This window comes from Microbacterium sp. (assembly GCF_047602155.1).
GTDB lineage: Bacteria > Actinomycetota > Actinomycetes > Actinomycetales > Microbacteriaceae > Microbacterium.
This window is the reverse complement of record NZ_JASGHZ010000001.1, coordinates 1,422,280-1,479,950: the sequence shown is the minus strand read 5'-3', so window position 1 is coordinate 1,479,950 and position 57,671 is coordinate 1,422,280. Positions and strand designations below refer to the sequence as shown.

40 protein-coding genes and 3 pseudogenes (1 of these 43 running past the window's edge) are annotated in these 57,671 nt (G+C 70.1%); 22 read left to right on the top strand and 21 right to left on the bottom strand.

Annotated features, from left to right (window positions below):
• The 10 genes and pseudogenes from QM720_RS06835 to QM720_RS06790 form a co-directional block, all read left to right on the top strand.
• Positions 1–4,164 carry the 3' portion of a beta-ketoacyl synthase N-terminal-like domain-containing protein gene (locus QM720_RS06835; RefSeq protein WP_415125386.1) on the top strand. 240 nt of this gene lie to the left of the window's left edge, so 4,164 of the gene's 4,404 nt are visible here — the last part of the coding sequence; its start codon lies off the left edge, out of view; its stop codon occupies positions 4,162–4,164.
• Positions 4,164–4,634: a 6-carboxytetrahydropterin synthase gene (locus tag QM720_RS06830; protein ID WP_415125385.1), complete on the top strand. Its 471-nt coding sequence runs from the start codon at positions 4,164–4,166 to the stop codon at positions 4,632–4,634. Before QM720_RS06835 ends, QM720_RS06830 begins: the two co-directional genes overlap by 1 nt.
• 4 nt (positions 4,635–4,638) lie before the next feature.
• Positions 4,639–5,292 (top strand): alpha/beta fold hydrolase, encoded by a 654-nt coding sequence (locus QM720_RS06825; RefSeq protein WP_415125384.1) that lies wholly within the window; start codon positions 4,639–4,641, stop codon positions 5,290–5,292.
• Complete coding sequence (folE, locus tag QM720_RS06820) at positions 5,289–5,867, top strand: GTP cyclohydrolase I (RefSeq protein ID WP_415125383.1); 579 nt, start codon at positions 5,289–5,291, stop codon at positions 5,865–5,867. The genes QM720_RS06825 and folE overlap by 4 nt, the downstream gene beginning before the upstream one ends.
• A 22-nt stretch (positions 5,868–5,889) precedes the next feature.
• Entirely contained in the window at positions 5,890–7,740 is a 1,851-nt protein-coding gene (locus QM720_RS06815) for a hypothetical protein (protein WP_415125382.1), read from the top strand.
• Between the two features lie 119 nt (positions 7,741–7,859).
• Positions 7,860–8,405: a 4'-phosphopantetheinyl transferase family protein gene (locus QM720_RS06810; protein WP_415125381.1), complete on the top strand. Its 546-nt coding sequence runs from the start codon at positions 7,860–7,862 to the stop codon at positions 8,403–8,405.
• Between the two features lie 48 nt (positions 8,406–8,453).
• Positions 8,454–8,849, top strand: a pseudogene (locus QM720_RS06805) (Fpg/Nei family DNA glycosylase); the annotation flags it as partial.
• Between the two features lie 112 nt (positions 8,850–8,961).
• Positions 8,962–9,918, top strand: a complete 957-nt coding sequence (locus QM720_RS06800) for a phosphodiester glycosidase family protein (protein WP_415125380.1) — start codon at positions 8,962–8,964, stop codon at positions 9,916–9,918.
• A gap of 5 nt (positions 9,919–9,923) precedes the next feature.
• The gene (locus QM720_RS06795; protein WP_415125379.1) at positions 9,924–11,102 is read left to right on the top strand and encodes a GtrA family protein; all 1,179 of its coding nucleotides are present in this window, start codon (positions 9,924–9,926) and stop codon (positions 11,100–11,102) included.
• Positions 11,103–11,145: 43 nt separating this feature from the next.
• On the top strand, positions 11,146–11,553 hold the full coding sequence (locus QM720_RS06790) for a transferase (RefSeq protein WP_415125378.1): 408 nt from the start codon (positions 11,146–11,148) through the stop codon (positions 11,551–11,553).
• A gap of 142 nt (positions 11,554–11,695) precedes the next feature.
• On the opposite strand, the gene QM720_RS06785 is transcribed toward QM720_RS06790, so the two are convergent.
• Positions 11,696–12,094 carry a DUF1304 domain-containing protein gene (locus QM720_RS06785; RefSeq protein WP_415125377.1) on the bottom strand — a complete coding sequence of 133 codons (399 nt, stop codon included), beginning with the start codon at positions 12,092–12,094 and terminating at the stop codon, positions 11,696–11,698.
• 340 nt (positions 12,095–12,434) lie between these two features.
• Between QM720_RS06785 and QM720_RS06780 the strand changes: the two genes are divergently transcribed.
• Positions 12,435–13,340 (top strand): LysR substrate-binding domain-containing protein, encoded by a 906-nt coding sequence (locus QM720_RS06780; protein ID WP_415125376.1) that lies wholly within the window; start codon positions 12,435–12,437, stop codon positions 13,338–13,340.
• 277 nt (positions 13,341–13,617) lie between these two features.
• Here QM720_RS06780 and QM720_RS06775 read toward each other — a convergent pair whose 3' ends face one another.
• Genes QM720_RS06775 through QM720_RS06760 form a run of 4 tightly spaced genes read right to left on the bottom strand, consistent with a single transcriptional unit; the run spans position 13,618 to position 19,022 of the window.
• Positions 13,618–16,104, bottom strand: a complete 2,487-nt coding sequence (locus QM720_RS06775) for a CHAT domain-containing protein (RefSeq protein WP_415125375.1) — start codon at positions 16,102–16,104, stop codon at positions 13,618–13,620.
• 53 nt (positions 16,105–16,157) lie between these two features.
• A complete protein-coding gene (locus QM720_RS06770) occupies positions 16,158–17,843 on the bottom strand; it encodes a S8/S53 family peptidase (RefSeq protein WP_415125374.1) in 1,686 nt (561 codons plus the stop codon).
• Positions 17,844–17,875: 32 nt separating this feature from the next.
• Entirely contained in the window at positions 17,876–18,367 is a 492-nt protein-coding gene (locus QM720_RS06765) for a hypothetical protein (RefSeq protein ID WP_415125373.1), read from the bottom strand.
• A complete protein-coding gene (locus QM720_RS06760; protein ID WP_415125372.1) occupies positions 18,357–19,022 on the bottom strand; it encodes an RNA polymerase sigma factor in 666 nt (221 codons plus the stop codon). The genes QM720_RS06765 and QM720_RS06760 overlap by 11 nt, the downstream gene beginning before the upstream one ends.
• 73 nt (positions 19,023–19,095) lie before the next feature.
• Here QM720_RS06760 and QM720_RS06755 point away from each other — a divergent pair, with 73 nt between their 5' ends.
• Positions 19,096–19,821: a glutamine amidotransferase-related protein gene (locus tag QM720_RS06755; protein ID WP_415125371.1), complete on the top strand. Its 726-nt coding sequence runs from the start codon at positions 19,096–19,098 to the stop codon at positions 19,819–19,821.
• 4 nt (positions 19,822–19,825) lie between these two features.
• Here QM720_RS06755 and treZ read toward each other — a convergent pair whose 3' ends face one another.
• The 10 genes from treZ to QM720_RS06705 form a co-directional block, all read right to left on the bottom strand.
• Positions 19,826–21,646, bottom strand: a complete 1,821-nt coding sequence (gene treZ / locus QM720_RS06750; protein ID WP_415125370.1) for a malto-oligosyltrehalose trehalohydrolase — start codon at positions 21,644–21,646, stop codon at positions 19,826–19,828.
• Positions 21,647–22,493: 847 nt separating this feature from the next.
• Complete coding sequence (gene treY, locus QM720_RS06745) at positions 22,494–25,118, bottom strand: malto-oligosyltrehalose synthase (protein ID WP_415125369.1); 2,625 nt, start codon at positions 25,116–25,118, stop codon at positions 22,494–22,496.
• A complete protein-coding gene (gene glgX / locus QM720_RS06740; protein ID WP_415125368.1) occupies positions 25,115–27,334 on the bottom strand; it encodes a glycogen debranching protein GlgX in 2,220 nt (739 codons plus the stop codon). The genes treY and glgX overlap by 4 nt, the downstream gene beginning before the upstream one ends.
• Positions 27,335–27,402: 68 nt before the next feature.
• On the bottom strand, positions 27,403–27,885 hold the full coding sequence (locus QM720_RS06735) for a glutaminase (RefSeq protein ID WP_415125367.1): 483 nt from the start codon (positions 27,883–27,885) through the stop codon (positions 27,403–27,405).
• Positions 27,885–29,102: a cation:proton antiporter gene (locus QM720_RS06730; protein WP_415125366.1), complete on the bottom strand. Its 1,218-nt coding sequence runs from the start codon at positions 29,100–29,102 to the stop codon at positions 27,885–27,887. The genes QM720_RS06735 and QM720_RS06730 overlap by 1 nt, the downstream gene beginning before the upstream one ends.
• A complete protein-coding gene (locus QM720_RS06725; protein ID WP_415125365.1) occupies positions 29,099–29,794 on the bottom strand; it encodes an SDR family oxidoreductase in 696 nt (231 codons plus the stop codon). Before QM720_RS06725 ends, QM720_RS06730 begins: the two co-directional genes overlap by 4 nt.
• A gap of 39 nt (positions 29,795–29,833) precedes the next feature.
• The gene (locus QM720_RS06720; protein ID WP_415125364.1) at positions 29,834–31,384 is read right to left on the bottom strand and encodes an APC family permease; all 1,551 of its coding nucleotides are present in this window, start codon (positions 31,382–31,384) and stop codon (positions 29,834–29,836) included.
• Between the two features lie 139 nt (positions 31,385–31,523).
• A complete protein-coding gene (locus QM720_RS06715) occupies positions 31,524–32,600 on the bottom strand; it encodes a protein-glutamine glutaminase family protein (RefSeq protein WP_415125363.1) in 1,077 nt (358 codons plus the stop codon).
• Positions 32,601–32,610: 10 nt separating this feature from the next.
• A complete protein-coding gene (locus tag QM720_RS06710; RefSeq protein ID WP_415125362.1) occupies positions 32,611–35,589 on the bottom strand; it encodes a hypothetical protein in 2,979 nt (992 codons plus the stop codon).
• A 107-nt stretch (positions 35,590–35,696) separates the two neighbouring features.
• Positions 35,697–37,238 carry an amino acid permease gene (locus QM720_RS06705; protein WP_415125361.1) on the bottom strand — a complete coding sequence of 514 codons (1,542 nt, stop codon included), beginning with the start codon at positions 37,236–37,238 and terminating at the stop codon, positions 35,697–35,699.
• 213 nt (positions 37,239–37,451) lie between these two features.
• On the opposite strand from QM720_RS06705, the pseudogene QM720_RS06700 reads away from it, so the two are divergent.
• The 5 genes and pseudogenes from QM720_RS06700 (at position 37,452) to QM720_RS06680 (ending at position 42,489) form a co-directional block, all read left to right on the top strand.
• Positions 37,452–38,814: pseudogene (locus QM720_RS06700) on the top strand (glutamine synthetase family protein).
• The gene (locus QM720_RS06695) at positions 38,795–39,595 is read left to right on the top strand and encodes a gamma-glutamyl-gamma-aminobutyrate hydrolase family protein (RefSeq protein ID WP_415125360.1); all 801 of its coding nucleotides are present in this window, start codon (positions 38,795–38,797) and stop codon (positions 39,593–39,595) included. The pseudogene QM720_RS06700 and the gene QM720_RS06695 overlap by 20 nt, the downstream one beginning before the upstream one ends.
• The gene (locus QM720_RS06690) at positions 39,592–40,962 is read left to right on the top strand and encodes an aldehyde dehydrogenase family protein (protein WP_415125359.1); all 1,371 of its coding nucleotides are present in this window, start codon (positions 39,592–39,594) and stop codon (positions 40,960–40,962) included. Before QM720_RS06695 ends, QM720_RS06690 begins: the two co-directional genes overlap by 4 nt.
• A 30-nt stretch (positions 40,963–40,992) precedes the next feature.
• Positions 40,993–41,772: a 3-oxoacyl-ACP reductase gene (locus tag QM720_RS06685; protein WP_415125358.1), complete on the top strand. Its 780-nt coding sequence runs from the start codon at positions 40,993–40,995 to the stop codon at positions 41,770–41,772.
• 3 nt (positions 41,773–41,775) lie between these two features.
• Complete coding sequence (locus QM720_RS06680; protein ID WP_415125357.1) at positions 41,776–42,489, top strand: FadR/GntR family transcriptional regulator; 714 nt, start codon at positions 41,776–41,778, stop codon at positions 42,487–42,489.
• A gap of 232 nt (positions 42,490–42,721) precedes the next feature.
• Here the strand turns inward: QM720_RS06680 and QM720_RS06675 are convergent, their stop codons facing one another.
• Entirely contained in the window at positions 42,722–43,261 is a 540-nt protein-coding gene (locus QM720_RS06675) for a YaeQ family protein (protein ID WP_415125356.1), read from the bottom strand.
• A gap of 237 nt (positions 43,262–43,498) precedes the next feature.
• Here QM720_RS06675 and QM720_RS06670 point away from each other — a divergent pair, with 237 nt between their 5' ends.
• Genes QM720_RS06670 through QM720_RS06660 form a run of 3 tightly spaced genes read left to right on the top strand, consistent with a single transcriptional unit; the run spans position 43,499 to position 45,782 of the window.
• Entirely contained in the window at positions 43,499–44,740 is a 1,242-nt protein-coding gene (locus tag QM720_RS06670; RefSeq protein ID WP_415125355.1) for a flavin-dependent oxidoreductase, read from the top strand.
• Complete coding sequence (locus QM720_RS06665; protein WP_415125354.1) at positions 44,737–45,309, top strand: MarR family winged helix-turn-helix transcriptional regulator; 573 nt, start codon at positions 44,737–44,739, stop codon at positions 45,307–45,309. Before QM720_RS06670 ends, QM720_RS06665 begins: the two co-directional genes overlap by 4 nt.
• Positions 45,306–45,782 carry a DUF3237 domain-containing protein gene (locus QM720_RS06660; protein ID WP_415125353.1) on the top strand — a complete coding sequence of 159 codons (477 nt, stop codon included), beginning with the start codon at positions 45,306–45,308 and terminating at the stop codon, positions 45,780–45,782. The genes QM720_RS06665 and QM720_RS06660 overlap by 4 nt, the downstream gene beginning before the upstream one ends.
• 170 nt (positions 45,783–45,952) lie before the next feature.
• On the opposite strand, the gene QM720_RS06655 is transcribed toward QM720_RS06660, so the two are convergent.
• Genes QM720_RS06655 through QM720_RS06640 form a run of 4 tightly spaced genes read right to left on the bottom strand, consistent with a single transcriptional unit; the run spans position 45,953 to position 53,908 of the window.
• Positions 45,953–47,164 (bottom strand): TIGR02679 family protein, encoded by a 1,212-nt coding sequence (locus tag QM720_RS06655; RefSeq protein ID WP_415125352.1) that lies wholly within the window; start codon positions 47,162–47,164, stop codon positions 45,953–45,955.
• Complete coding sequence (locus QM720_RS06650) at positions 47,161–51,213, bottom strand: TIGR02680 family protein (protein ID WP_415125351.1); 4,053 nt, start codon at positions 51,211–51,213, stop codon at positions 47,161–47,163. Before QM720_RS06650 ends, QM720_RS06655 begins: the two co-directional genes overlap by 4 nt.
• Positions 51,210–52,409, bottom strand: coding sequence for a TIGR02678 family protein (locus QM720_RS06645; RefSeq protein ID WP_415125350.1), 1,200 nt, complete (start codon positions 52,407–52,409; stop codon positions 51,210–51,212). Before QM720_RS06645 ends, QM720_RS06650 begins: the two co-directional genes overlap by 4 nt.
• Complete coding sequence (locus QM720_RS06640; RefSeq protein ID WP_415125349.1) at positions 52,406–53,908, bottom strand: TIGR02677 family protein; 1,503 nt, start codon at positions 53,906–53,908, stop codon at positions 52,406–52,408. The genes QM720_RS06645 and QM720_RS06640 overlap by 4 nt, the downstream gene beginning before the upstream one ends.
• A 148-nt stretch (positions 53,909–54,056) precedes the next feature.
• Between QM720_RS06640 and QM720_RS06635 the strand changes: the two genes are divergently transcribed.
• Together QM720_RS06635 and QM720_RS06630 are read left to right on the top strand one after the other, a co-directional pair.
• Positions 54,057–55,277 (top strand): ATP-binding protein, encoded by a 1,221-nt coding sequence (locus tag QM720_RS06635; RefSeq protein ID WP_415125348.1) that lies wholly within the window; start codon positions 54,057–54,059, stop codon positions 55,275–55,277.
• 368 nt (positions 55,278–55,645) lie between these two features.
• Entirely contained in the window at positions 55,646–56,416 is a 771-nt protein-coding gene (locus QM720_RS06630; RefSeq protein ID WP_415125347.1) for a hypothetical protein, read from the top strand.
• A gap of 237 nt (positions 56,417–56,653) precedes the next feature.
• On the opposite strand, the pseudogene QM720_RS06625 reads toward QM720_RS06630, so the two are convergent.
• Positions 56,654–56,839 (bottom strand): annotated as a pseudogene (locus QM720_RS06625) (tyrosine-type recombinase/integrase); the annotation flags it as partial.
• Positions 56,840–57,671: the final 832 nt, after the last annotated feature.

The following is a 57,671-nucleotide window of genomic DNA, read 5'->3' as shown; positions in this document are numbered from 1 at the left end:
CGGCTGCTGCTGGAGTGCGCTGCGGAGGCTCTGGAGATGGGCGCCCTGGCTGGGGATGACACGTCGTATGACGTGGGAGTCTTCGTCAGCGTGGGCGATAACGGCTACGGGAAAGAGCGCAAGGATGCGGAATCGACACCGCTCAGTTCCCTCCTCGGAGCCGATCCCCATTATGCGGCGACGCGGATCTCCTACAAGCTCGGCTTGACGGGACCGGCGATCACAATAGGCAGCGCATGCTCTTCGTCGCTTGTCGCCGTGCACCTGGCGGTGCAGAGCATTCTCAGCGGAGAGTGCGATGCGGCGATCGCGGGTGGAATGGACATCGAGTATCCCCAGCCGTCAACGTACGTCTGGGCTGACGGCGGCATCCTCTCCAAGACGGGCGAAGTGAAGCCATTCGACCAGAGGGCGGACGGAGTCGTGTTCGGTTCAGGCGGCGGCGCCGCACTTCTTGTTTCGCTCGATCTGGCGGAGGAACTCGGGCTACCGATTCAGAGTGTCATTCACGGGTCAGCCATCAACAACGACGGCAGTGTGAAGGCATCTTTCACTGCCCCCTCAGCCAGCCGGCAGGCCGCTGTCATGACGGAGGCTCTCGCCACCGCGGGACTCATGCCGGAGATGATCAGCTACTACGAGGCCCACGGGACGGCCACCTCCATCGGAGACGACTCGGAGTTGCGGGCGGCGACGGAGGCGTACACCCCGGCGCCCGGCCGGATCGCCATCGGGTCTGTGAAGGCGACGATCGGGCACCTGCGCGTCGGCGCCGGGATCATCGGTTTGCTCAAGGCGAGCGAGGTCGTGCGACGAGGGGAGATAGCTCCCGTCGGCGCGGTCGACCAGCCTTCGGGAGCGCTGGGCCGGACCCCCTTCTTCGTTCCGATGAGCGTGGAGCGGATCGCCCTGCCTCCTGAGGAGCGGTACGCGAGCGTCAGTTCATTCGGGTTCGGGGGCACGAACGCCAACGTCGTCCTCGGGGGATACCGTGCTTCGGTGGCGCCCAGGCCCGACGCCGAGGAACTGGCCGACGAACGAGCAGAGGGTGGGCAGGAGCCGACGCGGTTCCGCTTCTCCGGTGCGACGCCGGAGGACGCGTACGGTCACGCGGCCGCGGTGCTTGGCGCAGTGGCGAACGGCAGCGCCCGGGCCGAGGACGCGGCTTACACGCTCGACGTGGGGTGGCCTCAGCTGGACTATCGGCTCACCTTCGACTCTTCCCCATCGGCACGACCGTTCGACGCAGAGCTTCTGGCGGCGGGTCTGGCCCCGGATGACGCGACCGAGGGGTGGGCAGGGACGACAGGTGAGACCGTGCTGATCCTTCCCGGTCAGGGCACCAGGCTGAGCGACATCGCACGAAGTCTGATGAAGAACTCCGCGTTCGCGAAGGATCTCACGTCGCTCTGGGCTGAGGTGTCTCCGTATGTCGGCGAGCGGCATCACCTCGATGATGTAATGGCCGAGCCACAGGACGCCGCCCGCACCGCGCATCCCCTCCACGTGGCGATTGAGATCGCGATCGCCAGGCACTTGAGGCGGTCCATCCGGATCGACCGATACGTGGGCGTGTCGTTGGGCGAATTCGCGGCAGCGGTGCTTGCCGGGGCGCTCGATTCTGCCGAGGCTCTACGGGTGGCCGCTGCGCGGGGAGAACTGCTCGATGCCGCCTCTTCCACGGGTGACATCCTTCTCACCACGCTCGACGTCGACACGGTGCAGGCGGTAGTGCCCTCTGCGCGCCTCGCCATCGACTACGGCGCACGCACCGGGGTGCGTGCGATGGCGATCCCCAGCGAGGACGTCCCTACGGCGACCGAGCGTCTCTCGCAAGCCGGGCAGGCCCACTCCGTCAAACTCCTCGGGCTGGGTCACGCGTACCACTCGGAGTACATGGGAGACATCGCGGCGGACCTACCGCTCATGTCACCCGGGTCGGCACCGGGTTCCTTCCATCCTCTGACTCGCGAGTTCCGATGGGATGAGGCGTACTGGCGGCAGCATCTCACGACCCCCTCCGAGGTGACGGCCGACCAGGTCGGCGAGGAAGGCGACCTCGTGATCGACATGACACCGAATGGCGGGACCGGCCAGCTGCTCGGGTCGGAGGGACGCCTTGTCCCACTGTTCGGCGCGGACACTGACAGGGCGCTGAATGATATCGATCGCGCCGTCGCGCTTCTCTGGGTCCTGGGCGGAGCGCTCACCCGTCCTCCTCGGAGAGGACAGCGAGTGTCCCTCCCCGCCAGGCCGCTGACGCGGGAGAGGTTCGCCGAGCAGGATGCTCCGTCGCCGCGCGATGTGGCCGCGACAGCGAGCGGTACGCCTCGCCGCGCTCCGTCGATCGCGGACTGGGTGTACCAACCGAGCTGGCGTGTGCGGCGGAGAGCCCCGATGGCAGCCGACGTGCGGGGACAGCGGTGGCTTATCTTCTCCGCGCCCGGTGCCCACTCCGACCGGATAGTGAAGCGTCTCGAACAGGCCGGGGTGGAGGTCGACGCGGTGGCCCTGGGAGTAGACGTCGCGCCCGGGGACGAGGAAGGTATTCGCGCACTCCTCGCACAGAAGATTTCGGTGGAGAATCCTGTCGATCGGCTGCTCCACCTCGCCTCGATCGCGCCGCTGGAACGCGCGCAGACCTTCGAGGAGGAGATCGCACAGATCGAGGCCGAGCAGGAGATCGGCTTCTATTCGATACTCTTCGGTACCCAGCAGCTCGCGCGCCTCCAGGGCGCGCGAGCCGTGGAGGTCGACATCGTGTCCCGCGGCGCCCACCCCGTGGATGATGACGGTGACCGCGCGCCGGCTCGGGCGTTGCTGAACGGTCCCGCGCTAGTCATCCCTCAGGACTACCCTTTCGTCGAGACTCGATCCATCGACGTGACCGGGATCCCCGACGAGATGCTCGCCGAACATGTCGTCGAAGAACTGTTGTCCACGGACAAGGAACGCATCGTCGCGCTGTCATCCGGTCGTCGCTGGGTGCGGGGCTTCGAACGCGACACCCTTCCAAAGGCCGATGGCGACGCGAAGCGGCTTCGGCGCGAGGGCGTGTACCTGATCACAGGCGGTCTCGGCGGCATCGGGATGACGATTGCGGAGTTCCTCGCACGCAAGTACGGAGCGCGACTCGTTCTGACAGCTCTCGACTCGGTGCCGACCGACGCAGAGGTCAGCGCCGGTCAGGTGGACCCGGCACACACCGAAGACGAGGTCCGGCGTCTGCGGATCGAGCAGATCCGGGCACTTGAGGCGCTCGGTGCGAAGGTGATCGCTCGCGCGTGCGATGCCGGCGATCACGAGGACATGGCGTCGCTTCTCGCCGAGGTGGATTCGCTGTGGGGCGGGCTGAACGGCGTCGTGCACGCCGCAGGGGTCTTCGAGACCCAACGAGCGTTCCGGCCGTTGAGCGACACAGGGCGCGATGATTGCGAGCGTCGTCTTCATCCCAAGGTGCGGGCCACGGTCGTCCTCGATTATCTGTTGCGCGGGAGGTCCTTGGACTTCGTGCTGATGCAGTCATCCTTGTCGGCCCACCTCGGCGGGCTGGGCTTCTACGCCTACACCGCGGGGAACTCCTTCATGGACGCATACGTGGAGCGGGCCAACAGGCAGGGATACCCGTCGATGAGCGTCAACTGGGACGGTTGGGTGTTCCACGAGCGGGAGACCGACGCCGAGCATTCGGTGATCGACCCGAGTTTCGCGTCACCGGACTTCGGCGTCGTCGCAGAGATCGCCATTCGCCCGAGCGAGGGCGCTGCGATCTACGAGCAGCTGATGGCATTGGATGACGTCCATCCCGTGTTGATCTCCACTGCCGACTTCGTCACGCGCGTCGACCAATGGGTGACGCCGCGACCCGAGGCGGTCGGCTCACCCGTGTCCGTCGCCGATCCAACGGGGCAGGCTCCCGCTGACTATGAAGGCATCGTCCGGCTCGTCATCGACATCCTCCGAGAAGTGACCGGGCGTCGCAACGTGGCCCAGAGCGATAACTTCTTCGCGCTGGGCGGTGACTCGCTGCTCGGCGTCACGCTGGCGCTCCGGCTCAGTGAGGCGTTCGGCGTGGTGCTCTCCGTGATCGGGCTCTTCGAGCGTCCGACTGCGGCGGAGATGGCGGAAGAGATACAGGCGCAGCTCTTGCGAAAGGGAGTTTGATGATCGTCGATGCGCGACCCGGAGAGTTCGCGGTGACGAAGCTCTTCGATGACCTTCCCTGTGCTCACCGCGCCTGGGCCCATGACGGACTGTGCCGCTTCCTGCACGGCTACGAGCGGTCCTTCGAGATCGAGTTCGTCTGCCGCGAGCTCGAAGCCGACACCGGATTCGTCGTGGATTTCGGCAAGCTCAAGCCGTTCCGCAGCATGCTCGAGCGACAGTTCGACCACACGACTCTCATCGCGGACAACGATCCTGAACTGGAATTGTTCCGCGAACTGGGCCGGCGCGGTGTGATCGATCTCCGCATCATGTCAGGCACGAATATGGAGGCATCCGCAGCTTGGGTTCTCAAGCACGGAACCGCGCTCTTGCGTGAGCAGACCGACGATCGCGTGAGGATCCGTTCCATCGTCGCGCGGGAATCGCGCAAGAACAGCGTGCGCATGGAACCCGCCTCGGTCTGGTGACGACATGCAGCCACTTGTGAGCGTTCATGACGCGCATGCGACATGCGTGGTGCTTCATGGATGGGACCACGCCCCCCGCGACTGGCGATTCGTCGCTCGATGGCTTGCTCGGGAACGGACCGAGTTGTATTGCCCGGACCTGCGAGCGGTCGCCGCACGTCAGGATTCGCCTGGTGGATCTCCCGACCGATCCGCCGGGATGGTCGACGTCATCGTTGAACAGCTCGGCGAGACCTGCCCGCGCACCCCGGTGCACCTCGTCGGTCACTCAGCCGGTACAGCCCTCGCAGCGGCGCTCAGCAGCAGGCTGCCGCAGGTGATATCGGTGACCCTCGTGGATCCGGTTCCGCGGGTGCTCGGGCTGACGCGAAGCGACGGAACAGCGAACAGGCGGTGGGTCGGTATCGACGATGAGCGAGCGAAGTGGGCTCTTCGCTCGCTCCGCAGCGTGACAGTACCCGTGTCCATCGTTCGCGGAGAAGGGTCGAGCCTGTGCCCGGCCGACTTCGTCGACGAGATGCGTCTGAATTTCGAGCGGATCGAAACGCTCGTTTTCCAGATTCTTCGTTGCGGGCACTCCCCGAACATCGTGGCGCCGGCGAAACTCGCCGACGTCATCCAGCTTCACATCGACGGGACGAGCAGGAGAACAGCATGAGTCCGACGCAGACAACCACCACCCGCAAGATCGACATCCCGGCGGCGGTCGTCGGAGCTGAGGCGATGATCCGAGGCCTGGGAATCGACATCGGGACAGCAGATCTCAGACGGACCCCCGAACGGTTGGTGCGAGCGCTGGCCGAGCTGCTCGTGCCGAAAGATTTCGAGGCGACGACATTCCCCAATACCGACGGGTTCGCAGGGCCAGTGACGGTGTGCGACATTCCGATGAGGTCGATATGCGAACACCACCTGCTTCCCTTCGTGGGCACGGCCCACGTCTCGTACATCCCCGGGGAGCGTCTGCTCGGGCTGAGCAAGGTCGCGCGCGCCGTCGATGCGCTGGCGGCCCGCCCCCAGGTTCAGGAGCGTCTCACCCAGCAGCTACTCATGTGGTTCACGAGTCGGTTGTCTCCCATCGGCGTCGGCGTCGCGATCTCGGCGGAGCACACGTGCATGACTCTTCGCGGCGTGAAAGCCGCGGGGGCGACGACCATAACGAGCGCGTTCAGCGGCAGCTACGTGCACGATGAAACTCTTCGCGCCGAAGTGCTCGCGCATGTCAGAGAGTAGAGCCACGATCGGAATAGCGGGAATGACCGGTCACGGACGAACACCGTCACCACTCACATGGGCGCAGCAGCAGTACTGGTTCATCCATGACGTGCCGCTGCCGACGCTCGACAGCGTCAAGTATGCGGTGCGGTGCACGGTCCCGCCAGGTCGATCGCTCACGGACGTGACCGACGCGTTGGAGTGGTTGTTCCGGAACATCGAAGGATTGCGCACGCTCCTCCGCGTCGATCGCGACGGCATTCCGAGGCAGCTTGTCCTCCAACCTCAGAGTCCTCTGGACATCGAGATCGTCGACAGCGCGCTGATCGGTGCCTCCCCGCTGGAAGCACGCGAAGCGTTGATCGGGGACTTGGCGGGACCGCCGATGCATCCGGCGACCGATCGTCCTGCGCGCGTCGGTGTCGTCGTCGAAGACGGTCGCCCCCAGCACATCGTCATCCTCTGCAACCACGCTGTCATCGATGAGTTCGCGAGCAGACGTGTGGCGGATCTCATGACGGCGCGGCTGTTCGCAGGAAGGGGAAGTGCGTTCGATTCGGCCGGCAACTGCGGCCCGCAGTCGTGTGAGATCGCCGACCACGAGTCAGGTGAGGAGATGCTCCTGCGGGCGCGGGTCGCTCTACACCATGCAGATGAGGTGCTCCGCTCTCTGCCCCGTGCGATGTTCCCGATCCCTGCCGGTCGGACGGACCACGATGCGAAGCCCAGCTACCATTCGTTCCGCCTCCGCTCTCGCCGTCTCCTGGTTCTTCTTGCGCGGATCCGCTGGGAGACCGAGGCGAGCGCCGGCCCGACGTTGATGACGGCGCTGGGCATCGGATTGCATCGACTGGGCGCCGTCTCTCCCCTGGGAATCAAGATCAACGCCGCCAATCGATACGGGATCTACGCAGACGCCGTGGCGTGCACGTTCCAGGAAGGGCTGGCCACGCTCGACCTCCGGAAGGCGGAGACGCCGAGCGAGGCCCTACGGCGCGCTCGCGCTTCCTGGAGCTCAGCCATCGCCTGCTCGCAGTACCCGTACTTCGAGTTCCTCGCCACGAAGGCGAGGGTCGAGGCGGAACGCGGTCACGACGTGCGACTCGGGTGCACCCTCGACGTTGCAGTGGACATCGATCGCCAGGCGTCTCAGCTCTCCGATGCGCAGGAAGCGGGCGAGGATACGGAAGTTTCGGCGGTGTCAATCTCGTGGCGCGATGACTTCCACGATGCGTACTTCAGTGCATACATGGAGGACGGATCTGTCGTCGTCGACGTGATCCTTCACCGCGACCTGTGCACCGCGGCAACGGCAGTGACCTTCGTCAAGCAGTTGCCGAAGATCGTGGAGTCGCTGATGCGCCGGGACGGTTCCCCGTCGCCGGACGCCATCTCGGATGCAGACCGCGCCACGCGCCACGCGCCGAACCTGACGAGGGTGGGCGTGACGGCTGTGGACCTCGATGCACTTCGGGACAGGATCCTCCGCTTCCCCGGAGTCGAGTCGTGCGAGCTGCAGGTCAAGGAGGCGTCCTCCGCCGGGGAGCGCCCTCGTATCGAAGCCTCAGTCGTCCCACGGTCCCTTGCGCCGAGCCTTGAAGCAGAGTTGTGGCGCGCTGGGAGCAGGGACCGTTCCTTCATCGTGCCTGACTTCATCGATGCGGACCCTCGCGGGCACAGGATGACGTTGTCCTCGGCCGCCGTCCTGGTCTGCCGCGAAAACGGCATCGTCCCGTCGGGGGAGCGCGCCTTCATCGCGGCGGGAGGCCGAGCGGAGACCGCGGCGAGGTTCGCGCGGAGCCTGGGTGCGGCAAACATTGCAGAGCTGTCGCCGTTGGACGTGCTGCGTCCCGTACCCCTGGCGTATCTGCTGTCGAGGGCGGCCGAGTGACCGCGGTTTTCGGAGTCCGATCGTCTTTCGGAGGATCTCTGACGTCCGATTCGCTCTGGCTGACTCCTTGCGTGCGAGCGAGAATAGATGGCATCCTCGACCCGGAAGTTCGGCGTGACATGCTGGCCGCTCGTGCGCTCGCCCGCGAACTGCTGATGGGCTCGGACGCCGTGTATCCCTCAGGACACGACCTAGCGCAGGTCTGCGCGAAGTGCGGCGGGTGTCATGGCACCCCTACTGCGACGGAGGACGGGTTCCACCTTTCATGGAGCCATTCGCGAGGTTGGGTGGCGGCCGGAGTGTCGCGCCATCCGATCGGCGTCGATGTCGAAGCGCATCAGGGGCGTTGGCGACAGTGGGGTCTCGAGGCGCTCATGACCCATGCCTTGACCGACACTGAGAAGGACGTCGCCCGATCTTCGAATGACCCCCATCAGGCCTTCCTGATGGCATGGACTTCGAAGGAAGCACTGACCAAGGCCGGGATCCTGGATATCGACCAGTTCGGAAATCAAGCGGTGCTCCTCACGGGCGGACGCGTTCGGGAAGAGGTGCTTGGCTGTGTGCTGCGAGTGAAGGTCACCGCCGACTACACGGTTGCCGTCGCAGCAGCATCGCGGTGCGAGCCGGAGTGGGCGGGCGCATTCCATGCCGCTTCGATCTGACATCCACGGCTGCGGCGCCAAACCGCCAGCACAGCGAACGGCACGTTGCTCGGGCCCGACTGGAATCCCGTCGTCGCCGCGCAGAACCTCGCCGCCGACCCGCGGCCGGTGCACGTCGCCCTGCTCGACCAGCGCAACCTCGCGGGCCTGGGCAACGAGTATGCGAACGAGGTGCTGTTCGTCCGCGGCATCCTGCCGACGAGGCCCGCGCCCGGTGTCGACGCGCCCGCGCTCGTCGACACCGCGTCGCGCATGATCCACGGCAACCGCGACCGGCCCGTCCGCACGTTCACCGGCGACACCCGCCGCGGGCAGGGGAACTGGGTGTACGGCCGAGCCGGCAGACCGTGCCGGCGGTGCGGCACGAGCATCCGTCGCGGGGAGCTCGGCGCCGACCCGACCGCCGAGCGCATCGTGTTCTGGTGCCCGCGCTGCCAGACGTGAGCGGCGCCTCCGCGGCGTCGTTTTGGCCAGGCGAACGACCCGGCGCCGGATTCACAGCCCGCGCCTAGCCGCAGCAGGCGACCCGCTTGAGGGAGCTGCCGACACTGGCAGCATGAAGAAGCGTCTCAAGCAAGGGCTCATCGCGGGGGGTCTCGCCGTCGTGCTGGCCGCGGGCGGCGGCACGGCGTGGGCGCTCGACCGGTTCGTCATCCCGCACGTCGAGGTCTCCGACGTCGCCGCCTACGAAGCCGCGCAAAGCCCGACCGCGACGGCCACCGACGACGGCGACAGCAGCGACACGGCATCCACCACCCCCGTCGTGACCGACACCACCTACACCTCCGACGACGCGAGCATCGCGATCACGCAGTACACGCAGGGGTCGGGCAGCGACACCGTGACGTACTACGTCGCCGACATCACGCTCAGCGATGCGACGGTGCTGCGAAGCGCCTTCGCGAACAACCAGTTCGGCGAGAACATCACCGCCCTCGTCAGCGAGACCGCCGAGGCGAACGGCGCGATCTTCGCCGTCAACGGCGACTACTACGGATTCCGCGACAGCGGCATCGTGATCCGCAACGGCGTCGTCTACCGCGACGATGGAGCGCGCGAGGGTCTCGTCTTCTACACCGACGGCACCGCCGCCGTGTACGACGAGACGCAGACCACCGCCGCCGAGCTGCTCGCCGACGGCGCCTGGAACACGCTCAGCTTCGGCCCCGCGCTCGTCGAGGACGGCGCCGTCGTCGCGGGCATCGACGATGTCGAGATCGACACGAACATCGGCAACCACTCCATCCAGGGCGAGCAGCCGCGCACCGCGATCGGGATCATCGACGACAACCACATCGTCATCGTCGTCGTCGACGGCCGCGACAGCGGGTACAGCCGGGGAGTCACGATGACCGAGCTCGCCGACATCATGGTCTCGCTCGGCGCGACCACCGCCTACAACCTCGACGGCGGCGGCTCGAGCGAGATGTGGTTCAACGGCGAGGTCGTCAACCAGCCCTCCAATGGCGGGGAGCGGGCGACGAGCGACATCCTCTACATCGCGGCGGGGTGATCCAGGTGCACGTCGTTCTGATCCCCGCCTACGAGCCCGACGAGCGTCTCGTCGACCTCGTGCGGGCGCTGGTCGCGGACGGGCCGGTGCTCGTCGTCGACGACGGATCCGGACCTGACTTCGCGGGGGTGTTCGCGGCGGCGGCATCCCTGGGCGCGGTGGTTCTGACGCAGCCGCACAACCGCGGCAAGGGCGCGGCCCTGCGCACCGGCTTCGCGCACGTCGCGCGGGTGTGGCCGGGGTCGGCGGTCGTGACCGCGGATGCCGATGGGCAGCACACCCCGGCAGACATCCGCCGCGTCGCGGCAGCGGTCGAGGGGCCGGCTCACGCTGAGGCTGCGGCGCAGCGCAAAGCCCTGGCGGTCGTGGCGGCCTCAGGCTCCGCGACCCCGCGACAACTGCCCTCCGAACGCGTCATGACCCCGCAGAGCCCGCGCGGCCGACCGGCGATCGTCCTCGGCGCGCGCACCTTCTCCGGCGACCTCTCCCCGCGAGTCCCCCTGCAAATCCCACTGCGAATCCCCCTGCGCAGCCGCGTCGGCAACGAGGCGACCCGCTGGGCGTTCCAGCTCGCCACGGGGCAGCGGCTGCGCGACACGCAGACCGGGCTGCGCGGCTATCCGGCCGAGATCCTGCCCTGGCTGCTGAGCCTTCCCGGCGACCGCTTCGAGTACGAGTTCACGATGCTGCTGCGCGCGCGAGCGGCGGGCATCGAGCTCGTCGAGCTGCCGATCCAGACCGTGTACCTCGACGGCAACCGCTCCAGCCACTTCCGCCCGCTGGTCGATTCGCTGCGCGTGTACGGCCCGCTGCTGCGGTTCGCGGCATCCGCCCTCTTCGCGTTCGCCATCGACACCGTCGCGCTGCTCGTGCTCAACGCCCTCACCGGATGGCTGCTGTTCTCGGTCGTCGCGGCGCGCCTGATCAGCGGAACGGTCAACTTCGCCGTCAACCGCACCGTCGTCTTCCGCGACGGCCGCGACCTGCCCACCCGCACGACGGCCCTGCGGTACTTCTCGCTCGCAGGACTGCTGCTGGCCGCGAACTACGGCATCCTCAGCGCCCTGACGGATGCCGGGGTGCCCATGCTCCTGGCCAAGATCGCGACCGAGACCACCCTGTTCGTCGTGAGCTACAGCGTGCAGCGGGCGGTCGTGTTCCCGTCGGCCCAGGCGCGGGAATGAATCGGGGCATCACATCGTTGTCACCCTTCTCAGGAGGGAACCCGTGGGTAAGAACTACATCGACATCGAGAACGACCAGGGGCAGACGCTGCGCTACCGCAAGCACGCCAATGGCCGGGGGCTGATCGCGACCGGAGCGAAGGTCCACGCCAGCGCGCTCGTCGAGTCGGGCGCCTATGTCGAACCGGGCGTGCAGATCGCCGCGGGCGCCCACATCGGCCGCGGCGCCTGGATCGAGCCCGACGCCGTCATCGGACTCGACGCCGAGATCGCTCCGCACGCGCACATCGGATCGGGTGCCGCGATCGGCCCGAAGGCGAAGATCGGCGTGCGCACCGTCGTCGGCGCGAACGCCCGCGTCGCCGGCGGGTCGCTCATCGGCGACGACGTGCAGATCGGCGACGGCGAGAGCATCGCCACCGATCGCCGGGGCCTGCGCCTGGCCGCCTAGCCCCCGCCCCGCCGCTCCCCCGCCCCCGCCAACGCCCGCGCCCCGCCAACGCCCGCGAGACTGCATCCGTGCACCGAGACTGCAGCCGGCAACCGCAGTTTCGGTGCACGGATGCAGTCTCGCGGGGTTCTTCTCGCGGGGCTCAGGCGAAGAGGAACAGCACGAAGCCGATCAGCGGCAGCGTGCCCTGGATCAGCGCGGGCCGCACGTACTTGACCCCGCTCGTGACGAGCACGAGCGCGGCGGCCAGCATCGACCCGAGGCTGAACAGCACGAGCGTCCGACCGGCGACCTCGGCGGTGGTGCCGGCATCCCCCGCCCACAGCAGCGCGAGCCCGATGACCGCGCCGATCGCGAGGAACAGGTTGTAGAACCCCTGGTTGTACGCCATCGGCCTCACCGTGTCGGCGGATGCCTGGTCTGCCACCCCGAACCTCCGCCAGACGCGCGGCTGCGTCCACTGGATGCTCTCCATCACGAAGATGTACACGTGCAGCAGCGCGGCCAGCGCCGCCGCCACCGTCGCGATGATCACCACCATGACGCCACGGTACCCGACTCGGGCGTGCCAAGTGCAGGGTGAAACCGCCGTTCACCCCGGGATGGAGGCCGACGGTGGCGTTTGACCCTGCGTTTGGGACGCGCTCGCGCGCCGCCGCGACCGAACTGCGCGGCCCCGCCGGTCTCCCCTCCGGTCGCGGCAGACTGCGGGTGCTGCCCCGACGCACCCACAAGACGCCGCGACCGAACCGGGCAACGCCCCGCCACCCTCCCCTCGGTCGCGGCAGACTGCGGGTGCACGCGCGACGCACCCACAGAACGCCGCGACCGAACCACGACGGCCCACGGGGGATACGCTGGCGAGGACAGAGGAGGCGCACGTGGCGGGCGGAGCGAAGCCGAGGCGGGGCGGTCGCCGCGCCCCGACGCGCGGTGCAGGCGGTGCGGGGGGCGGGGCCGCCGGACGCCCAACTCGGCACGACGGGGCGTCGGCGGGGCGAGGCGGCCAACCCACGGCGGGGCGAGGCGGCCAACCCACGGCGGGACGAAGCAGCCAACCCACGGCCGGACGAAGCGGCCAACCCACGGCGGGACGAGGCGGCACACCCACGGCCGGGCGAGGCGGCAAACCCGCGGCCGGGCGAGGCGGCGCGGCGGCGGCAGAGCCACGCGCCGGGGCCGCGCCGCCGCCCGGCCCGTTCCGGCTGGGGGCGATCGAGGGTGCGACGCCCGGCAAGTGGATCGACACCTGGCACGAGCGGATGCCGCGCACGCCCCTCGACCTGACGCCGCTGACGATCGCCGACCAGCGCGAGGCCCTCGTCGGCCGCGCCGTCGACGCCGCCCTCGTGCGCCTGCCCATCGACCCGGCCGGGCTGCACGTCATCCGCCTCTACGACGAAGTGCCCGTCGTCGTCTGCGCCGCCGACTCGCACCTGACCGCCGCCGCCGAGCTGACCGTCGCCGATCTGGCCGGCGAGGTCGTGATCGCGCCGCGGCACGCGCCGCTGGCCGTCGAGATCCCGGATGCCGCCACCCCCCGCTTCGCCCCGCCCGACACCGTCGCCGACGCCATCGCGACCGTCGCGGCGGGCGTCGGCGTCGTGATCGTGCCGATGTCGCTCGCGCGGCTGCATCACCGCAAGGACGTCGAGTACCGGCCGCTCGCGGAGGGGCCGGCATCCACCGTCGCCCTCGCGTGGCGCGACGAGGGTGCCGGCGATCCACTCGTCGAGGCGTTCATCGGGATCGTCCGCGGTCGCACCGCCAACTCGTCGCGCGGCTGACCGTCACCGCGCAGTCACCGCGCAGTCACCGCGAGCGCCACCCCACGAGCGGCGCCCGGAGATCCGGCGCGCAGGCGCGATGGAGGGCCGGCGATCCCCCCAGAACCGTCGGCCCTCCGGACGGTGATCACTGTCCCCAGCCGTCCACGTGGAGCGACCCGACACCGCTCCCCAACAGTGTGCACAGCCGCGGCGGGCTCGCGAACCCGCCCGACGGTCTCTCCATGGATCAAGAGCACGCCCGCAGACCCCTGATACACGCCGCGGAAAGAATTCCTCAGAAGCCGTCCCCGTAGCACTGGAACGCCGACCGGATGCCGGTCTGCTCCGCCGCGGCCGCCAGCGCGAGCCCCGGCGCGACGCCATCGGCGAGTCCGCGGTGCAGCGCCGCGAGCAGTTCGCACGCGTCGTCGTCCGCGACGACGACGGGCGCCGCGACGACGCACCCGGCGCCGGCGTGCAGCCAGGCGCGGGTCATGCCGACCGCCTCCTCGCCCCAGCGCACGGCCGAGCGTCCGACCTCGCACGCCGACAGCACGACCGTCGCCGGCATCCGCGGGATCTGGTCGATGTCGTACCCGAACAGCGTGCCGTCGGCGAGCTCGAGACCGGAGAACATCGGGTTGTCCACAGCGTGCCGCCCGTGCGCGGCGATGTGCAGCACCTCGACGCGGCCCGCCAGCCCCGACACGTCCGCGACTCCCGCCGCCTCGCCGCGCAGGATCGCCGGCGGGGCCGGCCAGACGGATGCCGCAGCCACCGCCTCCTCCTCGCCCCGGGCGACGCGGGGTCCGACGGCGAACCCGGCGAGCCCCGCCGGGCCTGCGGCCGTGACGCGGCGCCCGTGCACCCAGTGCGACGCCGACGTCGCGAGCGTGAACGCGCGGCCGCGCATGTCGGGGAGGATGCCCCACGGCATCCCGGAGAGCACCCCGGGCACCGTGATGACGAGTCGGGCGGCATCGGTGCACGCCAGCGCGGGGGCGAGAAGCTGAGCCGAGAGCGCTTGCGCACGCCCCGACAGCGCCCGCCGCACGACCTGCGCCATGGGGCCGGCCTGCAGCGCCGCGCTCATGTCGAGGTCGGCGCGCAGCCCCGGCAGCGCGGCCCGGGCGCTCTCCCAGCCCGGCAGGTCGATGAACTGCGCACCGGCATCCGTCACGACGAGGCATCCGAGGCCGGCGGGGCTGAAGACGTAGGCGAGCAGCGCCGTGCCGCCATCGAGCGCGGCGACGGCGTCGTCGAGGCCCACGGCGGCTTCGACGCGCCGGCCGCCGGTCGTCGTCCACTGCCGGTGCCGCAGGCGCGCGCCGACCTCGATCACCCGGGGGTCGCTCGTCCAGTCGGTGCCGGTGAGGTCGGCGCGCAGCATGCGCAGCTCGGCGAGGTCGGCGGCCGCGTCGGGGTCGGGCGGCGGGCGCAGCGGCACGACCTGCATGCTGAGCTGGCGGGCCCGTTCCGACCACTCGAACACCACGTCGGGGCGCCGCGAGCGGACGGCCGACGCGAGCCCGGCGAGAATCAGGCCGTTCGCGTGCATCGCGAGCGAGGTCTGCATGTCGAGGCTGCCGAACGATGACCGCCAGTCGGTGAGCTCGTCGAGTCCTTCGGCCGCGCGACGGCGGGCGAGGGCTTCGCGTCCGGATGCCGCGGCCCGCTCGGCGCGCACCTCCTGCGCCAGCAGGCGCACCTCCAGGGCCGCTCCCGTCGGCAGCGCGGGAAGCCGGCCGGCGGCGTCGCCGTGACGCGTGCGCCACAGCGTGTGGTCCAGCCGCAACGCCGCCGCATCGTTGTGCAGCCCCGCTCGGGTCAGTCGGGCGGCCAGGCGCGCGACCTCCGTGCCGTCGACCGCGGCACGCCGTGTGCGCACGCGGCGGCCGGCGCGGTCGATGGTCCCCTCCGCGAGGCCCGCCCGCAGCCGCACGGCGTCGGCGCGCGCCGCCCACGAGCGCGCGCCCAGGGCGGCGAACCGGCCGGCTGCGGTGCGCGCGACGCGCGCGGCGCGCGCGGGATCGTGCCGCAGCAGCGACCGCGACAGGTGGAACTCCGCCTCGGCGCGGGCCTGCGGCATCCGGTTGCGGCCGAAGACGGTCGCCGCATCGGCCAGCGCCCGCTCCGCCTCGGTCGTCAGCCCCGCGTCGCGCAGCGCCTCGGCCCGGTCGACATCGCCGATCGCCGCGTTCGCAGCCGAGATGCCGGCGATCACCGGCCGCGCGGTCGCCATCTCGCGCATCGCGCTGACGAGATCACCGGCGAGCAGGGCGAGGTAGCCCAGGTTGTGCTGCGCCTCAGCGGCGCCGACCGGGTCGCCCTGTGCCGCGTAAATTTTCGCAGCCTCCGTCAGGTCGGCCGCTCCCGCGACGAAATCCCGGCGCTGCATCGCGACCATGCTGCGGTTCATCCGCAGATTCGCCACGGCCAGCGGGTCTTCCGGGATCGTGTCGATCGCTGTGCCCAACCACTCGGCCGCATCTTCGAGGCGCCCCTGATGCATGAAGATGGACCCCAGCTGCCCGGCGAGCACGCCGCGCGTGTGCGCGCTCAGCCCGTCCGTCGCGAGCGCCGCACGGCAGACGCGCGCACCCTCTGCGGAGCGCCCGGTCTGGTCGAGCACGAAGGCGCGCGTGCCGGAGATGCGCGCCCGCAGGTCGGCATCCGTCGTCGCGCGCGCCGCCGCGTCGAGTGCCCGCTCGGCGTCTTCGTAGCGGCGAGCGTTGGCCAGCACGAGTGCATGCTCGTAGCGCGCCGCCGGGTCGGAAGTCACCCCTCCAGCATGCCCGTTCGCGCCGCCGCACGCACGAGCCCGACGATCTGTGTTCAGCCGAGGTCGCCGAGCACCTTCTTCACTGCGGCGCGTGCCGCCGCCACGGCCTTTCCTCGTCCCTCCTTACGCGAAGGCTGCCCCAGTGCCGCGGCGACGAGGCCTGAGACGAGAGGAGCCGCGAAGGACGTCCCACTCCAGATCGCGAACCCTCCGCGGAAGTCCTCCGGCGCGATGGTCAGCCGACGCCGCCCGTAGCCATCGTCGCGGGCCGTCGCCTGCAGGCCGCCGACGAAATCCGGCACCGTACTCAGTACGGCCGCGCCCACCGCGAAGGTACGCACCCACGGGCCCACATTGGAGAACAGCGCCGTCGACCGGCAGTCGGGGTTCAGCGCCCCCACCGAGACGAGCTCGGCGCCACCGTCCGGTGCGATCCCGTTGTCGGCGCCGGGCCACGACCACAGGGCGGCAGGGAAAGTCGGACGGTCGGTCGCGTCATTGCCCGCGGAGACGATCACCGTGGTGCCCAGTTCGCGCAGCGTCGTGAGCAGGTCGTACAGGTCGCGCGAGTAGAGCCCGTCCTCCGGGGTCTCATGGTAGTAACCGAGGGACATGTTCAGGATGTCGATGGGACGTCCGCGGCGCGTGTCACCGTCACGGAAGCGCTGCACCAGTACTCCGAGATCCTCCAGGACGTAGAGCAGGTTCGACTCCTCGACCATACCCAGCGCGTCGGCGACCCGAATGGCGAGAAGCTCGGCGGACGGTGCCACCTGGCGGACGATGCCGGCGATGAACGTGCCATGACCGGCGACCGGATCGATCTCGCCGTCGAGAGGCCCGTACAAGTCGGGATACACCTCCGGGTTCGCCTCGTCCGAGAAGCCAATCGGGATACCGTCCAGCCGCACGTCGCGATCGACCAGGGCATCGGGCAGCCAGCCATGCGCGCCGATGCCTGTATCGAGCACGGCGACAACGGGCCGACGGCATCCGCGCATGACCTCGATGTCATCGGGCCCCGGTCCGATCCACGCCACCGGCTGACGACCACCAGATCCGCTTTCGCCGTATTCTCCGACGGGATTCGTCCGTGTGTAGGGATTGGTGCGGGTGTAGGGGTTGGTGCGCGTATACGGATTGGTGCGCGTATACGGGTTGAGGCCGATCGGGTCGACGGTGAGGATGTGGTCGAGCCCGACCCGGTCGACGCGGAACTCCCGCAGGGCGGCGGCGACCTCGGCGCTCGTCCGCTTCCGCAGCGGATCGCGGGCCGCGCGGCTGCTGCGCGCGCCGCGCGCATCCCACGCGTCGAGTGCGTCACGACGCACGCGCTGCAGGACGCGCCACGCGTCGGGCAGCGCCGGTGAGACGCCGCCCTGCTCCTCCGGCGTCGTCAGGCGCACGCGCATGCTGAGCGGCCCACCCGCCAGCCGCCGCTCCGGCAGCTCTCCGTCGCCGAGCTCGGTCCCGTCGAGGCGTTCGCGCACGACACCCCAGCCGAACGCCGCGGCCGCTTCGCGCACGCGCTCGAGCACGCCGGGCAGGTCTGCCCCCTCCGGCGCCTCCGACACGAGCAGCCGATCGGGGACGTAGGCGGTCTGGAACGCCTCGATGCCGTCGAGCGGTTCGCTCCCCGGGTCGAGGACGGTGGCGTGGATCACCGAGCCGCGAGCGCGGTCGCGCCACGACCACCCCTTCGGCTGGGGTCCGCCGGGTTCTGCTGCATCTGCGACCATGGTCGCTCCTCACTGTTCTTCTGGGGGCACGCTCACACTTCGAAGCGCGGGGTCATCAGGTCGGTGGCGCCGTCCGGCTCGGGCGCCGCGGCGAGCACGATGCGCAGCCGCGACACGCCGGGGGCCACGGCGTCGAACGCGAACCGGCCATCGGTCACGGCGGTCACGGCGGTCACGGCGGTCGGCGCGGTCCCGGCATCCGGAATCAACTCGACTCTCGTCGCGTTTCCGTCGATCCAGCCGTCGATGCGTCGCTGACCGCCCGACTCGGCGGTGGCGTGGATCAGCACCGTCGTGCGCCCGTCGCTGAACTGCAGGGTGAGCATGTCGGCGTCGCCGCGCACGGCCGACAGCGCATCGGTCTCGACGAGCGTCAGCAGGGCGTACTCGCGCGTGAGGTCGGCCGTCGCAACCGCGGCGACCATCCGGTCGACGAGGTCTGCCGGCATCGGGTCGACGCGTTCCCAGGTGTGGCGCAGGGCGCGCAGCAGCGCGGCGTCGGACGAGTATGTCTCAGAGGTCACGGGTCTCCTCCTTCATCCAGCCGCCCCCGTCGGATTCGAGGGCGGTACGTAGCTTGCCGAGGCAGCGCTGCCTCGTCGGGCCGATCGAGCCGATCGGCATGGACAGATCCTTTGCGATCCGGGCGTAGTCGGGGCGCTCTTCGAAGGCGACGACGCGCAGCAGCCGGCCGCAGCGCTCGTCGAGCCGGGCGACGGCGGCCCACAGCCGCCGGTCGCGGTCGCTGAGGTGCGCCTGGTCTTCCGCGGAATCCTCCGGCGGCAGGTGCGGCTCGAGCTCGACGTCTTCGACCGCGCGGTCGCGGCCGTGCGCCCGGCCGGCGCGCCAGGCCTCCCGGCGCGCGGTCGTGGTAAGCCAGCCGGCGACGGCGCGGGGCTCGTGGATCGAGTCGTGCCGTCGTACGAGCGTGAGCCAGGTGGTCTGGACGACGTCCTCGGCGAGCATCGCGTCGAGCCCGTAGGCGCGCACGACGTGCCACAGCACCGGGGTGAGCAGGCGCACGAGCTCGTCCATGGCGCGCGTGTCGCCGGCCCGCCAGTTGGCGAAGTGCTCCGCGGCGCGGTCCCAGATCGCGTGGCCGGGGGTCTCGTTTCCGGGCATGGCCGCGTCGCCCTCGTCGCCCGGATGACGTACGTGCGTGGGGTCTGCGTCGCTCATAATGCCCATTCTGGCCACATCGACAGGAGTACGGCACCGGCACGTCTGATACATCCGGGCCTAGACTCTCGGCATGACCCCGCTCGTCTACGTCTGCGCGCGTCCGCAACAGGGCGCGGCGCGGGCCGAGTACGAGTCGTTCCGGACGGCGATGCACCTCGACGAAGACGCCCTGGAGCCCTGGGATCTCGTGCGCGACCCCTGGCCGACGGATGCCGCCACCCGCTGGCGCGGCGCCGTCGTCGGCGGCAGCCCCTTCAACATGACCGACCCCGAGTCGAGCAAGACGCCGGCGCAGCTGCGGCTCGAGGCCGACCTCTCGCACCTCGCGCACACCGCCGCGCGGGGCGAGCTGGCGGTGCTGTTCACCTGCTACGGCATCGGCGTCGCGGCGCGGGCGCTGGGCGGCGACGTCACCCGGGCGTTCCCGGAGGACACCGGGCCCGCCGTCGTCACGCTCACCGACGAGGGCCGGCGCGACCCCGTGTTCGGCGCGCTCGCGCAGACCTTCACGGTGCTGACGGCGCACAAGGAGGGCATCGCCCGGCTGCCGATCGGCGCCACCCTGCTCGTCACCAACGACGCCTGCCCGGTGCAGGCGTACCGCGTGGGCGACCGGCTGTATGCGACGCAGTTCCACCCCGAGCCCACGACCCGGGCCTTCACCGAGCGCATGGCGGTGTATCGCGACGACGGATACTTCGACGCCCGCGACTACGAGCGCCTCGCCGGGCACGTGCTCGCGGCATCCGTCACCGAACCGGTCCGGATCCTCCGCGCCTTCGCGCGCGCCTTCTGAGCGGTCAGGCCGGGCCCGCGACGACGGCGGATTCCGGGGCGATGACGAGGCCGTCGGCGCTGGCCGCGGCATCCGACGTTGCAGCCACGGTGGCGAGCCACACCACCCGGTCGCCGGCGTCGACCGTCCACGGCTCGTCGGTCAGGTTGACGTAGACGACGGCGGCCGACCGGCGCAGGATCCAGCGCCCCGGGCCGGCGGATTGCCCGGAGGATGCCGCGAGCAGCGGCTCGGTCAGCTGCGGGCGCTCGCGCCGCAGCCGGGCCAGACGCCGGTAGAGGGCGAGGAGGCGGGCGTGGTCGCCGGCATCGGTCTCGGTCCAGTCGAGCTTCGACCGCTGGAAGGTCGCGGGGTCGTTGGGGTCGGGGACGAGGGCCTCGTCCCAGCCCATGCGGGCGAACTCGGCACGGCGGCCGCGGCGGGTGGCCTCGGCGAGCCAGGGCTCGGGGTGCGACGTGAAATACTGCCAGGGCGTCGACGCGCCCCACTCCTCGCCCATGAACAGCATCGGCGTCCCGGGCGCCGTGAGCGTGAGCACGGCGGCCACGGCCAGGCGCGCGAACGGCAGGGTCGCCGCGAGGCGGTCGCCGGCCGCCCGGTTGCCGATCTGGTCGTGGTCCTGCGCGAAGGTCACCAGGCGCCAGGCGGGGACGTCGGGCGGCAGCGGCATCCCGTGCGGGCGTCCGCGGAAGCTGGAGGAGGTGCCGTCGTGGTAGAAGCCGCCCGCCCACGTCTTCGGCAGCGCCCGGGGGTCGGCGAAGTCGGCGTAGTAGCCGCTCGTCTCACCGGTGAGCGCGACGTGCACGGCGTGATGCCAGTCGTCGCACCACTGCGCCGCCAGCCCGTACCCGCCGGCCTCGCGCGGCAGGATCATGACCGGGTCGTTGAGGTCGCTCTCGGCGATGAGCGTCAGCGGGCGGCCGAGGTGGGCGCTCAGCGCGTCGACGCGCTCGGCCAGTTCGCGCAGGAGGTGCACCGGGCTGCCGTCGGATTCGCGCAGGGCGTGGACGGCATCCAGGCGCAGCCCGTCGACGTGGAAGTCGCGCAGCCACATCAGCGCGTTGCCGATGATGTGCTCGCGCACCGCGGGCTCGTCGAGGTTGAGCGTCCAGCCCCACGTGTTGCGGTCGCCGTCGCGCAGGTACGGACCGAACTCGGGCAGGTAGTTGCCCGACGGGCCGAGATGGTTGTAGACGACGTCCTGCACCACCGCGAGCCCGGCGGCGTGCGCCGCGTCGACGAAGCGGCGGTAGGCGTCGGGGCCGCCGTAGTCCTCCTGCACGGTGTACCAGAGCACGCCGTCGTACCCCCAGTTATGCGTGCCGTTGAAACCGTTCACCGGCAGCAGCTCGACGTGCGTGACGCCGAGGTCGACGAGATGCCCGAGCCGGCCGGTGGCCGCGTCGAGCGTGCCCTCGGGGGTGAACGTGCCGACGTGCAGCTCGTAGATCAGCCCGCCCGCGAGCTGGCGCCCGGTCCAGGTGTGGTCGCTCCAGGCGAAGGATGCCGGGTCGTCCCACGCCGACAGCTCGTGCACCCCGCGCGGCTGCCGCCGCGAGCGCGGGTCAGGCCGCACCGCCGCACCGTCGCTCGCGGTCTCGGTCTCTGAGCGTGGACCTGCCCCCGAGTCCCCCTCGGGTCCCGACCCGTCATCGGTCTCCGGGCCGGTCGAGGGCTCGCCCAGGACGAACCCGTACTCGTCGCCGTGGGCGAGGTCGACGTCGCCGCGGAACCACCCGGCATCCGTCGCCGCCAGTTCGACATCGTCCTGTCCCGGACGCCGCAGCCGCACGCGTCCCGCCCTGGGCGCCCACACTTCGATCACCCTCCCAGGCTATGCGCCACTCACGCCCGCGCGCTTCTTCACCCCGTCGGTTTCTCAGCCCCCGGCCCCTCAGCTCCTCGGCTTCAGCCCCCTCGGCTTCAGCCCCTCGGCTTCAGTCGCGGCAAACTGCGAGTGCCACACGTCACGACCCACAATTCACCGCGACCGAACACCCGCACCCCGACCTCAGTCGCGGCAAACTGCGAGTGCCACACGTCACGACCCACAATTCACCGCGACCGAACACACCCACCCCCACATACGCACCCCAACCCCAGCTCCTCAGCGTCAACTCCCCAGCCTCAGCCCCTCAGCCTCAGCTCCTCAGCTTCAGTCGCGGCAAACTGCGAGTGCCACACGTCACGACCCACAATTCACCGCGACCGAACACCCGCACCCCCACATACGCACCCCAACCCCAGCTCCTCAGCGTCAACTCCCCAGCCTCAGCCCCTCAGCCTCAGCTCCTCAGCTTCAGTCGCGGCAAACTGCGAGTGCCACACGTCACGACCCACAATTCGCCGCGACCGAACACCCGCACCCCGACATACGCACCCCCACCTCGGCTCCTCAGCCTCAGCTCCTCAGCTTCAGTCGCGGGAAACTGCGGGTGCCACACGTCACGACCCACAATTCGCCGCGACCGAACACACCCACCCCCACATACGCACCCCCACCCCAGCTCGCCGACCTCAGTCGCGGGAAACTGCGAGTGCCACACGTCACGACCCACAATCCGCCGCGACCGAACACACGCACCCCCACTTCAGTCGCGGCAAACTGCGGGTGCCACACGTCGCGACCCGCAGGTCGCCGCGACCGAACCAGCGCCTCGGGGGGAGCAGCGCTAGGGGGCGAGCAGGGCCACGGGGTGGGTCGCGAGCAGGTCGGCGAGCAGCACGGGGGCATCGCCCTCGAACGACGTGCCGGTGAAGACATCGCGCCAGGTGCCGGGCGGCAGGATCAGGCTCGTGTCGTCCCAGCCGCCGCGCGCGGCGAGCCCGACCGGCAGCCGCGTCGCGACGGCGATCGCGCCGCCGCGGTCGAACGCGACGACATGACCGGATGCCGGCCCCTCCGCATCGACCGGCGCGTACCCGGTGAACAGCTCGGGCCGGTCGCGGCGCAGCCGCAGCGTGCGAGCGGTCACGAGCATCTTCGCCATGCCGGTCGCATCGACGGGAGGTAGTTCGTACGCCTCGGCACCTGCGGTGTCCGCGCCATCGACAGCGCCCGGCCCGTCCGCACCCGACGCATCGTCGCCGTTCCCACCCGAAGCGTCGTCGACCACGTCCCGCTCGTCCACACCGTCGATAGCGCCCGACTCATCGGCGCCGTCGACAGCGCCAGGCCCGGCCACGCCCGACCCGCCGTCGGCCGGCGGCGCAGCGGCACCGGCATCCGCCGCATCCAGCGCGGCCAGCATCCGGCGACGCCGCTCGAAGTCGACGGGGCGGCGGTTGTCGGGGTCGACGAGCGAGTGGTCCCACAGCTCGGTCCCCTGGTACACGTCGGGCACGCCCGGGCCGGCCAGTTGCAGCAGCTTCGCCGACAGGGCGTTCGACCGTCCCGCCGCGTCGATCGAAGCGACGAAGGCGTCGAGCACGTCCGCCGCGCCGTCCGCGGCGAGCGCGACGTGCGAGACCCGCTCCTCGAACGCGGGGTCGGGGTCGGTCCAGCTCGTGTGCTCACCCGACTCGCGCGCGGCCTTGATCGCGTAGGCCCGCAGGCGCTCCGGCGCGGCCGGCCACACCCCCACGACGGCCTGCCACAGGAGGTTGTCGAACGGCCCGTCGCCGGTCGACGCGACCTGCCGCAGCTCGCCGAGCACCCCGGCCCAGCGTTCGGGCACCTCGGCGAGCACCGCGAGGCGCGCCCGCACGTCCTCGCTGCGTTTGGTGTCGTGCGTCGACAGGGCCGTCATCGTGTGCGGCCAGTCGGCCTGTCGCCGCGACGCCGCGGCGTGGAACGCGGGCACATCCAGCCCGAACTCCGCCGGATCTCCCCCCACCTCCGTCAGCGACGTCAGCCTCGTGTACCGGTAGAACGTGCGGTCCTCGACGCCCTTGGCCATCACCGGCCCGGCCGTCTGCATGAACCGCCGCGTGAACTCCGATTCGGGATGCGCCCACATCCGTTCGGCGAGTTCGCCGAACGCCGCGGCGAGGTCGGGCCGGTGGGAAGCGGCATCCTCGACCGCCTGCTCCAGGTCGTCCACGCCGTCGGGCAGGTAGGCGCGGTACACAGGGAAGGCCGCGAGCAGCTCCACGATGGCATCCTCGGTGGCGTCGCCGAGCGCTGCGGCGATTCCGGATGCCTCAGCCACCCGCACGAGCCGCGCCACCTCGGCGCGCAGCGAGGTGCCCGCGACCGCGCGCTTCGCGTCGCGGACGAGGGTGTCGTACGCGGCCGGCGGGGGCGCCCCGGTCTCGGCGCGCAGGTCCGCGTCGATCGCGTCGAGTCCGGCTCGCCCGGCCGGATCGACGAGCACCCGGTCGATCTCGGCGAGCGCGTCGTAGCCGGTGGTTCCGGCGGTGAGGGCCGCCCAGCTCGGTGGCAGCTGCTCGCCGGGCTCGAGGATCTTCTCGATCACGGTGTAGACGGATGCCGCAGGCGTTTGGTCTTCGCCGGCAGCGTCGCTCAACGCCCGGGGAGGTGCCGCCCATCGGGGGCTGGCGGCGACGGCCGCGCCCAGCCGCTCCAGGTAGCCGCGGGGGTCGGCGAGGCCGTCGGGGTGGTCGATCCGCAGCCCGTCGACGAGCCCCTCGCCCACCCACCGCAGGATCTCGCCGTGCGCCCGGTCGAACACGTCCGGATCCTCCACGCGCACCCCGGCGAGGGATGCGATCGTGAAGAACCGGCGGTAGTTCAGCTCGGCATCGCCACGGCGCCAGAAGATCGGCGCCCAGTGCTGCCGGGCGAGCACGTCGCGCACGAGGTCGGCATCCTGCGTCGCCGACGACGGTGCCGTGCCCTCGGCCAGCGGCAGCTCGTGGTCGCCGTATCGCGCCAGCCCATCGGGCCCCACCGCGATCGCCTCCGCCGCGAGCGCCTCCTCGAGCGGCTCCCCGAGGATCGGGAGCAGGACGCGGCCGTCCCCGGCATCCCAATCGATGTCGAACGCCGCGGCATGCGCCGACGACGGCCCGCGCAGCAGCACGTCCCACCACCACGGGTTCTGCGCCGGATCGCCCACGCCGAGATGGTTGGGCACGATGTCCACGAGCACGCCGAGCCCGGCCTCGTGGGCAGCGTCCGCCAGCCGCGCGAGCGCCTCCGGGCCGCCGCGGGCGGCATCCACCGTGGTCGGGTCGACGACGTCGTACCCGTGCTCCGACCCGGCGGCCTGCAGGATCGGCGACAGGTACACCCATCCGACCCCGAGGTCGCGCAGGTACGGGATGAGGGCGGCGGCGGCATCCAGGCCGAACCCGGGACGCAGCTGCAGCCGGTACGTCGAGGAGGGGGTCATCCCGAAACCCCCTCGGTCGGGTGGACCGGCGACGCGACGTGCACGATGTCGACCGGCGAGGTCCACGCCGCGAGCGAGGCGGCGACGGAATGGTCGGGGTCGGATTGGATCTCCTCGTGCTGCGTCAGGACGACGAGCGACTTCGCCGCGAGGTCGACGACGTCGCCGCCGCTGAACGGACCCGACTCCGTCAGCGCGCCCGCCGTGTCGACGACGACGTCCCACCGCGGGCTGAAGTCGGTGGACGGGATCGTGAACGCGACGACATCGTCGCCGGCGTTGAACAGCACGAAGAAGTGCCGGTCGTGGATGTCCTCCCCGCGCCGGTCGCGCTCGCGGATGCCGTCGCCGTTGAGGAAGACCCCCACCGCGCGCCCGAACCCCGACTCCCAGTCCTCGGGCTGCATGAGCGTGCCGTCGGGCCGCAGCCACGCGATGTCGGGCACCGGCGCGCCCTCTTCGCGGCGCACCGGACGGCCGTCGAAGAAGCGGCTGCGCCGGAAGGTCGGATGCTCGCGCCGCAGCTTCGTCAGCGCCGCGGTGAACTCGACGAGCGGCTGGTCGACGTGGGTCCAGTCGACCCAGGTCGTCTCGTTGTCCTGCGCGTAGCCGTTGTTGTTGCCGCCCTGCGTGCGGCCCAGTTCGTCGCCGTGCGAGATCATCGGCACGCCCTGGCTGAGCAGCAGCGTCGCGAGGAAGTTGCGCTGCTGCCGCGCCCGCAGCGTCAGGATCGCCGGGTCGTCGGTGGAGCCTTCGACCCCCAGGTTGTACGAGCGGTTGTGTGACTCGCCGTCGTTGCCGCCCTCGCCGTTGGCGTCGTTGTGCTTCTCGTTGTACGACACGAGGTCGCGCAGCGTAAACCCGTCGTGTGCCGTGACGAAGTTGATGGATGCCACCGGCCGCCGCCCGGAGTGCTCGTACAGGTCGGCCGAGCCGGTCAGGCGCGACGCGAACTCGCCGAGTGTCGACGGTTCGCCGCGCCACAGGTCGCGAACGGTGTCGCGATACTTGCCGTTCCACTCCGTCCACTGCGGAGGGAAGTTGCCCACCTGGTAGCCGCCGGGGCCGATGTCCCACGGCTCGGCGATGAGCTTGACCTGCGAGACCACCGGATCCTGCTGCACGAGCTCGAAGAACGCCGCGAGCCGGTCGACCTCGTAGAACTCCCGGGCGAGGGTGGCCGCGAGGTCGAACCGGAAGCCGTCGACGTGCATCTCCAGCACCCAGTACCGCAGCGAGTCCATGATCAGCTGCAGCGTGTGCGGATTGCCGACGTTGAGGCTGTTGCCCGTGCCGGTGTAGTCGGTGTAGTAGCGCTTGTCCGTGTCTTCCAGGCGGTAGTACGCCTCGTTGTCGATGCCGCGCATCGACAGGGTGGGGCCGAGGTGGTTGCCCTCGGCGGTGTGGTTGTAGACCACGTCCAGGATCACCTCGATGCCCGCCGCGTGCAGCGCCCGCACCATCGACTTGAACTCCTGCACCTGCTGACCGAGCTGACCCGTCGAGGAGTAGGTGTTCTGCGGCGCGAGGAAGGCGATCGTGTTGTAGCCCCAGTAGTTGCTGAGACCCTTCTGCTGCAGGGTGTCGTCGTCGACGAACTGGTGCACCGGCATGAGCTCGAGCGCCGTCACTCCGATGCGCTGCAGGTGCTCGATGATCACCGGATGCCCGATCGCGCTGTACGTGCCGCGGATTTCCGGCGGGATGGCGGGATGGCGCTCGGTCAGCCCCTTCACGTGCGCCTCGTAGATCACCGTCTCGGCGTACGGGGTCTTCGGCGGGCGGTCGCCGGCCCAGTCGAAGAACGGGTTGACGACGACGCCCTTCATCATGGATGCCGCGGAGTTCTCGTCGTTACGCGAATCGGGGTCGCCGAACGTGTAGCCGAAGACGGGCTGTCCCCACTGCACCTGGCCGTCGACGGCCTTCGCGTACGGGTCGAGCAGCAGTTTGTTCGGGTTGCAGCGCTGCCCCTGCTCGGGGTCGTCCGGCCCGTACACGCGGTAGCCGTAGCGCTGACCGGGCTGGATGCCGGGCAGGTACGCGTGCCACACGTACGCGTCGACGTCGCGCAGCTCGACGCGGGTCTCCTTGCCGCGCTCGCTGAACAGGCACAGCTCCACGCGCTCGGCGACCTCGCTGAACAGGGCGAAGTTGGTGCCGCTGCCGTCGAACGTCGCCCCCAGGGGATATGCCGCGCCGGGCCATGCCTGCATCCTCCCAGCCTACGTCGCCCGCGTTCGGGGAGCGCAAGTGGCTCTCAAAACGCCGAAGAGCGAACCATTCACGCTCCCCGAACGCGAGAGAGCTGGTCGTCGAGGTAGTCGGCGAGGGGGCGGGGGGCGGCGGCGGCGCTCCACTGCACGTGCGGGATGCCGCCGACCACCAGCAGCGGGCCTGAACGCTCGCCGCGGGCCACGGCATCCACGTCGACCGCGGTGAAGCCGACGTGCACGACCTCGCCTTCGGCGAATCCTCCGCGGGATGCCGCGGCGGCGCGGGCGGCCCGCGCGCGCTGCGCCTCGGCCGTGTAGCCGCGCGGCACGTCGGCGCGGGCGCGGAGGATCTCGCCGGTCGCGAAGACCTCGGCATCCGTCACGAGCAGCACGCCGACGTGCCACGCCTCGCCCACCGCGACGATGCGCGGCGCACGGCCGAACCCGAGCAGCTTGCGCGCCGCGGCCCAGTCGCCCAGCCGCTCGCGCGGCCGGCCGGCCAGGCGCCGGCGGGCGTCGTCGAACAGGTCGTGCACGTCGGGCCCGGCCATCAGGCCTCCTCGTCGGCGATGCCGTCGGCCCGTTCGCGCGCCAGCGGGCGCCCGCGCAGGCCGATCGCGATGAGGGGGAACAGCAGCACCGACAGCATCCCGGCACCGACGAGGACCGACGCCAGGCCGCTCGTGATGAGCCCCTGCGCGACCCCGATGCCGGTCACCGCGATGATGACCGGCAGCCCCGTCGCGCCCATGAGCAGGACGGCCCCGCGGGTGCGGCCGTCGGCGCCGAGCGGGGCGGCGAGCAGCGACGGCACGCCGCGCACGACGAGCATGACCACGAGCACGAGCGGCACGAGCGCGAGCAGCCGGGGTTCGGCGAGCAGGGCGCCCACGTCGAAGGTCACGCCCGTGTAGACGAAGAACACCGGCACGAGGAAGCCGAACGCGATGGCCTCGATCTTGCTCTCCACGGCGGCGCGGTCGGCCTCGCCGGCGTCGCGCATGAGCAGCCGCCAGACGAGCCCCGCGGTGAAGGCGCCGAGCAGCATGTCGAGGTCGAGCAGGATGCTGAGGACCACGAGCCCGGCGAGGATCAGCATCACGACCCGCACCGCGAACTGGCCCGACGTGTGCAGCGTCGCGTTCACGAACCGGTGCAGCGCGCCCTGCGGCACGCGCACCGCGTACCAGATGGCGCCCGCCGCGACGAGCAGGAAGATCGCGAGCACGATCGTGGCCGCTCCGGGGGCACGCCCGCCGAGCAGGATCGAGATCGCGACGAGCGGACCGAACTCGCCCACCGCCCCGATCGCGCCGACGGCGCGGCCGAAGGGAGTGTCGCGCTCGCCCGCGTCGCGCAGGATCGGCAGCAGGGTGCCGATGGCGGTCGAGGCCAGCGCGATGCCGACGACGAGGGCGCCGATCCCGGGCGCGACGACAAGGCCCAGCAGGCACCCGGCGGCGAGGCTGACCACCCACCCGCCGACGGCGCGGCGACCGGTGCGACCGCGCAGCGCGGCGAACTCGATCTCGGTGCCGGCGACGAAGAAGAGCATCGCCAGGCCGAACTCGGCCAGCAGGTCGACGAGCGGCGAGGGTCCGGTCCAGCCCAGCACGCTCGGCCCGACGACGATCCCGAGCACGAGCTCGAACACGACGACCGGCACGCGCAGCCACGGCCCGATCGCCCGGGCGGCCAGCGGCGCGAGCACCGCGAGCAGCGGGATCAGGACGATCGCGGTGTCCAGGCTCGCCGTCTTGTCCGTCACCGTGCCGGCCCCGGCCGGACCGTGAGGTCGCTGATGACGGCATCGGGCGGCAGGTCGACAGCGGTGAGGATGGCGGTCGCGACCGACTCGGGGTCGATCCAGCGCGACGGGTCGTAGACCGCGCCCTCCTGGGCGTGCACCTCGGCCTGCATCGGCGTCGCCGTGCGCCCGGGGTAGACGCTCGTCACGCGCACGCCGTGCGGCGCCTCCTCGCCGCGCAGGCTGTCGGCGAGCGCCTTGAGCCCGTGCTTCGAGGCGGCGTACGCCGACCAGTCCGGGTGCGCGTTCAGGCTCGCTCCGGAGCCCACGAACAGCACCTGCCCGCGCGCCGCGCGCAGCCGCGGCAGCAGCACGCGCGTGAGCTCCGCCGGGGCGACGAGGTTGACGGCGAGCTGGTCGGTCCAGGCCGCCGGCGGCAGCGCCCCGACGGGGCCGAGCTGCACGATCCCCGCGGCGTGGATGAGGCTGTCGATCTCGCCGGGGATGCCGGCATCCCCCACCGCCGGCGCGATCGCCTCGGGACGGGCGAGGTCCGCGACGATCGCGACCGCCCCGGGGAAGTCGGCGGTCAGCGTCGCCGCGCGGGCCTCATCACGGGCGACGACGATCAGCCGGTCGCCGCGCGCGGCCAGCCGCCGCGCGACCGCGCGACCGATGCCCGAGCCGGCGCCGGTGATGACGTGGGTGGTCATTCCCCCATCCTGGCACCCGTGCGGGCGCCGAGCCCGCGGTCAGATGCCGCCGTCGACCGAGCGGACGTAGTCGGTCGGATCGTCGGGCACCATGACGGGGGTCTCGCGGTTCAGGCTGCGCCCGTCGAAGAAGGGCTTCGCCCGCGGGAACAGGTACCACAGGAACATCAGCACGACGCCGATCAGCAGCGCACCGATGCCGACGACGAAGGTGCCGCCGACGCCGAGCAGCACCGTGTAGCCGTAGTCGACGTCGTACATGTCGATCGCCGACTGCACGAACGCGAACGTCAGCATGAGCGCACCCACCAGCGGGAAGACGAACCGGTAGACGACGTTGCGCGCCGACGTGAACAGCTCGCGGCGGAAGTACCAGATGCAGGCGTACCCCGTGATGGCGTAGTAGAACGCGATGGCGAGACCGAGAGAGAGGATCGAGTCCTGCAGGATGTTGTCGCTGACGAGGGTCATCCCGACGTAGTACAGCGACGCGACGACACCCATGATGAGGGTCGAGAACGACGGCGTCTTGTACGTCGGGTGCACGTGCTTGAACCGCTCGGGCAGCGCCCGGTACACGCCCATCGCGAGCGTGCCGCGCGCCGTCGGCAGGATCGTGGTCTGCGTCGACGACACCGCCGAGATGAGCACGGCGACCACGAGCAGCCAGCCCCACGGGCCGAGCAGGTCGTCGCGGATCGCGCTGAAGACGTCGTCGGCGTTGGCCTCGTTGCCCAGGCCCACGCCCTCGTCGCCGAGGCCGGCGTACATCATGGCGGCGATCGTGACCGAGACGTAGGTGATGAGCAGCAGCACGCAGGTCAGCAGGGCGGCAAGACCCGGGATGCGCTTGGGGTCCTTCGTCTCTTCGTTCAGGGCCAGGCACGTGTCCCAGCCCCAGTAGATGAACAGCGCGAGCAGCACGGCCTGCGTGAAGCCGTGCCAGTCGGTGAAGCCGAACGGGTTCAGCCACTCCCAGTCGAACGGCGTCGGGTGCGGCGCGGTGCCGGCGAAGAACTGCCACAGTGCGGCGATGACGAAGACGACGAGGGCGAGGTACTGGATGCTCAGCAGGATGTTCTGGATGCGTTCGCCCATCTCGACGCCGCGCCAGCTGATGTAGGTCATGGAGGCGATGAAGATCACCGCGACGAGCACGACGCGCCAGTCGTTGTTCTCGAACTCCAGGCCGAACAGGGCCCAGAAGTAGATCGAGCCGATCTGCGCGAGGTTGGCGAGCACGACCATGCCGGCCACCGCGACGCCCCAGCCGCCCATCCAGCCCACCCACGGCCCGAAGGCCTTCGTCCCCCACGTGAACGTCGTGCCGCAGTCGGGCACCTCGTTGTTGAGCTCGCGGTAGGCGTAGGCGATGAACAGCATCGGCACGAACGCGATGATGAAGGCGATCGGCGCCTGCGCGCCCACCGCCAGCACGACCCAGCCGAGCGTCGCGACGAGGGAGTACACCGGAGCCGTCGAGGCCAGGCCGATGACGGTGGAGCCCCACAGTCCCAGCGTGCCGGCGGCGAGCCCCTTGCCGTCGGGATGCTCGATGCGCACCGGTGTCGTGCTGCCGAAATCACTCATGGCTGCTCCTGTCGCTCAACGCCGCTCCCGCCCGCCGCTCACGCGACGGGTGCCCCCGTCGTTCGGGTGACGGTTGAGGGCAGAATAGCGGGACGGCGACGAGGAGGGATAGGGGCGGCCCGACCTTCAGCAGTCGGCTTCAGCAGTTGGAGTACGGCGGAGGTCCTTGCTGCAGCGAGCGCAACTGGAGCGCGGCGCGGTACTGGGCGAGCACCCTGTTCGTCTCGACGTACGTCGGGTCGGTGGGATACCAGTCGCTGAATTTCGTCCACGACGTCTGCGTTAGGGTGGCGGCGGGGTCGCCCTGGACCCCCTTCCACACCGCCTCGGTGACCGGCGTCGCGAACAGGGATGGGTCGATCACCATCCGCCGCGACAGCCACGGGAACCGCCGCACGATGACCGTCGGGGCGACGTGCCACCCCCAGCGCACGGCGCACGTGGGGTTGTTGCGCGTCGCGACGCGCAACCCGCCGCGAATCCAGACCTTCCCGGGGGTCACGCCCTTCGCGATGAGCAGCCGTGACATCTCGTGCGCCCGCCCCCAGCATCCGTCGTCCGGGTAGAGGAAGGGGATGCACGGTGCCGGCACGGTCAGCGGGGCGCACGACAGCGTCGCCAGCTGGTCGAACAGCTGCTGCGCCCGCGCGCGGGACAGGCCGAACCACCACCACCAGGGCCACCACGGCCACCGCAGGAGATGACGCAGCAACTCCCAGATCGGGACGAACCACGGGCGCCGGGGCGGGAAGGGTGGCCGCAGCGGCGGCAGCGGCGGCAGCGGACCCTCGGGATCGAGGACGAAGGGGCGCGCGTCGATGATCCGGGAGGCGTCGTCGACGGTGACGATCACCGGCACGCCGACGGCGAGTGCCCGCCGCAGCACCGGCGCGAGGCCGAGCGACTCCTTCCCCAGACGCAGCAGCGCGTGCGACGTGTCGAGCTCGAGCTCGAGCCGGCGCTCGTCGCCCTCCAGTCGCACGACATGCCCCACGAGAGGCAGGCGCACGTCCTCGACGATCCCGTCGGCGTCGACGCGCACCGCGATCGGGAGACCCTCTTCCTTGACGCGGCGCAGGACGGCCAGGATGCCGGCGATCGAACCGCGTGCGGGGTCGAGCCGCACGTCGCGTCCCGCGAGGCGCAGCATCCCGCCTTCCTCGCCCGCATCCGGGACCTCGTACGAGGTCGTGACGATGAGCTCGCTGTCGGCCATGATCTTCTCCTCAGCATCCCTCGTCGCGGATGCTGATGCCCACGACGATCTCCTTGATGTGCGCCCGGCCGACCCGCTGGTCCGGCACCCCCAGGCAGTCGAGCAGCTGCCGGGCCGATCCGGCGCAGTCGCGCCGCGGCTTCACGGCCCCGTTGTGGGGACGCTTGAGGTCGGGGTCGAGGTGGTAGGTCATCCCGCCGATGAGGTTGTCGTCGGCGTAGACGCGCAGTTCGACCTCGCTGACGCCCGCCGCGACCACGTCTTCACGGGTGAAGTCGGCACCGGGGGTCAGCAGGATCGTGACGTCGCGCTTGCGACCCGACGCGAGCACGAACCCCTCGGTCACGCCCTCCAGCTCGAGACGCCAGCCGCGTTCGACGAGCAGCGGCGGCAGCACCGACTCGACCCGGATGCGGGCGCGCCGCGGGTTCGGGTTGCCGATCTGGAACGGGATGCGGTGCAGACCCGCGAGCAGGCCCTCCCCGCCGCCGCCACCGGGCACCGGCACGACGTTGCGCTGCGCGATGTTGTTGTCGTTGGGCACGAGGCGCCATTCGGGGATCGACTCGCCGGCGACGAACGTGTCGACGTTGGAAGCGTCGCCGTCGGCCGACACGACCATGAGCATGCAGTCGTGCCCGTAGGCGTTGATGTTCGGCGTCCACTCGAAGGGCCCGACGATCTTCTCCTGCGTGTTGCCGCCCGCGATGCTCCCCGCCGAGATCGACGGCGTCGTGAACGCCGTGAAGTCGGCAGGCCACAGCAGCCCGGCGCCGGGCTTGGTGTGGAAGCCGCGCACGACGACGTTGGTCGCCGTCTGCGTGCCACGGTTCTTCACCTTGACGTACGCGTAGTTGGTCGCCCCGATCTCGGGCTCCTCGTGGCCCGTCAGCCCGTCGGGGCTGCGGCGGTTCCACACCGTCGTGGTGTGCCAGTGCACGGGCTGGAAGGGGTATTCGCCGCCACGGCCGTCGTCGATGTAGACGTCCTGTGCGGGCGGCAGGCCGCGCGTCGCCACGGCGCCGTCGCCGGGGCCGCCGCGCACGACGAGCGGGGACTGATACTCGCCCTGCAGCTCGAACGACCAGCGGATGACCTTGCCGTACGCCCCGCCGTACACGCCTTCCGACGTCCAGTTCAGGCTGTCGGTCGCCATGAGCACCGCCGCGAAGTCGCGGGCGTAGGCGGGGTTGGTCGCAGGGGTGAGGCTCTGCACCGCACGCAGGATGAGGTAGAGCATCATCCGCGACGCGAAGCGCCGCCGCCCGAGGTCGGGGCTGTCGCCGCCGATCGACCGGTACACGCGGAACAGCGTCGTCTCCAGGATCTCCTCCGAGCCGTAGCCGCGGTCGTCGTTCGCCCCGTTCCACGCCCAGCCGGCGGCGGTCGTGCGGTCGGAGCGACGGTCGAGCGACGGGTGCCACGGCACGTACGTGAAGCGCAGGTCTCCGGGCTTGCCGAGCGCAGTGCCATCGACGCCGGACAGGTGCGTGTCGGGGTCGAAGAAGATGTCCGACAGGCTGTCGCCGGCGCTGTGCGAGAAGCGGAAGTTCGCGCTGTTGACGGCTTCGTACAGGATGCCGTGGCCGCAGACCTCGTGCCAGGTGACGCGAGGATCGGCGGATCGCCCGAGGGGATTGGCGAGGTCGCCGGCATCCATCACGCCGTAGCCGACGTGGCCGATGCCGCCGGTGCCGTTGCCGACGCAGTGCGCGTTGATCGTCGCGCCCGCGAAGCAGCGGTGGTCGACGGGGATCGGGAAGGTCGTGTTGCGGAACATGCCGGCCGCGCCGGTCACCGTGAAGCCCAGGTCGGCGATCGTGCGAAACAGCCGGTCGACGTGGAAGTACGCGCTCACGGCGCCGAAGTCGTTGGTGCGCGGCGCGTAGTCGAAGTCGTTGCCGGCCGGGCGCGTGGGCGGCGCGATCGCCTCGCCCTCGACGTTCTGCACGCGCGCGTACGTTCCGCTCAGCGACTGCGTCCCGGCCACGGCGGGGCCGAGGCTCGCCAGCGGCAGGTCGTCGCGATGCGGACTGAGGGTCGCGTTGGTGGATGCCGAGTTCAACGCGGTGTTGCCGGTCTTGGTCGGCGGGTCCTGGGAGTATACGAGGCCGTTCACATCGCCCGAGAGCGCCCGCAGGTAGAGGACGGTGCCGGAGGCCGGCTCGACGAGCGCCTGCCAGGTGAGCACCTCGCGCCCCGGAACGGCCGCCGCGAACGAGATTTCGGCGACGAGGTAGTGCTGCCCCTCGACGATCTCCTTCTCCTCCACCGGCGGCAGCGGGAGTACGGGCGCCGCGCCGGCCCCCGCCGATTCGCCGAGCTGAGGCTCCCGCCCGTGCCCGGCGGGCAGCCGGTCGGCCGCGACGTAGCAGTATACCCAGAACCGTCCGCGGATCAGGTGCGGAGCCGCCGCCCGCTTGCTGCGCGCCGTGGTCCGGATGCCGACGGCGCGCGCCAGGAGCGTCTCGCCCTCGGCGGTCTCGCTCGACTCGCCGGGCTCCTGGCCGAGATCGCGGAGCGTGCGCGCGGCATCCGCCGCCGCGAAGATCGCGAGGTAGCGGTCGATCACCTCGCGGGAGGGAAGGTGCACCTCGACGTCGTCGTGGCTCGTGTTCTGCGCCGCAACGACGCGGTTCGGTCCCGACTTGACGGTGACGGCGAGCCCCGCCTGCCACACCGGCGTGTTCGCGATCGTCTGATCGAAGCCCACGGTGGTCGCGTCGAACGCCGGAACGACCCGGCCGAGACGGTATTCGACCGGCGCGGGCCGCGGGTCGAGGTGCGTCGCCGGAACGTGCAGCTGCGCGAGCTCGCCGGGCGGCGCCTCGAAGTCCGCGCTCAGCGCGCGCACGTACGCGATCGCGGCCTCGACCGCCCCGCCCTCCTCGGAGACCCAGTGCTCCTGACTGTGGCGGATGCTTCGCACCCGGCCGGCGTCGTCGCGCTCCACGTGCGCCGCCAGTCGAGGGTCGTAGATCTCGTCCATGGTGTGCTCCTCCGGTCACGGCGCCGCGCGTGTGCGCAACGGTCGCCTCTGTGAGAGGAGAAGCAGCACCCGCCGGGTGATACACCCGGCGGGTGGCGTGGGCCGGGCTACCTCCCGGCGCCCTCGCCGAACACCTCGGACTCCATCGCGTCGTAGCCCTCGGCCTGCGGGTCGCCGTGCAGGCCGCCGGACAGGGCGTACTCCTCCTCGGGCGAGAGGACGAGGCGGTGGCGTCCGTACAGCGCGAAGCCGAGGAAGATCAGCGCGTAGACGATGATGATCGCGACGATCGCCAGCAGGAACGTCGGGTTCACGAGGAAGCCGATGAAGGTCGCGATGCCGATCACGAGTGCCGACCACGCCCCGAACAGGCCCCACGGGCTCTTGTAGGGGCGCTCGGCGTTCGGGAACTTCTTGCGCAGCACGAGGAACGCGATGCTCTGCAGGCAGTACGACACGATCGCGCCCCAGCAGGCGATGTTGAGCACGATGACACCCGCCGGGCTCGCATCGCCGCCCGCGACCTGCACGATGACCAGGGCGACGAAGCCGATCGCCGCGCCGACGATGAGGGCGACCCACGGGGTCTGCGCCTTCCCGGTGTAGGAGAGGAACTTGGGGTAGTAGCCCGCGCGCGACAGGGAGTACATGTTGCGCCCGTAGGCGAACATGATGCCCATCAGCGACGCGAACAGGCCGATGACGGCGAACAGCGACAGCAGCGCCGCGAGCTGGTCGCCGACGATGACGCGGAAGCCGTCGAGCAGCGGCTCGAGCGAGGCGCCCGTCTCGGCGGCGCCCAGCACGCCGGTGTTGAGGAACACGACGATCAGGCCTGTCACGACGAGGGTGCCGCGCGCCCAGACGCCCGCGCGCGGGATGTCGCGCGACGGGTTGTGCGACTCCTCCGCCGCGAGCGGCAGCTGCTCGATGCCGAGGAACAGCCACATCCCGAACGGCAGCGCGAACAGCAGCGGCACGAGACCGTTCGGCAGGATCGCGTTCGCCCCGAACGCGGCCTCGTCGATCGGGATGTTCCACAGGCTCCCCCAGTCGACGTTCCCGGTGACCAGGGCCATGATGCCGAACGCCACGATGATCCCGATCGACAGGATCGACACGATGATCGCGAAGCGGAACGAGACGGATGCGCCGGCCGCGTTCAGGGCGATGAAGGCGAGGTACAGCACGATCCACCAGATCCACATGCTGGCGGACAGGTCGAAGCCCAGCAGTTCGGCGGTGATGCCGTTGGCGTACTGCGCCGTGAAGTACACGACGACCGCGGTGGTCGCGACGTACTCGACCGTCTCGGCGAGGCCCGTGGCCAGCCCGCCCCACGGGCCCATCGCCGAGCGCGCGAACGAATACGCACCGCCGGTGTGCGGCATCGCCGCCGCCATCTCGCCGATGGAGAAGACGAGGCCGTAGTACATGACGACCAGCAGCACGAAGGCGATGAGGTAGCCGCCGAAGCCGGCGAAGCCGATGCCCGCGTTCCAGCCGGAGAAGTCGCCGGAGATGACCGCGGCGACCGCGAGACCCCACAGCCCCCATACGCCGGCGGCGCGCTTGAGCTTGCGGTTTTCGAAGTACTCGGCCCCGGCGGCCGTGTACGTGACGCCGCCTACCTTCTTCTGCTCTGCCATCAGGGTCCTTCCACGTCGGGAGCGGGGGAGCCAGGACGCCGTCGTCTCTGCCTGGGATCGAGGATGGCGCTGAAAGGTACGTTGTGTCTACCTTTAAATGTGAAATCCGTGTGACGATTTCCGTGGGATGATTCCCACGAGCATCCGAGAACGAGTCCCGCACGCACCGGCAAAGGTCGGAAACGCACCCACGAGCAGCACCGAGGAGGAGCCATGGCGACATCCGCACCGCTCGGCATCGCCGAGTTGAACGCCGCGATCGACGCCGGCGAGATCGACACCGTCGTCGTCGCGTTCGCCGACGCGCAGGGACGCCTGTCCGGCAAGCGCGTCTCGGCCCGGCTGTTCCGGGAGGAGATCCTCGCGCACGGCGCCGAGGCGTGCAATTATCTGCTGTCGGTCGACGTCGACATGAACACCGTCGACGGCTATGCGATGTCGAGCTGGGAGACCGGCTACGGCGACATGGTGCTGGTGCCGGACGCATCCACCCTGCGCCGCCTCCCCTGGATCCCCGGGACCGCCCTCGTCATCGCCGACCTCACCTGGCTCGACGGGCGCCGCGTCGCGCAGTCGCCGCGCGACATCCTCACCCGCCAGAGCGAGCGGCTCGCCGAACGCGGCCTCGTCGCCTACTCGGGCACGGAGCTGGAGTTCCTCGTCTTCGACGACTCGTACCGGGATGCCTGGGCCCGGCGCTACGCCGGCCTGACGCCGTCGACCGACTACAACGTGGACTACAACCTGCTCGCGACGACCCGCATCGAGCCGCTGCTGCGCGACATCCGCCTCGGCATGGAGGGCGCGGGCATGTACTGCGAGGGCGTGAAGGGCGAGTGCAACGACGGTCAGCAGGAGATCGCCTTCCGCTACGACGAGGTCGTCACGACCGCCGACAACCACACGATCTACAAGAACGGGGCCAAGGAGATCGCCGACCGCCACGGCAAGGCCCATCACCTTCATGGCGAAGTTCGACCAGCGCGAGGGCAACTCGTGCCACATCCACCTGTCGGTGCGCTCCGCGTCCGGCGAGCCGGTCATGGCGGGCGACGGCGCGCACGGCTTCAGCCCGCTCATGGAGCATTGGATCGCCGGCATCCTCGCGACCCTCCGCGAGTTCACGCTGCTGTACGCCCCCACGATCAACTCGTACAAGCGCTACGCGAAGGGCTCGTTCGCGCCCACCGGGGTGGCGTGGGGCGTCGACAACCGCACGTGCGCGCTGCGCGTCGTCGGTCACGGCGCGTCGCTGCGGGTCGAGAACCGCGTGCCCGGCGGCGACGTGAACCCCTACCTCGGCATCGCGGCGATCATCGCCGGCGGGCTGTACGGCGTCGAGCATGAGCTGCCGCTGCCGCCCGCGCTGACCGGCAACGCCTACGACGCGGGCGTCGACCACCTGCCGACCTCGCTCGGCGAGGCGGCCCGGCTCTTCCGCGACTCGGCGATCGCGCGCGCGGCGTTCGGCGACGACGTCGTGGAGCACTATCTCAACCAGGCGCGCATCGAGGTCGAAGCCTTCGAAGCGGCCGTGACGGACTGGGAGCGGGTGCGTGGTTTCGAACGACTCTGAGGTGTCGGCGCGCCCGCGCCGCGCCCCCGTCATCGGGCTGACGACGTATCTCGAGCAGGCGAAGCAGGGCGTGTGGGACGTGCGGGCCGCGTTCCTGCCGCAGCAGTACTTCACCTCCGTGACCGATGCCGGGGGCATCGCGGTGCTGCTGCCGCCGCAGCCGGCCGGGGCCGGTGTCGCCGAGGCGATCCTGGACGGGCTGGACGGGCTGATCCTCACCGGCGGGCTCGACGTGCAGCCGGAGCTGTACGGGGCGCCGCGCGACCCGCGCACCGACCCCGCGCGGCCCGACCGCGACGAGTGGGAGCTCGCGCTGCTGCGCGTCGCGCAGGAGCGCCGGATGCCGGTGCTCGCGATCTGCCGCGGCCTGCAGCTGGTCAACGTCGCCCGCGGCGGCACGCTGCACCAGCACCTGCCCGAAGCGCTCGGCACCGAGCGCTACCGCATCGGCGGGGGCGTCTTCGCGACCAACCGGGTCGACGTCGCCGAGGGGTCGGCCCTCGCGGAACTCGTGGGAGCCGGGGCCTTCGACGTGCACAGCTACCACCACCAGGGCGTCGACCGGCTGGGCGCCGGGCTCGTCGTCACGGCGCAGACCGACGACGGGCTCGTGCAGGCGGTCGAGTCGACCGGCGACGGCTACCTCGTCGGGGTGCAGTGGCATCCCGAGGAGAACGCCGAAGACCGGCGACTGTTCGCCGGGCTCGTGGCCGAGGCATCCGCCTACGCCGCCGCGATCGGCCGGGCGCCCATCGACCACACCACGGAGGCGAGCGCGTGAGCACCGTCACTCTCATCGACCCCGCCACGGGGCGAGCGTTCCGCGACGTGGCACGGGCGAGCGTCGACGAGGTCGACGCCGTCGTCGCCGCCGCCGCCTGCGCGCAGCGCGCCTGGGCGGCGCTGGCCCCGGGCGCCCGCGCCGACGCGCTGCGCGCATTCGCCCGCGTCGTCGAGGAGCACACCGAAGAGCTTGCGCAGCTCGAGGTGCTCAACTCCGGGCATCCCGTCGCCTCGGCGCGCTGGGAGGCGGCGCACGTCGCGCAGGTGCTGAACTACTACGCGGGCGCCCCCGAGCGGCTGAGCGGGCGGCAGATCCCGGTGCCGGGCGGGCTGGACGTCACCTTCCACGAGCCGTACGGCGTCGTGGGCGTGATCGTGCCGTGGAATTTCCCGATGACGATCGCGTCGTGGGCGTTCGCCCCGGCGCTCGCGGCGGGCAACGCCGTCGTGCTCAAGCCCGCCGAGCTGACGCCGCTGACCGCCGTGCGCCTGGGTGAGCTGGCGCTCGCGGCCGGGCTGCCGGAGGGCCTGTTCACGGTGATCACGGGGTCGGGATCGGTCGTCGGCCAGCGGTTCGTCACGCATCCGGACGTGCGAAAGGTCGTGTTCACCGGTTCGACGTCGGTCGGCGTCGAGGTCGCCGCCGGCTGCGCGACCGCCCTCAAGCCCGTCACGCTGGAGCTGGGCGGCAAGAGCGCCAACATCGTGTTCGCCGACGCCGACCTGGAGCGGGCGGCCGCCGAGGCGCCGGGCGCCGTGTTCGACAACGCCGGGCAGGACTGCTGCGCGCGCAGCCGCATTCTCGTCGAGCGCCGCGTGTACGACCGCTTCCTCGAACTGCTCGAGCCCGCGGTCGCGGCGTGGCGCGTGGGCGCGCCGGGGCTCGACGACACGCAGATGGGCCCGCTCATCTCGGCGGCGCACCGCGAGACGGTGGCCGCGTTCCTCGACGACGCCGACGTCGCCTTCCGGGGCTCCGCGCCCGCGGCGGACGGTCCGCTCGGCGACGGCTTCTGGTTCGCACCCGCCGTCGTGCTCGCCCGGCCCGGCGACCGCATCGCGCAGGAGGAGGTGTTCGGGCCGATCGTGGCGGTGCTGCCGTTCGACGACGAGGAGGATGCCGTACGCCTCGCCAACGACACGATCTACGGCCTCGCGGGGTCGCTGTGGACCGAGAACCTCGGCCGCGCCGTGCGCGTCGCGCGGGGTGTGCGCAGCGGCGTGCTGTCGGTCAACTCGCACTCGTCGGTGCGGTACTGGACGCCGTTCGGCGGCATGAAGGCATCCGGCCTCGGCCGGGAGCTCGGACCGGATGCCGCCGAGCACTTCACCGAGACCAAGAACGTCTTCTTCGCGACGCACTGACGCGAACGACCGGAACAGAAAGACAACGCCATGACCATCGACCTCACTCAGCGCCTGAAAGACCGCGTCGCGGTGATCACCGGCGGCGCCTCGGGCATCGGGCTCGCGACGGCGCGGCGGTTCGCCGCCGAGGGCGCGCGCGTCGTGATCGCCGACCTGGACCCCGCCGCCGGGGAGCGCGCGGCGGCGGAGGTCGACGGACTGTTCCGTCCCGTCGACGTCGCGGACGAGGCATCCGTCAATCGGCTCTTCGACACGGTCGCGGGCGACCTCGGCCGGCTCGACATCGCGTTCAACAACGCCGGCATCTCCCCCGCCGACGACGATTCGATCGAGACGACCGAACTGCCGGCGTGGGACCGCGTGCAGGACGTGAACCTCAAGAGCGTGTACCTGTGCTCACGGGCCGCCCTGCGCCACATGGTCCCGCAGGGGAAGGGCTCGATCATCAACACGGCGTCGTTCGTGGCGCTGCTCGGATCGGCGACCTCGCAGATCTCCTACACCGCATCCAAGGGCGGCGTGCTCGCGCTCACCCGCGAGCTCGGGGTGCAGTTCGCCAGGCAGGGGATCCGCGTCAACGCGCTGTGTCCCGGCCCGGTCAACACACCGCTGCTGCAGGAGCTGTTCGCGAAGGACCCCGAGCGCGCCCAGCGCCGGCTCGTGCACGTGCCGATGGGCCGGTTCGCCGAACCGGAGGAGCTCGCCGCGTCGGTCGCGTTCCTCGCCTCCGACGACGCCTCCTTCATCACGGCGACGGCATTCGTCGTGGACGGCGGCATCACGAACGCCTACGTCACACCGCTGTAGACCATGTCCGACGTGCGGCTCGACGAAGTGCGCAGGGCCGTGTACCGCCCCGTGCGGCGGGGCAACGCGCTCGAGGACACCGTCGCGCGGCTCGTGCAGACGATCCGCGTCGGCGTCGTGGCTCCCGGCGAGTCGCTGCCGCCCGAGCGCGACCTCGCCGCGATGTACGGGGTGAGCCGCGACACGGTGCGCGAGGCGATTCGCGAGCTCGCCGACACCGGATACCTCGTGCCGCGGCGCGGGCGCTACGGCGGGACGTTCGTGGCCGATCCGCTCCCCCGCCCCGCCGCGGCGCCCATCGCGCCCGGAGAGCTGGACGACGTGCTGGGCCTGCGGCGCATCCTGGAAGCGGGGGCGGCGCGGGCCGCGGCGGCGCGGGCCCTGCTGCCGCAGGAGCGCGACGCGCTGTGGTCACGCTACGTCGCCGCCCGCGGGTCGGCGGCCGACGAGTACCGGCGGCTCGACTCGCTGCTGCACCTGACGATCGCCGAGCTCGCCGGCATCCCGTCGGTCATTCCGCTCGTCACCGAGAACCGGGCCCGCGTCAACGGCTGGCTCGACACCTTTCCCCTGCTGCCGCGCAACATCGAGCACTCCGACGAGCAGCACGAGGTCATCGTGACCGCGATCCTCGCGGGGCGACCGGATGCCGCCGCCGCCGCCGTGCTCGAACACCTCGCCGGCTCCGAGGCGCTGCTGCGCGGCTTCCTCGCGTAGTGCGCGCGGTGCCCGCGCTGCATGCGCGCCGGATGCGCGGCGGATGCGCGGCTGGATGCGCGCTGGATGCGCGGCTGGATGCGCGGCTGGATGCGCGCCGGATGCGCGGGCGCCGGCAGCCGCGGCATCCGGCGTCCGCGGCATCCGGCGTCCGCGGCGCCCGCGGCATCCGGCGTCCGCGGCATCCGGCGCCCGCGGCGTCCGTGGCGTCCGGCGTCTGCGGCGTCCGCGGTCAGGCGATGCGGTGCTCGTGGATGCCAGTGGCCAGGCTCGTGCCGTTCACGTCGAGGTAGAGCTGACCTTCCGTGACCGAGAGTGTCACCGCGTTGCGGCGCAGGGTCGCGGAGGCGGCGGCATCCACGAATCCCGGGTCGAAGGTGCGCAGCACGATGTCTTCGGCACGATGGATCTTCTTGCCCGCCCACAGCGGCAGCAGCCGCGCCGGGTCGCGGTGGCTGTAGACCGCGGTGCGGTCGGCGAGCTTGCTGCCGCGGTGCAGGCGCTCGGCATCCGGAGCGCCCACCTCGATCCAGGCGACGAGCCGGCCGGTGGCGTCGCGCACGAGCACGGCGGGCTCGTCGGTCGCCGACACTCCCTCGCTGAACGCGATGCCCTCGGCGAACTCGAGGCAGTACGCGAGCAGGCGCACCGCCATGAAGGCCGTCGTCTCGGACGGATGCTGCGCCAGCCGCAGCGTCAGATCCTCGTACACGCCGCGATCGACGTCCGCCAACTGCACATCGAACGTGTGGATCACCGCGCCGGTCGCCATCCCCCGAGCCTACGGCCACCCGCCCGCCCCCGCCCGCGCCCCCGCCCGCCGTGAGAAACCACATCCTGCGCGAGAAACCACTGCAGATGTGGTTTCTCACGCTCGAAATGGTTTCTCACCGTGGGCGGGCGCGGAGGGGCGGGCGGGGGGCGAGCGCGGGCGGGGGTGTACATCGCGGTAGTTCACATGCAAAACTATTGCGGACGCGTCGAAAGACGCCTGACGAAGGAGTCATCCATGCGCATCGCCATCGCCGGAGCGGGCATCGGCGGCCTCGCCCTCGCCCTCAGCCTCGACGCGGCCGGGTTCCGCGACGTCACGCTCTACGAGCGCACGCCGCAGCTGCGCGGCCTCGGCGTCGGGCTCAACCTCCTGCCGCACGCGATGCGCGAGCTGACCGAGCTCGGCCTCGCCGACCGTGTCGCCGCGCTCGGGGTCGCCCCGGCGACGCTCGCGTACTTCAACCGGTTCGGCCAGCCGATCTGGAGCGAGCCGCGGGGCCGCGAGGCGGGGTACGCCTGGCCGCAGCTGTCCGTGCACCGCGGACGGCTGCAACTGATGCTGCGGGATGCCGTCATCGAGCGGCTCGGCGATGCCATCCGCCTCGACCACCGGCTCGTCGCGGTGACCGACCGCGCAGACGGCGCGACGGCGCGATTCGCCACCGGCGGCGGCGAGGTCGAGGCCGAGGCCGACGTGCTGATCGGCGCAGACGGCATCCATTCGGCCCTGCGCGCGCTGCGCTACCCCGACGACGGCGATCCGGCCTGGAGCGGGCTGACCCTGTGGCGCGGCACCGCCGTCGTGCCCCCGTTCCTCGACGGACGCACGATGATCATGGCCGGCGACGGAGACCAGAAGTTCGTCGCCTACCCGCTCGAGGCGCCGCGGCCCGACGGTCTGCAGCGGCTCAACTTCATCGCCGAGCGCCGGGGCGAGGGCTCTGCGGATGCCGATTGGAACCGCACCGTCGACCCGGCGCCGATCGCGGAGCTGTTCCGCGACTGGCGGTTCGACTGGCTCGACGTGCCCGCCGCGATCGCCGCGGCGGAAGAGATCCTGGAGTATCCGATGGTCGACCGCGACGCGCTGCCCCGGTGGAGCTTCGGGCGGACGACTCTGCTGGGCGACGCCGCCCACGCCATGTACCCGAACGGCTCGAACGGCGGGTCGCAGGCGATCCTCGACGCGCGCACCCTCGCCTTCCAGCTGGCGACCGCGGCCTCCATCGACGAGGCGCTGGCCGTGTACGACGACATCCGCCGGCCGGCGACGGCGAAGCTGCTCGAGATGACGCGGCAGACCGGGCCCGAGAAGGTCATGCTCCTGGCCCGCGAGCGCGCGCCGCGGGGGTTCGCCGACGTCCACGACGTCATCCCCGCCACCGAGCTGGAGCAGATCGCGGCGGACTACAAGCTCGCCGCGGGCTTCCACCCCGATGCCCTGGGCCAGCGCTCGTCACTGACGGTGCCGGCATGAGCGCCGAGCCGGATGCCGCCCGGCGCGACCCGACACGGCTCGACCCGACGAGGCTCTGGGCGGCGATCTCGCCGTTGCGGCGCACGCTGCTGGCGACGACGCTCGCGGAGGAGGAGCTGCCCGACCTCCCCGAGGCGCAGATCGAGGTCATCCGCGCCCTGCCCCGCGGGACGGTGGCCTCGCCGAGCGAGCTCGCCGCCGCGCTCGGTCTGAGCCGTCCGTCGGTGAGCAATCTGCTCGCCGCGATGGAGCGCACCGGCCTCGCCGCGCGCCGGCCGCACGAGCGCGACGGCCGGCAGGTCGACGTCGTCGCCTCGGAGCGGGCGCTGGCCTACTTCGAGCGGTTCGACGCAGCGAACGCCGCCCTCGTGGACGGGCTCGCCGCCGAGCTGACCCCGGGCGAGGTCGCCGCGATCGACCGTGCGCTGCCCGCGCTCGAGAGGCTCCGCGATCTGCTCGTCGCGCACCGCCGCACGGGCGGGACGCCCGTGGCCGGCGCGCGATCGGCCGCATCCGCCGCACCCGCAACGTCCGCCGCGTCGGCGGCATCCGTCGAGGAGCCCGCATGAATCCGACCGTCCCCGTTCTCGAGCCCGCGTTCGACGTCAGCGTCGACCTCGCGCCCATCGCCGACCACGGCATCACCCGCGCCGGGCATCGGCGCGTCATCACGATTCTCGGCGGGACGATCACGGATGCCGGGGCTCTCGGCGGCCTCGCCCTGCGGATCGAGCCCGGCGGCGCCGACTGGCAGCGCGTGCGCCCCGACGGCGCGATGGAGATCGACGGGCGCTACAGCGCCATCGGCTCGGACGGCGACCGCGTGTATCTCCAGGCGCAGGGCGTGCGCTCCGGGCCCGCCGACGTGCTCGCGGCGCTCGGCCGCGGCGAACGGGTCGACCCCGACCGCTACTACTTCCGCACGACGGTCACGATCGAGACCTCGTCGCCACGCCTCACACACCTGCAGGATGCGCTGTTCGTGGCATCCTGCATCCGCGAGGCCAGCACCGTGCGCTACCGCGCCTACCGCGTCACCTGACCCGCTGCGGCGTGCTCAGAGCGCGGCCAGCATGGCCCGCTGGTGGCGGCATCGCGTTCACCCGTTGGAACGGGGCACAACTTCCACTCGGCAGGCACGGCGCCACGGGATTCTCCGCGAGCGCGCAGCCGTGCTCGAATTGATCGATGCGAGGATGTGCGAGTCGTCGTTTATGAAGAGAGCGCCAGATCGGCGAGCAAGACATCGATGACCTGCTCCTCTTCTAGACGGACGGCGCGAGACTTCAACGCCGCCAGCACTCCGCCGTCCCAGCGCGCCTCGACCGGAGCGCCTTTCAGTGGCGCTCCGGGAAGATCGGCGAACTGCTCCAGATCGACGGTCCGATATCGCCACGGTTCGAACCCAGGGCCGGCGTGGATACGATTCGCGATGCGCACCCCTCCCCAGTCGAAGTCCCCGTGGTAGCGCAGCCCTGCGGGTGCGATGCGGCGCAGGAGCAGATCGGCGGCAAGCGATGGCTGGCCCTGGATGCAGACGAGCGGCCGGCTGGCGGCGCCCAGTTCCCGGGCCGCGGCATCAACGACAGACGGGTTCTCGCAAACGAACACTGGCACGCGAGGCACCGCGACCTCGAGACTCCGAAGCTGACGAAGCGTGAGAACGACCGGCTCACCCGCACCGGTGAGATCCCCGAGTGAGCCAGGCAGAGCCAACCTGTGCACGAGCACCGTGCTCGACAGTTCATCGACCGCGACCCCGACCGATGCCCATAGTTCGCGACGCTGACGCGCGCCGCGGCGCTCCTCCGCGGCGCCTAAGCCACCGCCGTGCGTGGACAAGGCCGACAGCACAAGAGACGCTTCGGGTGTCCCCAGGTCGAGCGCATGTGCCGAGCCGAGCAACCTCGCTGCAAGACGCGGAAGCGCCTCTCCATCGGTGGGCAGGTTGGACAGCACATGCATGACGCGCTGCAACAGGTGCGCACCCGCGTCGGGCGTGTCCACCAATCGCCGCACCGTCCCACGTGAGCGCAGGCCGGCGGCCCACCCCGCGAGTGCAGGACGAGATGCCACTAAGGGATCAAGAGTTGCGTAGGCGGCGTCCCACGCCTGCCGCAGTCGGTCGGCGTGCTCACGAACCGCGATCGGCCCGCGGAGTTGCTCGACCGCAGTGAGGAGGGATGTCGCTGCGCCGCTGTCTCGTACGATCTCGTCGAGCCGGTCGAGGTCGACCAAGACCGACGCTCCACCGCGGGGTCGCTGTCCGAAAAGCGCGGCAACTGCGGCGCCGTCTTCCACGGCGACGGGCAGCGTGATACGTCCGGATAACGGGAGCCCTCGCGCGACTCGGCGCGCCAGCACGTCGATGAGGCCGGTGAGGTCGGGGGCACCGAGAAGTCGTTCCACTCGCTCGGCGGTCACGTCACGTCACCGAGGTCCAATGCCAGTGCACTCTCACTCCAATCGACTGGCGGTTCCGGTTCGATCGCCGTTGTTCCCGGCTCCGCCGCACGTCGGCGCTCTGTGCCATCCCATGTCCAGTGCTCGACGTGCACGGCATCCGTTCCCGGCAACCGGAACAAGTTGGAGATCGCGATGCCGGGGATCTCGGGATAGGTCGCCCACTCCCGCTCGCTTGTCATCACGACGTCGAGATCAAATTCCGCAAGCAGTCCCAGATAGTTCGCGCGCGACCTGTCGTCGACACCGGCGAACGCCTCGTCGAGCAACACAATCCGCGGTGCATGCGGATTTGCGGCAGACGCGTAGTGGCTTGCCGCCGCGGCGAACAACGGCACGCTACCGGCCAGCACGCGTTCGCCGCTCGACGCCGGCCCTGTGGCGGGCCGCCATCCCCGCCCCTGATGCAATTGCACAGCGAACGTGTTCCAGGCGCGATAGTCGAACGCGTGGGCGAGGCGCTCATGCCAGCTCGCCTCGGGGTCGTCGGCCCGTGCGGCGGCGATCCGAGAACGCAAGTACTCGCCGATCGCCTCACGATCCGCGGGGGACCACGCCGCGGCGTTCTGCTGCAGCAGAGACCGCCCCTCCTTGTCGAGGTCGCCGTCTGCAGGATCCCAGACGATCCGCAGCTTCAGTCCGCTACGCGTCGGCCGCTGCGCGAGCTCGTGGTTGATGCGACCCACCTGCGCCATGGCGTCGCGCACCCGCTCGTGCAGCTGCGCCCCCACCTCGTCGATGAGGTGGGTCTCGAGGATGGCGCGCTCCTTCGCCGAGAGCAGGCGCTCTCGCTCGGCCAGTTCGCCGTCGAGCTCCACCCCGAGGTGCTCGGGCGACACGTACTGCGAACCGTGCTGGATCGTCACGACGGTCACGGAGTGACGCTGGTCCCATGCGGACTGCCGCCCCTGCGTGCTCAGCTCGCCCTGCAGGGTCTCGAAGGCGCGGCGCAAGCGCCCGACAGCGACGTCCCACACGTCATCGGTCGGATCCTGTCCGCCGAGCACTTCAAGCACCCGACGCGCAAGCCGCACCGTTGGATCGGGAGCCCATGGCGTGGCCGGGTCGGGGATATCGAGGTCGGGAGTCGCGAGCGCGAGCAGCCCGGTGTCGGCGAACAGACGGAAAGACTCGGATGCCGCGTCGCGGGCGACCGTCGCCTCGGCGACCAGCTTCTCGATGTCGACCGCAGCGCTCTCGGAGACAGCACGCTCGTCGGATGCCTTCCGCAGTTCCTTCTCATGCACCGTCAGCAGCGCGGAGGCAGTGCTGATCTCGCCCTCGACCACTGCGAGCTGGGTCTCGATCTCGCGCGCCTCCTTGCCCACGGTCGCCTCAAGCGTGTCGCGATGGTGCTCGGCGACGACGGCCTCATCGGCGGCGGAGATCGCTCGGATCTCAGCGGCCGCAAGCAACGACGACGACTCGGCGAGCGTGGCCTCACGCTCCGTCAGCCGCGCCGTGCACCGAGCCAGTCGCCTGATCGCGTCGACCAGCCGCTCCACCCCGGCTGGCAGCGCGCGCAGGGCGTCGCGCACGTCCTCGATCGCGGCAAGATCGATGCCGTACAGCGCTGCCGCCTCGTCCACTGCCGCGGCTGCCTGCCGGTGGGTCTCGATCGCGCCAGCGAGCGTCGTCTGCCGTGCACTCAGATCGTCATTCGCGACGGAGCGGCGCTTGGCGGCGGATGCCGCGGCGTCGCTCGTCCGCCGCACCTCGGCGTCGCTCGGCATCTCGTCCCGCTCGCGAACAAGAGCTCTACGGCGTTCCCGGATGCTGCCTCCGCGCGCGGCCCACTCTGCGCGCTCCGCGACGAGTTGCTCGTGCTCGACCCGCGCCGTCACGAGGCGCGCCAGCCGAGCAGCCTCGCGCGCCGTGGCTCCGAGGTACTCCGCCACAGGCTTGCGCCACGAGCCGACGAGGGGACCGAGCGCGAAGGCCCCGCGTGTCGAGACTGCGACCTGCCCTTCGCGCGGGGTGTCATCGAGCGCGACGCTCCGCAACAGCGCCCCGACGCGCTCCACCGAGACGCCCCGCACCTCGAGCGGATCGAGCAGGTCAGCGAGCGTTGGACCCTCTTGCGGTACGGGCTGCAGGAGTACGTCGTCGTCGGCGCCCCTGGCGGAACCGTCCAGGCCGACCCATGCGTCGAGCAGGCCCGATGCCTCGAGCGCGGCTTCGAGACCCGCGGCATCGTCTGCGGCGACGTACGCTCGAACGTCGACGCACTCCCAGAACGCGGCACCTGTCGCATCGTCGCGCCGGGCGGCCCGCGTGCGCGGCGGCTGCGGAGTGCGCACGCCACCGGCATCCAACCGCATGATCTCGGCCGTGAGGTCGTCGATGAGCGGCTTCACGCGCTGCAGCTCGCCCTCTACGACGATGCGCTCCTCCTCGAGCTCGGCGTCGCGGGCGCGAACAGTCTCCTGCGCCCAGCGCGCGAGCGGGGTCGCACCGTCGGCGGGCGCGGCTGCCCAGTCCGTGGCGGCATCCAAGGCCGCGTCGACGCCGTCATCGCGCAGCAGCCGGCATCCGTTCAAGTGCTGCCGCGAGCGTTCCAGCCACGCGGAGGCGGCGCTCTGCGCAGCGTCTTGCGCCGCGCGCATCCGTTCGTCCTCCGCCTCCAGCTGCGCCGTCGCCTCGTCCGCTCGGCGCTGCGCCTCGGCCCGCACACCATCCGCGGTCTCCCGGGTGCCGATCACGCCGTCAACGTGGGCGACGTGCTCCTGCCTGCGACGCAGCTCCGCAGCCGCCTCGCGTACAACGAGGTCGGCGTCATCGGAGGCGGAGATGTCGATTCCCGCCGTTCCCGCGATGGTCGATGCCGCAGACCGGGATCGGGCGACGTCTTCGTGCTCGCGCTCCACTTCTACGCGCGCCTCGTCCAGCAGGCGACGCGCATGCGCATGAGCCGACGCCGCGTCCCCGGCGGCCGATCCCGCGACGTCCGCCGCTCGACGCTTCGCATCCGCCAGGTCGCGGGACGCTGCAAACTGCCGCATCTCGTCGGACCCGCGTCGCTCACGCAGTGCGTCGCGCGAGCCGCTCAGCCCCGCGAGCATGGTCTTGTCCTGCTCCACAACGGCCTCCGCTGCGGCGAGACCCTCGATCGCCCGCTCCGCTCGGGACGCCGCGTCCCTGGCGCGCCGGGTCTGCCCCTCGTAGTCGGACTGCGCACGCCGTGGCTGAGCCGTCGCCCGCAGCGCTGCCACCCGCGCGTACCGCGTGTACTCGGCGATGAACGTCCGTACCGCGGCAGCACTCGACCGCAGCCGGGCAAGGGCGCGCTCCTCGTCCTCCAGCGCCTGATACGACTGTGCGACAGTGTCGATAAGGGCTTCGGGCATGGGCGGCAACGACTCCGAGAGTGCCCTCGTCAGTTGCTGCTCGTTGGGACGCTTCGACAGCTGCGGCTGGCGAAGCTGAATGAGCAGGTCGACGAGCGCGTCGTACCGCCCGTGCAGACCGAACAGCGCCTCGTCAACGGCCCGCCGGTAGCGGTCCGCCGTGTCGAAAACTGCTCCGCGATCGCCAATCGCCTCGATCAAGCGCTCCCGGGTACGTGCGGTGCGGGTGCGGTCGATGAGGTGCAGATCGCCTCCGATCCGTTGGTCGGTGACGAACCACCAATGCCGGGCGACGCCCTTGTGCTGAACGGCTTTGATTCCGAGACCGAGGGTAACGAACTGCTCGGCACCCTCGTCGTCGACGCGGCCGAACTCGATCCAGCTGTATCCGGTGCGCTCGTCGTAGGCGTCGCCGAGCAGAAGGTTCCATGCCATGCGCTTGTTCGGATCGGCGTCGGGCTCCATCCGCGCCGGTGCCAGGTTCGCGTCGAGCAGCAACGGCAGCGTGAGCGCGAGCACTTTCGACTTTCCGCTCCCGTTGTCACCGCGTAGCAGCAAGCGCCCGTCGCGGAACGGGAACTCCTGCGCTTCGTACAAGAACAGCTCGACGAGGCCGCATCGCAACGGCTTGTACCGGCCGCTCGACGGTGTCGGCAGCGTCATGGGGTCGCTCCCGTCAGCGTCGCAGTGCCGCTCACGCGCGGATCGCCTAGGCGGAAACGCGAGAGCATTGGTCGGGCGGCCACGTTCTGTCCGTCGATCTGAACGAGCCCGAGAGCACGGAGTCGCCCGACGGCCTCGTCCGCCAACTCCGCTCGCGGGCGCGAGCGGATCGTGCTGCCCCAGACCGTCGCGTGACTGTCGCACAGCTCGTTGGTGTGCTCGATGACCGCATCCCGGGTCATCCTTCCCACGGCTGCCAGCCGCGTGGCGATGAGGAGTGCGAGGTGACCCGGTGCCCCGCCTTCCGGCATCCGGACATCGGTGAGCGCGTCCTCTGGGTCGAGCATCGCGATCCCTTCCGCGCGGACCTCGGCCACGAGCCCGGTCGCCTCCGTGATGCGATCGGTGATCGCCCGGCGTTGGCCGGTGAGATAAGTGAGTTCCTCCTCGGTGAGCGACGAGTACTCGAGCACGGGATCATCCAGCAGTCGGCGAGTCAGCGAGCGGCGCAGCGCCCGCGTTCGGGCATCGTCAGTATCGGTGAAGGGGCGTTCGGCGACCGCGGCGAGCCGGGTCTCCGCATCCGCGGTGGTCACCATCGACGGAGCGTATTCGGTCTGGAGCATCACCCCGACAACACCGTGCTCGACATCGTAGAGCGCGTCGGCACCCGTGTCGACGAACCGCTCTTCGTCACCTTCGACCCGTCGCAGCGCTCCAATCAATAGGAGCAGTCGCACGACGGCGGCCATGTCGGCGCGCTCATCGCGACCGACCAGTGTGAACTCCATGCCTGCTGCCGCGAAGCGTGGATCGCCGAGTTCGCCGATCACGTCCTCTGCGAGCCTACCTAGCGTGATCTGACCACCCGAACGCTCCAGCACAGCGAGAGCGAGGGCGAGGAGCACGTAACGACGCCGAGTGAACGAACGGCGCCGATGATCGGCGATCCCCCTCGTCGCGTCCGTTCCCGCGACGCGCTTGTGCAGGCGGGCGACACTGGTGTCGACCGTCAGCCGCCAGCCGGTGTTGACATCGAGCCATGCACGCAGGTCGGCCTCGAAGCGCCGCACCCGGCGAAAGTCGGCTTCACCCGGTCCGCGCGCGGTCAACACCGGCTGAACAAGTAGCGCGCGCAGCGCACGTCGACGCTCCGCCTCACGGCTCTCCTCCACCGCGGATGCGAGAACGTTCATCGTGCCTCCGAGATTCGGACGCGATGTCCTGGGCCGACGAGCACGCCATCGTCCATCCGAAGCGCGGAGGCCGCGGCCCCGTCGGGGCGCAGTTCGACCATGAACGTACCGTCAATGCTGCGCGTGGTCACCGCGTCACTGGGCCGGCGCCGCTGTGCGAGAGCATCACCGAGCAGATGCAACAGCAAGTTTCTCGCATCCGGATCCACGAGGGGGAAGTCGCCGATCGCCTCTGGCTCATCGGTGAGCAGTTGTATGCGCAGGCGTTCCATCTCGACACGCTGCGCTTCGACAGCGAGCGCGATCGTTCGGCGCTCCGCAGTACGATCGCGGACACGCGAGGGCGAGCCACGGCGTTCGTAGCTGCCGGTCGCGCGCAGCCGCGGGCTGATCTCAATAGGCGGAGCCTCGGCCCACGGCGTACTCGCCGCGACGGGGTGCCGCATCCGCTCGTCGAGTGTGTGTTCGTCGACGGAAAGATGCCGGGCCGGCGCGAGGCCGAACGCGACCGAGGCGAGCCGATGGCGGTCATCGTCGGAAGGCGCCTCCGCGAACCACAGCGCGAGCGCGCGGAAGTCCGCTACCCGGTCGCTACGACCCGCACGACGGTCACCAAGTCGCTGCACCATGCCGAGCAGCGCAGGGATCGCGTTGATCGCCATGTGTCGCAACTGCTGAGACTGGCTCACTGCTCCGTCGGCACCGACGAACCATTGCCGGAAGCCGGCGAATCTCTCATGCCAACGATCGCGCAGGAATGAAACGGCATCGACGGTTCCGCCGGCATCCGGAGCGATGTCCCGTGCTTCTCGGGCAGCGACGATCTGCAGCAACCGCTCCTCATCGGCCTCGCCGATACGATCGAGCAGCTCGGCGATCTCGGCCGTGCGCGCGACGAGATCCTGAATAAACCTCTGCAGGTAGCCGATGAGGCGCTCCTTGTAGGCCAGGAATGCATCGGTGTCGACGCCGCGCAAGTCGATCGTTCGCTGGAGGTCGCCGCTGAACGCCTGTGCGTTGGCGGCAAGGCCTGTGAAGCGGTCGGTGAGCGTTGTCATCGCTAAAGCTGTCTTCGCTTCGTCGGCCACCGGAAGCGCGAGTTGCGCGAGGATGACCTGAAGCTGCTCCACAATGTCTTCCAGCGCCCACGACTGCAGTGAGCCGGCGGCGCCGAAAGTGCGATCGAAGTCCGCCAGCGTCCGTTCGGCCGACTCCCCCGCAGCGGTGAACTGATACACGTAGCGTGCGCGGTTGAACTCTTCCACGGTGGACACCCGGCTGGTGTCGGGATCGGCACGGAGGTTCCCCCATTCGACGAGCTGGGCGAGCAGGGAGACGGGGTCGAGGGCGCGCGGCACAGCATTCCGCAGCTCCTCGGGTCGGAGGTGCACGATGAAGCGCTCCTTCGCCGCGGCAAACTCGCGCATGATCGCGCGATAGGTGTCGGCGTGCTCGGTCGCGCTCAGGTATCGAAAGACCTCGTAACGCGCGTCGGGCATGCGATCAACAGTAGTGAGGCTCGCCGACATCGTTGCCTCGTGGTCCAAGGGCAAGGCGTCTGCCTGCCTTAGCAAAGCACATGGTTTTGATATTTATATAGCTTTATTAGTCTCGCATAAGACACACAAAACGCTGTAAGATCGTATCGTGGACAACCTCGACAATCCGTACACTCCGAATGCCGGCGCCTCTCCAGAAGTGCTCATTGGACGCGACGACCAGACTGAATCATTCGAGGTTCTGCTGCGGCGCCTGCAACGAGGTCGTTCAGAGCAATCGATGATCATTACTGGACTGCGAGGTGTCGGGAAGACCGTGCTGCTCAACCAGTTCGAGCAGATTGCACGCAGCGCTGGGTGGGAGGTCGTTGAGTTCGAGGCCAGCAAACACGACGACAGCCGTTTCCGCCAAACGATCTTCTCTCAACTCAAAGCAGCATTGCTGCGCCTATCGCCCCGCGCCCGCTGGTCAACGAGAGGAAGACGCGCCGCCGAAGTCCTCAGCGCCTTCGCCGTGTCCGTTGACCAACAGGGCACATGGTCGATGTCGTGGGACATCCCCCCTGCAGAGGGGGGCGGAGACCACGGCGACCTCGGGATGGACCTCACTGACGTCTTCGTTGCCATTGGCGAAGCCGCCGCCGAAGAGCACAAAGGCGTCGTGATACTCATCGATGAAGTGCAGTTCCTGGCAAAGACCCAGCTTGAAGCGCTCATCCAGGCAATACACAAGACGGTTCAACGGAAGCTGCCGGTGACGTTCGTCGGTGCGGGGCTGCCACAGATAGCCGAACTCGCCGGCGACGCGAAGTCGTACGCTGAACGGCTGTTCAAATTCCCGAAGATCGACTCACTGCTGGATCCGGACGCACGCGAGGCACTCACGGCTCCAGCCGCCGCGGAGGGTGCAATCTTCGACGAACAGGCAGTGGATCTTGCGATGGAGATCACCCGCGGTTATCCGTATTTCATCCAGGAACTCGGTTACCAGGTCTGGACCGTCGCTCGCGACGGTCGAATCACCCGAGAAGACGTCGAACTCGCGCGAGAGGCGTATGAAGCGAAGTTGGATAGCTCGTTTTTCCGAGTCCGCCTCGACCGCGCAACACCCTTGCAGACGGCTTACATGCGCGCGATGGCACAACTGGGCCCCGAGCCACAGAAAGCATCCGACGTCGCGAGACTCCTGGGTCGCGACTCGACGCAGCTCGGCCCAACGCGCGCAGAGCTCATTGAGATGGGCCTGCTCTACACGCCTGAGCACGGCTACGCAGCCTTCACCGTTCCCGACTTCGACAAGTTCATGCTGCGGGCAGTGCCAAAGCTCGAACCACCAGCGGTACAGCGTCGTCGCCGGCGCACAGACTGAGTGAAACCGATACGCACTGCACGACGCAGAACCCTCGTTGCGACCTGGGGCAAGTCCTACGAGTCAAGATGAAAACCCCTGTTCAGCAGGGGTTTTCATGGCGGTGACGGTGGGATTTGAACCCCTATCGCAGGCCAATGGATGCCGGGCCGACCGGCGAGATCCGCATGATTCCGCGGATGTTGGGCACATGTGCACACACCTGAAAACGGCGTCCCGCAGAAATTCCGTTACCGCTGCGTTACCGCTGACGGGTCTCGAACGAGGCTACAGGTGCCCCTGCGCTGCGAAGCGAGATCTCGCGCTGAGGCGGCAGAAGCTCTTGTGCCGACGGGGATGTGACGCGTTGGTTCTGACACGATGAGACTATGACGATGCCGCCACAGCCCGCGTTGCGCGTTGGCGTATACGTCGATGCCTTCAATGTGTACTACGGCGCGCGCAGTCAGTGTGGCCGTGGTCTACCCGGTTGGCGCTGGCTGGACCTGATCGGCCTGAGCGAGCAGCTGGCGACCTCACGCTTTGCCCACCCGACCCGCGTCGCCACACTCAAGTACTGCACGGCGCTGCGGGAGAAGGACGGGGATGCCTCTTCTGCACGCGATCAGGCCACGTACCTGAACGCCCTTCGGGTTGACCAACGCGTCACCGTCGAGCTCGGCCAGTACAACGTCAAGACTGGCAAGGGAGTGCTCGTGGCGCCGAGCTCAGCCCGGCGCCGCAGGTTCGCGCGTGTTGTCTCTCCAGGCGCCGACGCTCTCCCTACCTGGCTTGCCGCAGAAGAAACGATCGGCCCCGAGGGCGACATGAACCTGTTCGTGCACTACTCCTCGTTCGAGGAGAAGGGCTCTGACGTGAACGTCGCGGCTCATCTGCTCTCGGACATCTTTCGCCAACAGGTCGATGCCGCGATCGTGCTCTCGAACGACGGCGACCTACGCCTTCCGCTCCAGATCGCGCGCGGGCATGTGCCCGTGGGGCTGGTGAATCCGACGCAGCGTCCGCTGTCGCAGATGCTCAAGGGACAGCCCGGCGACGGCGTCGGCGGCCACTGGTGGCTCCGCCTGCAGCCCGATGACTACTTCGCACATCAATTTTCCGATCCGCTTGGAGGGTTCGACAAACCGGCTGGCTGGTGAACCCATCGACGTGAGTATGTGCTTTGATTGATTCACACCACCCAGTTCTCTCCCCCTCGGGGAGGGGCTGGGTCTTTCTTGTAGAGCCGCCACGGCTTGGGAGACCAGCGCGGCGCATCCGGACCGCCTGATGTCGGGCGTTTTGCACAGCCCTTCACAGTGAAGGGTCCGGCAAAACTATTGCAAAACTCGAGCTGCACCACGTGGGCCACTCGCCAGCGGCCGCGCCCCTCCCGCCTATGGCGCGAGCGAGGCTGATCGCTGGCTGTCCAGCGCCACCGCGACAGACTCGAGGTCATCCTCGAAGAGCTCGGCATACGTGTCGAGCGTCATCGCCGCGCTTGCATGCCCGAGCATCCGCTGGACCGCCTTGGCGTTGGCTCCGGCGCTAATCGCAAGCGACGCGGCGGTGTGGCGCAGGTCGCCTCGGCAACAGGTTCTTCTGTCGTCTCCATTGGAAGCTGAGTTTCCTCAAGTGCGTTCGAGGACGGATCCGATTGCGCGTCGTCCTGATAGCTCAGTCGGTCGCTGAGCCTCAGCTCCAAGAGCTGCTTGCGGAACTCCTCGAATCGCGGAACACGTGCGTCCGTTGGATCGTCGATCTGGAAGTCGCGCTGTAGACGCTGCACACGGCCGTGGAGTTCGTCGGGGAAATCTGCGCCAGAAAGCGTCGTTCGAATGTTCGTGAGAATGCGGCGCGCATCGTGCTTCTTGATCCCCGTCGGGTGATCCTTTTCAAAGGCACGCACAATTCGTGCCAGTCGATCATCACCCCGCGCCTGGGCCTCTTCAACGGCAGCGAGATCAAGCACCTCGGAAAGGTGCTGCAAGAGTCGGCCGAACCGGTCCAGAAGCGTGCTCGCGCCCTCGATCGAATGGTTCCCTGCAACGAGCGAGACAACTTCGCGAGCAAGTCCCACCTTCTCAAGGTGCTCGCCCTCGAATGCGGCCCCATACGCCGCGGCCAGCCCATCCCAGAGCTTCCCATGCGCTGCAGTCACCGCGCTGAAGATCGACTCGGCGGTGAAGCTAAGCACGTCGACGCTACTGAGGTCCGAGAAGCGAGCCAAGTAGTTGATCGCGGCACGGTGTGCAATCCCTATCGGCAGAAGATCTTCGATCTCACGCACGACAACCGGACCGAAGTCGAACTCCGTGGTTGCGGCCCATCGATCGAGCCGGACAATGTAGCGTTCCGACAAGACTTTCTTCTTCCGGGCTTCACCCCGAAGCAGGACACGCTCGGCCTGTTGGC

Excerpts from the sequence above, each read along its gene's own strand:
- folE (WP_415125383.1), top strand. The coding sequence starts at position 5,289 with ATGAGTCCGACGCAGACAACCACCACCCGCAAGATCGACATCCCGGCG.
- QM720_RS06810 (WP_415125381.1), top strand. The coding sequence starts at position 7,860 with ATGCTGGCCGCTCGTGCGCTCGCCCGCGAACTGCTGATGGGCTCGGAC.
- QM720_RS06815 (WP_415125382.1), top strand. The coding sequence starts at position 5,890 with ATGACCGGTCACGGACGAACACCGTCACCACTCACATGGGCGCAGCAG.
- QM720_RS06670 (WP_415125355.1), top strand. The coding sequence starts at position 43,499 with ATGCGCATCGCCATCGCCGGAGCGGGCATCGGCGGCCTCGCCCTCGCC.
- QM720_RS06675 (WP_415125356.1), bottom strand. The coding sequence starts at position 43,261 with ATGGCGACCGGCGCGGTGATCCACACGTTCGATGTGCAGTTGGCGGAC.
- QM720_RS06715 (WP_415125363.1), bottom strand. The coding sequence starts at position 32,600 with ATGGCCGACAGCGAGCTCATCGTCACGACCTCGTACGAGGTCCCGGAT.
- QM720_RS06785 (WP_415125377.1), bottom strand. The coding sequence starts at position 12,094 with ATGGTGGTGATCATCGCGACGGTGGCGGCGGCGCTGGCCGCGCTGCTG.
- QM720_RS06650 (WP_415125351.1), bottom strand. The coding sequence starts at position 51,213 with ATGACGCTGCCGACACCGTCGAGCGGCCGGTACAAGCCGTTGCGATGC.
- QM720_RS06830 (WP_415125385.1), top strand. The coding sequence starts at position 4,164 with ATGATCGTCGATGCGCGACCCGGAGAGTTCGCGGTGACGAAGCTCTTC.
- QM720_RS06665 (WP_415125354.1), top strand. The coding sequence starts at position 44,737 with ATGAGCGCCGAGCCGGATGCCGCCCGGCGCGACCCGACACGGCTCGAC.
- QM720_RS06760 (WP_415125372.1), bottom strand. The coding sequence starts at position 19,022 with ATGAGCGACGCAGACCCCACGCACGTACGTCATCCGGGCGACGAGGGC.
- glgX (WP_415125368.1), bottom strand. The coding sequence starts at position 27,334 with ATGCAGGCATGGCCCGGCGCGGCATATCCCCTGGGGGCGACGTTCGAC.
- treY (WP_415125369.1), bottom strand. The coding sequence starts at position 25,118 with ATGACCCCCTCCTCGACGTACCGGCTGCAGCTGCGTCCCGGGTTCGGC.
- QM720_RS06680 (WP_415125357.1), top strand. The coding sequence starts at position 41,776 with ATGTCCGACGTGCGGCTCGACGAAGTGCGCAGGGCCGTGTACCGCCCC.
- QM720_RS06725 (WP_415125365.1), bottom strand. The coding sequence starts at position 29,794 with ATGACCACCCACGTCATCACCGGCGCCGGCTCGGGCATCGGTCGCGCG.
- QM720_RS06660 (WP_415125353.1), top strand. The coding sequence starts at position 45,306 with ATGAATCCGACCGTCCCCGTTCTCGAGCCCGCGTTCGACGTCAGCGTC.
- QM720_RS06640 (WP_415125349.1), bottom strand. The coding sequence starts at position 53,908 with ATGCCCGACGCGCGTTACGAGGTCTTTCGATACCTGAGCGCGACCGAG.
- QM720_RS06720 (WP_415125364.1), bottom strand. The coding sequence starts at position 31,384 with ATGAGTGATTTCGGCAGCACGACACCGGTGCGCATCGAGCATCCCGAC.
- QM720_RS06735 (WP_415125367.1), bottom strand. The coding sequence starts at position 27,885 with ATGGCCGGGCCCGACGTGCACGACCTGTTCGACGACGCCCGCCGGCGC.
- QM720_RS06705 (WP_415125361.1), bottom strand. The coding sequence starts at position 37,238 with ATGGCAGAGCAGAAGAAGGTAGGCGGCGTCACGTACACGGCCGCCGGG.
- QM720_RS06645 (WP_415125350.1), bottom strand. The coding sequence starts at position 52,409 with ATGAACGTTCTCGCATCCGCGGTGGAGGAGAGCCGTGAGGCGGAGCGT.
- QM720_RS06800 (WP_415125380.1), top strand. The coding sequence starts at position 8,962 with ATGAAGAAGCGTCTCAAGCAAGGGCTCATCGCGGGGGGTCTCGCCGTC.
- QM720_RS06825 (WP_415125384.1), top strand. The coding sequence starts at position 4,639 with ATGCAGCCACTTGTGAGCGTTCATGACGCGCATGCGACATGCGTGGTG.
- QM720_RS06755 (WP_415125371.1), top strand. The coding sequence starts at position 19,096 with ATGACCCCGCTCGTCTACGTCTGCGCGCGTCCGCAACAGGGCGCGGCG.
- QM720_RS06770 (WP_415125374.1), bottom strand. The coding sequence starts at position 17,843 with ATGGTCGCAGATGCAGCAGAACCCGGCGGACCCCAGCCGAAGGGGTGG.
- QM720_RS06630 (WP_415125347.1), top strand. The coding sequence starts at position 55,646 with ATGACGATGCCGCCACAGCCCGCGTTGCGCGTTGGCGTATACGTCGAT.
- QM720_RS06685 (WP_415125358.1), top strand. The coding sequence starts at position 40,993 with ATGACCATCGACCTCACTCAGCGCCTGAAAGACCGCGTCGCGGTGATC.
- QM720_RS06710 (WP_415125362.1), bottom strand. The coding sequence starts at position 35,589 with ATGGACGAGATCTACGACCCTCGACTGGCGGCGCACGTGGAGCGCGAC.